At 46.2% G+C, this 57,671-nt stretch carries 48 protein-coding genes, 1 tRNA gene and 2 riboswitches (2 of these 51 only partly in view); of the genes, 25 read left to right on the top strand and 24 right to left on the bottom strand.

Features of this window, described 5'->3' with window-relative positions:
* A protein-coding gene (locus tag MRK00_09910) for an exodeoxyribonuclease III (protein MDR4517682.1) crosses the window boundary here: on the bottom strand, positions 1-215 show its 5' end (the start). Its footprint begins 556 nt before the window's first position; the window shows 215 of its 771 coding nt (coding positions 1-215); its start codon is at positions 213-215; its stop codon lies beyond the left edge, outside the window.
* A 21-nt stretch (positions 216-236) separates the two neighbouring features.
* Here MRK00_09910 and pyrE point away from each other — a divergent pair, with 21 nt between their 5' ends.
* A complete protein-coding gene (gene pyrE / locus MRK00_09905) occupies positions 237-878 on the top strand; it encodes an orotate phosphoribosyltransferase (protein ID MDR4517681.1) in 642 nt (213 codons plus the stop codon).
* Between the two features lie 85 nt (positions 879-963).
* Positions 964-1,563 (top strand): hypothetical protein, encoded by a 600-nt coding sequence (locus MRK00_09900; GenBank protein MDR4517680.1) that lies wholly within the window; start codon positions 964-966, stop codon positions 1,561-1,563.
* A 48-nt stretch (positions 1,564-1,611) separates the two neighbouring features.
* Here the strand turns inward: MRK00_09900 and MRK00_09895 are convergent, their stop codons facing one another.
* The 3 genes from MRK00_09895 to MRK00_09885 all read right to left on the bottom strand — a co-directional run bounded on the left by MRK00_09895 (position 1,612) and on the right by MRK00_09885 (position 5,468).
* Positions 1,612-2,643 carry a M14 family metallopeptidase gene (locus tag MRK00_09895; GenBank protein ID MDR4517679.1) on the bottom strand — a complete coding sequence of 344 codons (1,032 nt, stop codon included), beginning with the start codon at positions 2,641-2,643 and terminating at the stop codon, positions 1,612-1,614.
* 167 nt (positions 2,644-2,810) lie between these two features.
* A complete protein-coding gene (locus tag MRK00_09890; GenBank protein MDR4517678.1) occupies positions 2,811-4,244 on the bottom strand; it encodes a glutamate--cysteine ligase in 1,434 nt (477 codons plus the stop codon).
* Positions 4,245-4,727: 483 nt separating this feature from the next.
* The gene (locus MRK00_09885; GenBank protein MDR4517677.1) at positions 4,728-5,468 is read right to left on the bottom strand and encodes a TRAP transporter TatT component family protein; all 741 of its coding nucleotides are present in this window, start codon (positions 5,466-5,468) and stop codon (positions 4,728-4,730) included.
* Positions 5,469-6,020: 552 nt separating this feature from the next.
* Between MRK00_09885 and MRK00_09880 the strand changes: the two genes are divergently transcribed.
* The 3 genes from MRK00_09880 (at position 6,021) to MRK00_09870 (ending at position 11,284) form a co-directional block, all read left to right on the top strand.
* Positions 6,021-6,911: a transglycosylase SLT domain-containing protein gene (locus tag MRK00_09880; GenBank protein MDR4517676.1), complete on the top strand. Its 891-nt coding sequence runs from the start codon at positions 6,021-6,023 to the stop codon at positions 6,909-6,911.
* Between the two features lie 197 nt (positions 6,912-7,108).
* Positions 7,109-7,849 (top strand): DUF3750 domain-containing protein, encoded by a 741-nt coding sequence (locus MRK00_09875; protein ID MDR4517675.1) that lies wholly within the window; start codon positions 7,109-7,111, stop codon positions 7,847-7,849.
* Positions 7,850-8,020: 171 nt separating this feature from the next.
* A complete protein-coding gene (locus MRK00_09870; protein ID MDR4517674.1) occupies positions 8,021-11,284 on the top strand; it encodes a DEAD/DEAH box helicase in 3,264 nt (1,087 codons plus the stop codon).
* Positions 11,285-11,303: 19 nt separating this feature from the next.
* Here the strand turns inward: MRK00_09870 and MRK00_09865 are convergent, their stop codons facing one another.
* From MRK00_09865 to MRK00_09855, 3 genes are all read right to left on the bottom strand, one after another.
* On the bottom strand, positions 11,304-11,741 hold the full coding sequence (locus MRK00_09865) for a hypothetical protein (protein ID MDR4517673.1): 438 nt from the start codon (positions 11,739-11,741) through the stop codon (positions 11,304-11,306).
* A gap of 424 nt (positions 11,742-12,165) precedes the next feature.
* Positions 12,166-13,815 carry an alginate export family protein gene (locus MRK00_09860; protein ID MDR4517672.1) on the bottom strand — a complete coding sequence of 550 codons (1,650 nt, stop codon included), beginning with the start codon at positions 13,813-13,815 and terminating at the stop codon, positions 12,166-12,168.
* Positions 13,816-14,218: 403 nt separating this feature from the next.
* Positions 14,219-15,079 (bottom strand): radical SAM protein, encoded by an 861-nt coding sequence (locus MRK00_09855; GenBank protein MDR4517671.1) that lies wholly within the window; start codon positions 15,077-15,079, stop codon positions 14,219-14,221.
* Positions 15,080-15,123: 44 nt separating this feature from the next.
* On the opposite strand from MRK00_09855, the gene queD reads away from it, so the two are divergent.
* From queD to ald, 4 genes are all read left to right on the top strand, one after another.
* Positions 15,124-15,573 carry a 6-carboxytetrahydropterin synthase QueD gene (gene queD / locus MRK00_09850; GenBank protein MDR4517670.1) on the top strand — a complete coding sequence of 150 codons (450 nt, stop codon included), beginning with the start codon at positions 15,124-15,126 and terminating at the stop codon, positions 15,571-15,573.
* 33 nt (positions 15,574-15,606) lie between these two features.
* On the top strand, positions 15,607-16,416 hold the full coding sequence (locus MRK00_09845) for a TatD family hydrolase (GenBank protein MDR4517669.1): 810 nt from the start codon (positions 15,607-15,609) through the stop codon (positions 16,414-16,416).
* Positions 16,417-16,468: 52 nt separating this feature from the next.
* Entirely contained in the window at positions 16,469-17,209 is a 741-nt protein-coding gene (locus MRK00_09840) for an SDR family oxidoreductase (protein ID MDR4517668.1), read from the top strand.
* 222 nt (positions 17,210-17,431) lie between these two features.
* Positions 17,432-18,547: an alanine dehydrogenase gene (gene ald / locus MRK00_09835; protein ID MDR4517667.1), complete on the top strand. Its 1,116-nt coding sequence runs from the start codon at positions 17,432-17,434 to the stop codon at positions 18,545-18,547.
* Between the two features lie 48 nt (positions 18,548-18,595).
* Here the strand turns inward: ald and MRK00_09830 are convergent, their stop codons facing one another.
* Positions 18,596-19,333, bottom strand: coding sequence for a peptidoglycan-binding protein (locus MRK00_09830; protein ID MDR4517666.1), 738 nt, complete (start codon positions 19,331-19,333; stop codon positions 18,596-18,598).
* Between the two features lie 30 nt (positions 19,334-19,363).
* Complete coding sequence (locus MRK00_09825; protein MDR4517665.1) at positions 19,364-22,348, bottom strand: hypothetical protein; 2,985 nt, start codon at positions 22,346-22,348, stop codon at positions 19,364-19,366.
* Positions 22,349-22,812: 464 nt separating this feature from the next.
* Here MRK00_09825 and MRK00_09820 point away from each other — a divergent pair, with 464 nt between their 5' ends.
* The 4 genes from MRK00_09820 (at position 22,813) to MRK00_09805 (ending at position 27,134) form a co-directional block, all read left to right on the top strand.
* Positions 22,813-23,898 carry a helix-turn-helix transcriptional regulator gene (locus MRK00_09820; GenBank protein ID MDR4517664.1) on the top strand — a complete coding sequence of 362 codons (1,086 nt, stop codon included), beginning with the start codon at positions 22,813-22,815 and terminating at the stop codon, positions 23,896-23,898.
* A 188-nt stretch (positions 23,899-24,086) separates the two neighbouring features.
* Positions 24,087-25,163, top strand: coding sequence for a hypothetical protein (locus MRK00_09815; GenBank protein ID MDR4517663.1), 1,077 nt, complete (start codon positions 24,087-24,089; stop codon positions 25,161-25,163).
* Positions 25,164-25,515: 352 nt separating this feature from the next.
* Positions 25,516-26,433, top strand: a complete 918-nt coding sequence (locus tag MRK00_09810) for a hypothetical protein (GenBank protein MDR4517662.1) — start codon at positions 25,516-25,518, stop codon at positions 26,431-26,433.
* Between the two features lie 128 nt (positions 26,434-26,561).
* Positions 26,562-27,134 carry a DUF2272 domain-containing protein gene (locus MRK00_09805; protein MDR4517661.1) on the top strand — a complete coding sequence of 191 codons (573 nt, stop codon included), beginning with the start codon at positions 26,562-26,564 and terminating at the stop codon, positions 27,132-27,134.
* 148 nt (positions 27,135-27,282) lie between these two features.
* Here MRK00_09805 and MRK00_09800 read toward each other — a convergent pair.
* Positions 27,283-28,040, bottom strand: a protein-coding gene (locus tag MRK00_09800) for an IS5 family transposase (protein ID MDR4517660.1) whose coding sequence is annotated in 2 segments (ribosomal slippage) — positions 27,283-27,689 and positions 27,689-28,040 — 759 coding nt in all. Because the reading frame shifts where the segments join, the coding sequence is not laid out codon by codon here.
* Between the two features lie 228 nt (positions 28,041-28,268).
* On the opposite strand from MRK00_09800, the gene MRK00_09795 reads away from it, so the two are divergent.
* Positions 28,269-29,282, top strand: a complete 1,014-nt coding sequence (locus MRK00_09795) for an NAD-dependent epimerase/dehydratase family protein (protein ID MDR4517659.1) — start codon at positions 28,269-28,271, stop codon at positions 29,280-29,282.
* 119 nt (positions 29,283-29,401) lie between these two features.
* Here MRK00_09795 and lon read toward each other — a convergent pair whose 3' ends face one another.
* From lon to groES, 8 genes are all read right to left on the bottom strand, one after another.
* Positions 29,402-31,819, bottom strand: coding sequence for an endopeptidase La (gene lon, locus MRK00_09790; GenBank protein MDR4517658.1), 2,418 nt, complete (start codon positions 31,817-31,819; stop codon positions 29,402-29,404).
* A gap of 465 nt (positions 31,820-32,284) precedes the next feature.
* Positions 32,285-33,562: an ATP-dependent Clp protease ATP-binding subunit ClpX gene (gene clpX, locus MRK00_09785; protein ID MDR4517657.1), complete on the bottom strand. Its 1,278-nt coding sequence runs from the start codon at positions 33,560-33,562 to the stop codon at positions 32,285-32,287.
* 85 nt (positions 33,563-33,647) lie between these two features.
* Positions 33,648-34,229, bottom strand: a complete 582-nt coding sequence (gene clpP / locus MRK00_09780; protein MDR4517656.1) for an ATP-dependent Clp endopeptidase proteolytic subunit ClpP — start codon at positions 34,227-34,229, stop codon at positions 33,648-33,650.
* Positions 34,230-34,293: 64 nt separating this feature from the next.
* Complete coding sequence (tig, locus tag MRK00_09775; GenBank protein MDR4517655.1) at positions 34,294-35,598, bottom strand: trigger factor; 1,305 nt, start codon at positions 35,596-35,598, stop codon at positions 34,294-34,296.
* Between the two features lie 153 nt (positions 35,599-35,751).
* Positions 35,752-35,836, bottom strand: a tRNA-Leu gene (locus MRK00_09770).
* An 82-nt stretch (positions 35,837-35,918) separates the two neighbouring features.
* On the bottom strand, positions 35,919-36,677 hold the full coding sequence (locus MRK00_09765) for a YciK family oxidoreductase (GenBank protein MDR4517654.1): 759 nt from the start codon (positions 36,675-36,677) through the stop codon (positions 35,919-35,921).
* A 189-nt stretch (positions 36,678-36,866) separates the two neighbouring features.
* Positions 36,867-38,522: a chaperonin GroEL gene (groL, locus tag MRK00_09760; GenBank protein MDR4517653.1), complete on the bottom strand. Its 1,656-nt coding sequence runs from the start codon at positions 38,520-38,522 to the stop codon at positions 36,867-36,869.
* Between the two features lie 66 nt (positions 38,523-38,588).
* A complete protein-coding gene (gene groES / locus MRK00_09755) occupies positions 38,589-38,879 on the bottom strand; it encodes a co-chaperone GroES (protein MDR4517652.1) in 291 nt (96 codons plus the stop codon).
* Positions 38,880-39,254: 375 nt separating this feature from the next.
* On the opposite strand from groES, the gene MRK00_09750 reads away from it, so the two are divergent.
* From MRK00_09750 to MRK00_09735, 4 genes are all read left to right on the top strand, one after another.
* Complete coding sequence (locus MRK00_09750; GenBank protein ID MDR4517651.1) at positions 39,255-39,563, top strand: hypothetical protein; 309 nt, start codon at positions 39,255-39,257, stop codon at positions 39,561-39,563.
* Positions 39,564-39,597: 34 nt separating this feature from the next.
* A complete protein-coding gene (locus tag MRK00_09745) occupies positions 39,598-39,810 on the top strand; it encodes a hypothetical protein (GenBank protein ID MDR4517650.1) in 213 nt (70 codons plus the stop codon).
* Between the two features lie 475 nt (positions 39,811-40,285).
* On the top strand, positions 40,286-41,542 hold the full coding sequence (bioA, locus tag MRK00_09740; GenBank protein ID MDR4517649.1) for an adenosylmethionine--8-amino-7-oxononanoate transaminase: 1,257 nt from the start codon (positions 40,286-40,288) through the stop codon (positions 41,540-41,542).
* 15 nt (positions 41,543-41,557) lie between these two features.
* The gene (locus tag MRK00_09735; protein ID MDR4517648.1) at positions 41,558-42,970 is read left to right on the top strand and encodes an MBL fold metallo-hydrolase; all 1,413 of its coding nucleotides are present in this window, start codon (positions 41,558-41,560) and stop codon (positions 42,968-42,970) included.
* 49 nt (positions 42,971-43,019) lie between these two features.
* Here the strand turns inward: MRK00_09735 and MRK00_09730 are convergent, their stop codons facing one another.
* From MRK00_09730 to sbcB, 3 genes are all read right to left on the bottom strand, one after another.
* Entirely contained in the window at positions 43,020-44,078 is a 1,059-nt protein-coding gene (locus MRK00_09730) for a hypothetical protein (GenBank protein MDR4517647.1), read from the bottom strand.
* Between the two features lie 66 nt (positions 44,079-44,144).
* Positions 44,145-45,656, bottom strand: coding sequence for a threonine ammonia-lyase, biosynthetic (gene ilvA, locus MRK00_09725; protein MDR4517646.1), 1,512 nt, complete (start codon positions 45,654-45,656; stop codon positions 44,145-44,147).
* 87 nt (positions 45,657-45,743) lie between these two features.
* The gene (gene sbcB, locus MRK00_09720; protein ID MDR4517645.1) at positions 45,744-47,210 is read right to left on the bottom strand and encodes an exodeoxyribonuclease I; all 1,467 of its coding nucleotides are present in this window, start codon (positions 47,208-47,210) and stop codon (positions 45,744-45,746) included.
* Positions 47,211-47,313: 103 nt separating this feature from the next.
* Between sbcB and MRK00_09715 the strand changes: the two genes are divergently transcribed.
* The 3 genes from MRK00_09715 (at position 47,314) to MRK00_09705 (ending at position 49,837) form a co-directional block, all read left to right on the top strand.
* Positions 47,314-47,697, top strand: coding sequence for a RidA family protein (locus MRK00_09715; protein MDR4517644.1), 384 nt, complete (start codon positions 47,314-47,316; stop codon positions 47,695-47,697).
* Positions 47,698-48,212: 515 nt separating this feature from the next.
* A complete protein-coding gene (locus MRK00_09710) occupies positions 48,213-48,842 on the top strand; it encodes a dienelactone hydrolase family protein (protein MDR4517643.1) in 630 nt (209 codons plus the stop codon).
* 17 nt (positions 48,843-48,859) lie between these two features.
* On the top strand, positions 48,860-49,837 hold the full coding sequence (locus tag MRK00_09705; protein MDR4517642.1) for a 2-hydroxyacid dehydrogenase: 978 nt from the start codon (positions 48,860-48,862) through the stop codon (positions 49,835-49,837).
* Between the two features lie 111 nt (positions 49,838-49,948).
* Here the strand turns inward: MRK00_09705 and MRK00_09700 are convergent, their stop codons facing one another.
* From MRK00_09700 to MRK00_09690, 3 genes are all read right to left on the bottom strand, one after another.
* Positions 49,949-50,653, bottom strand: a complete 705-nt coding sequence (locus MRK00_09700) for a hypothetical protein (GenBank protein ID MDR4517641.1) — start codon at positions 50,651-50,653, stop codon at positions 49,949-49,951.
* 391 nt (positions 50,654-51,044) lie between these two features.
* Positions 51,045-51,434 (bottom strand): DUF4168 domain-containing protein, encoded by a 390-nt coding sequence (locus tag MRK00_09695; protein ID MDR4517640.1) that lies wholly within the window; start codon positions 51,432-51,434, stop codon positions 51,045-51,047.
* 348 nt (positions 51,435-51,782) lie between these two features.
* Positions 51,783-52,790, bottom strand: a complete 1,008-nt coding sequence (locus tag MRK00_09690; GenBank protein ID MDR4517639.1) for a TIGR03790 family protein — start codon at positions 52,788-52,790, stop codon at positions 51,783-51,785.
* Between the two features lie 459 nt (positions 52,791-53,249).
* On the opposite strand from MRK00_09690, the gene MRK00_09685 reads away from it, so the two are divergent.
* The 4 genes from MRK00_09685 to MRK00_09670 all read left to right on the top strand — a co-directional run.
* Complete coding sequence (locus MRK00_09685; protein ID MDR4517638.1) at positions 53,250-54,044, top strand: FxDxF family PEP-CTERM protein; 795 nt, start codon at positions 53,250-53,252, stop codon at positions 54,042-54,044.
* Between the two features lie 197 nt (positions 54,045-54,241).
* Positions 54,242-54,324, top strand: a riboswitch (cyclic di-GMP riboswitch).
* 160 nt (positions 54,325-54,484) lie between these two features.
* Positions 54,485-55,321 carry a pyruvate-binding protein gene (locus MRK00_09680; protein MDR4517637.1) on the top strand — a complete coding sequence of 279 codons (837 nt, stop codon included), beginning with the start codon at positions 54,485-54,487 and terminating at the stop codon, positions 55,319-55,321.
* Between the two features lie 148 nt (positions 55,322-55,469).
* Positions 55,470-55,552: riboswitch (cyclic di-GMP riboswitch) on the top strand.
* Between the two features lie 346 nt (positions 55,553-55,898).
* Positions 55,899-56,039, top strand: coding sequence for a hypothetical protein (locus tag MRK00_09675; GenBank protein ID MDR4517636.1), 141 nt, complete (start codon positions 55,899-55,901; stop codon positions 56,037-56,039).
* Positions 56,040-56,059: 20 nt separating this feature from the next.
* A protein-coding gene (locus tag MRK00_09670) for a cytochrome-c peroxidase (GenBank protein ID MDR4517635.1) crosses the window boundary here: on the top strand, positions 56,060-57,671 show its 5' portion. It continues 668 nt past the right edge of the window; 1,612 of the gene's 2,280 nt are visible here — the first part of the coding sequence; it begins with the start codon at positions 56,060-56,062; its stop codon lies off the right edge, out of view.

The raw sequence follows: 57,671 nt of genomic DNA, 5'->3' as shown, positions 1-57,671 counted from the left end.
CAATAGATTCCCACACCACTATAACCTTTTTTCTCGGCACAATGAAAGTAACCGTAATATCCTTCCGGTGCGCGCATTTCATCGCTCAAATCGGGCAATTGCGCTTTGAGTTCCTGTATGCAAACGATGTCCGCAGCTTGCTGCGACAGCCATTGAAAAAATCCTTTTCTGGCGGCAGCACGCACGCCATTGACATTCAGCGTTATAATTTGCATCTTTTATAATTAAATTCAGTTATGTCAGATTTTAGGCAAGCATTTATCGAGTTTGCAATTGACCGCAAGGTGCTATGTTTTGGTGAATTTAAAACCAAAGCCGGACGTATGTCGCCTTACTTTTTTAATGCCGGATTGTTCAATGATGGTGATTCATTGCGCCGACTGGGGCAATTTTACGCGAAAGCTATACTCGCTGCTGAAATTCCGTTTGACATGCTGTTTGGGCCGGCTTACAAGGGCATTCCACTCGTCAGTTCGATTGCCATTGCGCTTGCAGAATTGGGTCATAACTATCCCTTCTGCTTTAACCGCAAGGAAATCAAGGATCACGGTGAAGGCGGCATAGCAGTCGGCGCACCGCTGGCAGGCCGTGTTTTAATCGTCGACGATGTCATCTCGGCCGGCACATCAGTGCGCGAATCAGTTGAACTCATCACAACCGCCAATGCAACACCCAGTGGTGTAGTGATAGCACTGGATCGAATGGAAAGAGGCACTGGAACACTTTCCGCCGTACAGGAAGTAAATAATATCCATGGCATTCCTGTTATCAGTATCATCAATTTAAATGACTTAATTGATTATCTCCAAACCCGCTCAGAACTGTCGCACCATCTTCAAGCCGTTGCGAAATATCGGCAGCAATATGGCGTGATTTGATTCATGCTATACCGTCTATTAAATTCATTCTCCAGCTTGCCGTTCATGCATTACAGTATTTCAACGAAAACGACAGGAGATTGTTATGCGCTGGTTTGTACTGCTTGCAACCCATTTTATTTTCACACAACCCGTCCTGGCATCACTGAACAAGTGCGTGGATAATGAAGGCAGGTCGCATTATTACACCAATATCATGCCGTCCGAATGCATAGATCAGGCAACTATTGAAATGAATAAACGCGGTGTTGTTATCCGCACAAATGTTGTTCAACAGAAAGCGAAAGAAGATATTGATCCCGCACAGAAAAAAGCCGATGAACGGGTGCAGAAAGAAGAAAAAAGACGTGACCAGGTATTGCTCAGCACATATACCAGCGAAAAAGAAATTGACTGGGTAATGGAACGAAACATACATCCTATCGAACTCACTATTGCAGGCATAGAAAAACGTCTGGAAATTGCAAGAAGCCGGTTGCAAACCCTGCAGCAACAAGCCGTCGAAGCGGAAAAAACAGGCAATCCTACTTTAGCTACGATACAGCAGGACATGGTTCCGGTTAAACGCGATGCTGAGCAATTGGAAAATGAATTACAAAGAAATCATGATCGTATCAATACATTGAAAGAAAAATTCACGTCCGACAAAAAACGGTTCCGAACACTAAAAATGCAACAACTCTAAACTCAAAAAACGGACTGTATTTGCTGGTCCAGATCACGCTTCAGCATGCTATTCACAGGAGCTTGCAACCGAATCCGGCAACGCCAGACGTTCCATCAGATAACACAGACAATCTTGATGGATAACCTGTATATTACGCGTTAACATGGACGGCATGACCGGACGGCTGATTCTAAGTGCATTGCCATCCAGATGAAAATAATGATCGGATACTTCCTGATCCTGTTCATCGGCCGTTCTCAAGACAAGCTCCTGCTGATTCTTTTGCCAGCCTATCAAAGTATTAAACGGCAACTCACGAAAATTCAAATGATCGATATTTTCGATCAAACGCAAATCCAGATCCTCCCCCTGGAATCCGACTTCAACACCCGGTGCTATGCGAACAACAGCAACGGTATGAAATAATTCAATATCATTTTTTGCAACGGCATGTGTCGGAATTTCTGCCAGATTCAGACAAGCCGTCAGATATTCAATAGCATGTGCTACACCCCGAGGATTGTCGGGTTGACCGCATTCCAACGTAACTGACGGCGCCAGATTTGAAAATGCCAGCGACTGCACGCCTTTGGGGCGTTTAAAGAAAATAACTGTGCGGTCAAATAACGTTGCCAACTGTAAATAAGGCGCTTCCAGCCTGTTTACACAGGCATAATGCGGGTTAAAGCCAGTATTGTTGTGCACATCAATACTGGCGAACAATTTGTTAGCCGCCATTTCATCATAGATCTGCTTGGCCATCATATACTCAGGCGCATCCTCAACAACACACCCAGGCCAGATGCGATTGAAATCAGGCTGCCCTTCCAGATGCCTCTGACGAAACCGCGCCGCCTCGACATTTCCCACAAAAAGTGATATTGACCGTGGAAATTCCCTGCTCTGACAATGGTAGAGAACATGGCGTATCGCATCCCAACCGGCAGGCTCATTACCATGCAACAAGACCGAAATAAATAGTGGAGGGTTGCGGCGGCCAGGCAACTGAAATAATGTTGGCCCACTCAGTTTCTTATATAACTCATGAGATTGCAGATCGAGCAAGCCTTCGGGAATACCCTGTCGAATTGTCAACATCGATTTTTCTTGTTCATTCAATAGATTATACTTTCTCACAACTATTTAATTCTAATGGATTCCATCAATACGATTCAGCCGCCCGACATCACTATAAAATTAGCGCCAGCTTTTCCAGAACGAAAAGATATTGAAAAACGGGTTAAACATTTTCCGGCTCAGTGCAGCTAAACCGGCCACTCATGTACCGGCTTGCCGCTTTGCTGCAACTTTGCATACGCGGCAGTCAATGCCTGCATGTCATAGTTGTGGCTTGCGGCATAACGCTGCTGCCAATTGGTTCCGGTCTGCCCGCTTTTAATGCGCTGCTCGATGATATCCAGGTAAAATTGAATATCCCGGCTGCTGACTTCCAGTTGCTCGAGACCTGAACGCGCCAATGGAATCAAATGCTGCAGAATATGTTGTTTCGCATTGATCGTTTTATCATCCAGCCAATATAATTCTGCCGCCAGTCCCAGGCGAGCAGCCTGATAAAAATTATGCCGTGCATGATTAAATGTCAAATCAAATTCAGGCGGCCGTTCCATTTCAATCAAACTCTTGACAGCACCAGCAAACAAGGCCGCATTGGCCACAATATCAACAACACTGGGGCCAGCAGAGATTACCCGATTCTCAACGCGCAAATGCGGTTCACCCTGTTCATCAAAACCCACCAATGGGCGATTCCAACGCCAGATCGTACCGTTATGTAAGCGCAAATGCGCCAACTTGTCAGGCGAATCTTCGAATAAAACCGGAAGAATCACCGGAAAATGATCCAGGTTTTCCTGAAAGCACTCCATTAGTGAATCCTTCGCATATCCAGTACCAAAGAATACACGCTTCAAATCACCCTCAACATCGATTCTTTTTCCACCAACGGATACCGCCTGTTCAAACAGCGGTATTCGGGTTTCTTCCCACAAATGCTTGCCGAACAAAAACGGTGCATTACCAGTTGCAGCAACCATTGCACCAGACAAAATCATCGCTGCATTGTAGTAACGCGTCGACAAACTCATCGGGACCTGCAAATGCAACTGAAATGAAGTTGCAGCCGCTTCAAGCATGACATCATCATGTTGTGTTCGCAGATGCTCGCCGCCTTTGATATTAATTTGCAAAGGTCGGCCTTGCCTTAGCCGCAACACCTGTTCATTCAATGCCCTATACCGCGGTGAATTTGACATATTCTTAAGCGAAAGGTCCGCTTTTTGAACTGTCGGCAAAATACCGATAGCCACCATATCCGAGTCTAGCAACTGTGCTTGCTGACGGCACAGGTTGTATATCTGGTTCAGATTCTGCTGCATGTCACTAAAAACATGTCCGCTCAGAAGTTGTGGCAAACTGTTTAATTCGATGTTAAAACTGGCCAGCTCAGGAACAACCAAAGGGTGATTGAGCATTTTCAGAAACTGTTCATTTACGGGTGATGGCCGATAATCTGCGTCAACCAACCAAGCCTCAAGTTCGTAACCGAACATCCGCTGCTCACAGGTAAACCGCTTCTCTGTAAACCATTGATTAATTATCTCGGTTTCCTGCTGCAACCGCTCATTAAACAGCTTCAGGTCTTCAAGATTAAAATGATTGGACGGTATTTCGTGACCCATAACTCTAGTTCCAAAAAATAGCCTTCACCAAATTGTGACAGATGCCGTTCGTACCCAGGCTATCCGGTTCAACAAAGAATTAGCACGCCGATATTGACCGGCTACTCAAATTTACTCTGATAAACGAATGCCATCATACAACTTATCGCATGAGTTTGTCGAAGATCAAAAAACGTAGACCCTGTTCTCCTTTTATATTAGGCAATTTTCAACTCGGTTGATCGCTATTCAATACTTTAAATGCCCCGTGTATATTGGCTTTATACTGTTAGCTTTACTCACCAGATAGGTGAAATCGCTACGTGCCCGATTATATGGTTTTCAGATCGTCTAGCAGCGTTTCTCATCGTTGCATGGCGTGACCATGCGCCTCTTCACGCCTTGCCAGCCGATCTAAAAACCAAACACTCGAGTACGTTCAACTGAGGATTCTAGGTTCAACAGTGAAACGTAAGCAGTGGTTGTTCAAAATCTCCATCGTTTTTATGTCTTCGTTTTTCTGGCAACACCCCGGGCAATTTCTATAAATCTACTGTATCTGAGACTGTTTTCCACTTCTACCGGAAAACCGAGAATAAACTCCGCATGTTTACGCGCTTCTTGCACTCTTCCCATATCCAGGAGCACTTCAGCATAAAAGGCACGTGTAATAATGTCATTTGGAAATAAGGTATGCGCTCTTTTGAGATGGAACAAAGCCTTTTCTTTATTGCCGAAACTGATCGGAAAACCGGGCAATTTATAATACATTCTGCCAAGCGCCTTGTGTGCGCCTGCATTATCGTAGTGCTCATCAAGTTCAATAACACGCAAAAACAACTGCTCCATTGGACGCGTCATTCTTAAGGCATTGACAATACCGCTTTCTTCACTCGATTTCCCCATAGCAACCGCTTTCCAGTATAGCGCACGGACTTCATCTTTATTAATTGCAAGCGCCATGTCGGCAGTAACAATACATTCCTTGTATAGTTCAATACGCGTGCTTTTTTCAGTCTCAACCTCAGCATTCGCAAATTTAAGACGCGCAAGCTCTGCGAGCACTGTTGATGACCGTGTGCTAAGCGCTAATTGCTTTATCCATGCGATCGTAGACAAGAGCGCTGGTCTGTCAACTGCATTGCGTATTACTGCCGTATCAATTTTTTGTTGATACTCTTCAGGAAGAAAGTCCACACCACCCAAGGCAAAAGCAGGGCAACTCATGCCAACAAAAGCCAGCATGGAATATCTAAAATAACAACTTTGCCAGCACGTCATCATGAGCACCTTTAAAAGAATTTAGCAAATTATTTGACTAAACCCACCTACCGTCAAGCTGAAAAACACAATCCTTTTGCCCTCATTTCCAATCACAACCACACCGGCCAGAGAATCAACTAAATTAGTTACTTACCATACTACTAGACAACAAATACAGATATTTCGCCAGCGCCCTTGTTATAATTAAACGAGAACGTTTATATCAGTGAGCGCATGGAAAAGTACTGTCACGAATTATGTGCAACTCTGCTTGCAGATACGATAAAACCTCATAAAGCTATCAAAATATTTGTCGATATTTTTTACACTCACACGTTTTCTTTTTTTTACATAAACCATAGACCTTTGTAAAAAAAGTGTTTTTTTATCCTGGAACGAATATTGCTTGTATAAAATTACACTAGACCGATGCGCAAATGACCAGATACAGGCCACGAGCAAGAATTTGCGAACAAATATTGACTTTAAAAATTTCAATTTAATTCTACTGCAACAAAAAGCACTGAAAAAAACATGAACTTAAATAGATTGATTCGTTTTACTCTATTGATCCTCGGCTTCATAGTATGGAGCACTGTAAATGCAAGTCGTTTTTCACAAGAATTTGAAAACCAGCAATCCGAGGACTGGAAAGATCAGGCCAGAATACTTGTTGCAATGGCAAAACAGCATGAACATGCCGAGGGTATTCCAAGAAACTACAGCCGTGCAGTAGAGTTGTATTGCGAAGCTGTCGCCATGGGTTATGATGAAGCCCAGTTTGCACTGGGTTGGATGTATGCAAATGGGCGGGGTGTTCCAAGAAACGACAATATAGCCGCACAGCTTTTCAATATGGCGGCTGAACAAGGACATGCTCATGCCAACAACATGATCCGATACCTGGGCGCTTCCTCTGAACCGGTACCGCTGGAATGCCTAAAGTCATTCGCTGGAAACGGTGCAACAACAGACTATTCTGACAAGCCCTATTTCGATCTCGTTCAGGAACTCGCACCTCAGTATCATCTGGATCCAAATCTGGTCATGGCAATCATAACCGTTGAATCAGCATTTAATGCAAATGCAGTCTCTCACAAAAACGCGCAGGGATTGATGCAACTCATCCCGGAAACCGCTGAGCGTTTTCAGGTGAAAAATACTTTTGATGCAAAAGAGAACATAAAGGGCGGGATGGCTTATCTGCGTTGGCTGCTTGCTTTTTTCAAAGGCGATGTAGCACTTGCTGTTGCGGCGTATAATGCCGGGGAAGGTGCAGTCGAAAGACATCAAGGTATTCCACCTTATTCAGAAACGAAAAACTACGTGAAAAAAATTCAGGCACAGTACACCAAAACAACACACCCGTACCAGGCGCATGTCGTTCACAGGCATGCAGTCATTGCATTATCGGAGTATGAATAACGCGGGTAGTGATTTTCCACTATCACTGTTGGCCCTATCAACTGTCGTTTTCATATAAAATGTAGCGCAGCATTATCTCGCACAGGATCTGTTCGCTGTTTCAATTGTATTGACTGCCAAACTTGAAGAAAACATAACGGAGCGCCTGTAATTTATCTGTAACCGAACTCTTTTGCATAAAGTCTACTCCAAATTCAATGCAATTTTTATTCTCCCAACGTTTGCTCCCCGTTTTCATTTTAGCCAGCTTTGCTTTTTTTATCATTCTTCCTTCCAGCACAGAGGGAAACTGGCGCACGGCAAGCCGCGCTTCTGTGGGTATCGCACCCGATCCGGCAGTAACGCCTGAAGCAGTTGTACAGATATACGGTGCACGCGCTTACAGCTGGCGCGGTTATTTTGGAATCCACACCTGGATTGCGGTGAAACCAACCAATGCACAATCCTATACCATTTACGAAGTGCTTGGCTGGCGTCAGCGCAGGCAATTACCCGTACTGGCAATTTATGATCAGATCCCGGACCGCCGCTGGTTTGGCAACATGCCCGAAATTCTCGCCGACAAACGCGGCGAAGGCGTCGATGAATTGATTGAGCGCATAGATCAAGCCGTTGAGCGTTATCCCTATACCAAACATTACACCCTGTGGCCAGGCCCAAACTCCAATACCTTTACGGCCTGGATTTCACGCTCGGTTCCCGAACTGGAGCTTAACCTGCCTGCAACTGCAATTGGGAAAGACTATTTGGGTTATCGTCTGATTGCAACCGCACCCAGTGGAAGCGGACTACAGTTCTCAATTTTTGGTTTATTGGGTTTTGTGATCAGCAATGTTGAAGGCTTTGAATTGAATTTTCTGGGACTGACTTTCGGCGTCAATCCGGATCCGTTGGCCATAAAATTGCCTATCATTGGGGATGTTCAATTGGCTTCCTAACCATTTCTTAGCCAAAAATGCTTAATTCAACGTATAATCTACCTGCTTTCGTAAAGTCTAAAGCCCTTCATTCCGGGAAAAAATCCTTAAGGCACGCGCCGTACCATGTTCCGTTAACTTGCACACCACAGACTTTGATACGTTAATAACAGTCAAGACGCTAATTGAGATTTGAAAAATTTTAGTACCATTCCAGCATTGAACATCCAAGATGTTTTTGGCCAGACAACCTATTTGAAGGGAAAACATTATTTTCATCAAAACAGGGTTATCTGGTTCGAAGCGACTGCGGAGACCGCAAATACGATAATTCTCGGCGCACGCGTTAAAGGCAGTAACGATCAACAGTATCACCAGACTATTGCTATCGCAAAAAGAGGGCATTATCCGAACATTAACGGCCGATGCAGTTGTCCGGTCGGTTATAACTGCAAACATGTCGTTGCCGCATATCTTGCTTATAAAGCGGGCAATATACAACAGAATAATTCTCAACACCAAGTCAGCCCCGGAACGGCATATATCAATTGGTTATCGAGTCTGAACGAAACCGGCAAACAACTGGACACCACACGTGATTTTGTTGCCTATATACTCCGCAAACGCGACACAGACGGAAAATTTCTGTTATCTCTGTTTAGCACACGGGAGAAGAAACAGGGTGGATTGGCCGTTGGCCGAAACATTCCTCTGTCCAATATACGCTACGGTTATTTCACAAATAATTTTAAAACGCCTGAAGACCTCGAACTTTTCCGCCTTGTTTCTGGACTGGAAGAAAATTACGGTAATACTGCTTTGATCATGGGCGCCTTGGGGCATCTGGTTTTAAGCAAGGCATTGCAATGCGGCCGCCTGTTCTGGAATTCGCATCAATTCGCTCCGCCACTGAGCGAAGGCGAACCCAGAACACTGGAATTATCCTGGGTTACACAAAAGGATGGCGCCTATAGACTCAATGCAGCCGTAACCAACAACGCAATGTTATTGCCTACCGAACCGCCGTTATATTTGGACGAACAAAATTCAACCCTGGGCATTGTAGATTGCGCTAATTTGACGCATAGGCAATATCAGCGGATTTTGTCCGCCCCACCGCTGCCAATTGAATATGTCGAAGATTTCAGCCAGCGCCTGGTTATTGACCATCCGGACATTCCGCTACCACCCCCCAAACCTGTTCAAGTGACCGAACTGAATGGATTGTCGCCGCGACCACGATTACAATTGCTGGGACAGCAGCTTGATGACAGTTATATCCATTTACTTAAGCTGCGTTTTGATTATGGCGACCATACCCTTTCAGCACTGCACGCCAAACCAGTGAGTGTCATTAAAACAAAGAATGGGCTTTTCAGAATAAAACGGGATCAAACGCGTGAAGATAGCGCTATACAGGCGTTACACGAATTTGGTTTTCGGCCGCTCGAATTAGCGCAAGATCAGAAACAGGAATTGTTTTTTTACAGTCCGGCCAAAAATACCGTTATGGACAGTGCCGCACGCTGGGCGCGCTTTATCGACGACAAACTGCCGGAACTGTTGCAGCAGGGATGGATAGCCGACACAGACGAAAGCTTTCTGCTGCAATTCCAGCAACCGGCAAATTGGGATGCCGAAATTGAACAAAGCGATAACGATTGGTTCAAAATGTACTTCAACATCACCATCAACAATCAATCGCTGCCGCTCATGCCGCTGATCACGCCGGTAATCGAACAGTATGAGCGCAACAATCTGCCGGAAATGCTGAGTATCCCCCTGGGGCAGCACCAGTATGTCAATATCGCAGCCAACCAGTTGAAACCCTTTCTTGACATTCTGTACGAACTCTTCGACAGTGTACGTTTTGATGACAACGGCAATGCCAGGATTTCACGCTACAATGCCGCTGCGCTGGCTGATCTGGAACAGCATAATTACGGCTTATTCAGTATTAAAGGTGGACAGGAACTAATAGAAACCGGAAAAAAGATTCGCAATTTCAAAGGCATCAGCAACATCCCACCACCCACCGCTCTGCAAGCCCAATTACGCGAATATCAACAAAAAGGCCTGAACTGGCTGCAATTTCTACGCGAATACCGTTTCGGCGGCATTCTGGCCGATGATATGGGCCTTGGAAAAACCGTCCAAACGCTGGCACATTTGCTGCTCGAAAAGGAATCCGGGCGTATGGACAAACCCTGCCTGATCGTCGCACCGACCAGTTTGATGAGCAACTGGCGGCGCGAAGCAAACCGTTTCACACCGGGTTTAAGCGTGCTGATTCTTCAAGGCAATGACCGCAAGCAGCGGTTTAATGAAATTATGCAACACGATCTGGTTCTGACCACATATCCGTTATTACACAGAGACGAACAAGACCTGCTGGCCAATACGTATTATTATCTGATCCTGGACGAAGCGCAGGTGATTAAGAACCCCAAAGCCCTGGCCGCACGTGTGGCACGCCGTATCGATGCACAGCACCGCTTATGCCTGACCGGCACACCGATGGAAAATCATCTGGGTGAGCTCTGGGCACAGTATGATTTTCTCATGCCGGATTTTCTGGGCGACCAGGCTTCATTCAAAAAAAACTATCGCACCCCGATTGAGATGTACGGCAATACCGAAAAAAAAGAACGGTTGTCCAGGCGACTGGAGCCTTTTATGTTGCGCCGCACCAAGCGCGATGTTGCTGATGAGTTGCCGGAAAAAACAGAAATTATCCGCTCGGTCCCACTCTATGAAAAGCAGGCCGCACTGTATGAAAGCATCCGGGTCAGCATGGAAAAAAGAGTGCGTGACGCAATCGCCGAAAAAGGCTTGTCACGCAGTCATATCACCATTCTCGATGCGCTGCTGAAACTGCGTCAAACCTGCTGCGATCCCAGAACGTTGAATCTGAAAGAAGCGCAAAAATTAAAACAGTCCGCCAAGCTGAACTTGTTAATGGAAATGCTACCCGAGTTGCTGGAAGAAGGACGGCGCATTCTGGTGTTCTCACAATTTACCCGCATGCTGGGGTTGATCGAAACCGAACTAAAAGCACGGTCAATCGATTACAGCAAACTCACCGGACAAACACGGCAGCGCGACGAAGCCATAGCGCTGTTCAAGGACGGCCATGTCGACGTCTTTCTGATCAGTTTGAAAGCAGGCGGTGTCGGTCTGAATCTGACCGAGGCCGACACGGTTATCATTTACGATCCCTGGTGGAATCCGGCGGTAGAAAATCAGGCGGCCGACCGCGCACACCGGATCGGTCAGGACAAAAAGGTTTTTGTGTACAAACTGATAACGGAAGATACCGTTGAAGAAAAAATTCTGGCTCTGCAAGAAAGAAAGCGTATACTGGCTGAAAGCGTATATCAGGGCGGCAAGAAAGAGCAAGCCTTGCAATTGACCGCAGAAGATTTGTCGGATTTATTTCAACCGTTGGCAAATTAGTACTATTTCAATCTGATTCTTATTGCCACCCGGTAATTTCATAACCCTTTTCCTGCAGGCATCGATTGACGAAGTTGGCATAGGCATGGTTAGGCTGAGAGGGTCTTGTAGCAGTGAAAATACCTCTGAACAATCCCCAGACAGCGCCACTGGCTGCGCCGATCAAAGAACCTCTACCGACCGAACCGGATATCGCACCGCCCACGGCACCGCTTGCAGCACCGACACCGGCGCCCATAACCGTATTTGCCGCCACATCGCCAGCCGCGCCGCCACTTCTGTTCTCATGGGCTCCGGCTGATTCAGCTAACTGCCTACAATACACGATGTCATGTTCAGCAACTTCCCGGCCTACCGACTGGTAATGTGTATTTGGGTATAACACGGGCCCCGTGCTGGCACATGCCGACAGCCATAGTACAACCGCTCCGATTGCTAACCGTTTAACTGATTGCATAATACTCTCTCTCAAAAAACATAACCAAAACGGGCACCCAGCGTATTCATCCCTTCATTCTGATCCGCAACGCAAACCTTAGACATAAGATCAGAATAAGCCGAAAAAGTTGTGCGCGGTGAAATAAAATAACCCACTTCAAGCGGAATTTGAAAAAGCACGCAAAAACCCGATGGCTTTTTCAAGGCACACCTTATGACGCCATCCACTGCAAATCGATGTAGCCATTGACTCAAAGTTAATTCCCAACCTATTTCAACGGTATATCAGGCGTTTGAAACACGCTTCAATTAATGGATAATAGGATAAAACAGATAAAAACGGCAATCCCTGTACAGTACTGCTCTAGTATAACTACAATACAGAAGCACTGAAAGGATTGCCGTTTTATTCTGATCGAACTAAAGCAACCTACGAAAGCTATTTAGAATCTGAAATTATACTGAATGTAGAATAAATCAGAATTTACGCCCGGTCTTTGCGCTTGCAAAAAATCCCCGCTGAACAATTTTGAGTAGCCAACCAATACATCCTGATGACGGCTGACATGAATATTTGCACGGAAATCAATTTCATCACCAACATGACTCCCTGATTGTCCGGATGAATCTCTGATCAACGCTACCCCGCCTGCATTGTAGAGAAAGTCACGTTGATTTGCCAGATAGTAGCGGTGATATTGCGAAATAAATGTAAACCATGGAACTGGATTCATTGTGAATTGCGCATTAAAATCATGAATATTCTGACGACCAACCTGATCCATAAAACCCAAGTAGTAATGGCCAAACGGGAAAAGATGACTGAAAGTATTGCTTCTGCCATCATTCGGATTGGCATCACCGGAAGCAAAGTCATACCGTATCCAGACATGTGGATTCATAGGTAAAGGCATGCGATAACCAACGCCTGTTGCAACCGAAAAAGCGGATACGTCGAGATTTGATCTCTCACCCCATTGATACATCCCTTCGAGTTCGTAGAGAATCCGGTCAAAATTACCTATCAGACGGCCGCCCCAGGTATGAATCGAGAAATTGCCGCCCATAATATTACCGATAGCAACATTTGCAGGTGAAACATTATTCTGGTTATCCAGCCCCAGGTAATAAAGATCAATCAAATGATTAGGCATCGGTTTGATGCTGCCCCAAAGCCCCCAGAAATTTTGTTGTGTATCCCAGTTGTCAAACTCGCCCTTTTCTGTTTTCATCGGCCGCACCCAGAACGCATCCAAATCGAATTTCTCGTTACGCCAGAAGATCTTACCACCCTGGAACGTGCGCCGCGTATTAGCCCAATCAAGCGTTGAAATCAATCTTTGCGAACCATATAACAGCTCCTGGCGGCCTGCTCTGAAATAAACCGGACCGTTTACATCCGCCAGTTTGATATCAGTAAACAGATTCAACATATCAGTGTGATTTCTTTCAATGCCGAGCGGAGTCAATTCAGAACCAAATGAGCGTGCATCCAGGAACTCAGCAAACAACCGGATGCGATCCTGATACCATAAATCCGCGTGAACACGCGTTCTCAGCAAATGGAAATCGTTATTAGTGCCCGCCGCATTCAAACGGCTATCCGTTTCATGGACATAGCGGTACCAGAAGCTTCCACCAAATGAAAGCAACCAGTCACTGCCCATATGAATGCGCTTTACCGGATCGAAAATATCTTTCTCATGTTCCGGATTTTCCAGGTATCGGAAATCAACATCGAAGGCTGATGTCGGCATGAGTGCAAAAGGAGCGTAAGGTCTTGCCGGACGATTTTCGCGTTTGTTCCCGGTTATCAGATCCCATACGGAATAATACCCAGGGCCAGAGGGTGGCGCCGCAAACAATCCCGGCCTGGGCATAGGTGTTACTGGAGGAACTTTTGAAAAATCGTATTTACCGCTTCCGGCCGCCTGACCTGATCCGGCGTCCTGATTCGTAGCATGCGCTTGAAAAACCAGACCGGTCATACCTGCCAAACACAGGCAAAGTATCATCGACCATTTGGTTACTTTCGCGATCAAACTGGTTGTTGAAGCTGTCGGTAAAAAAGCTAAACGGATTAGCGAATTCATTTGAGAAAGGACTCCTGTTGTAAAAGTATCTATTTGATCATCAATCAACACTGATTACTGTAATCGTTGCATGCAGGATACCGCTTGACATACATTTTTAAACTAAATCAACCACGCAATATGAATTTTGGTGTTAATTGATTTAATAATGACTCTTTTCAGCTTTTATGTAAGATCGGATTTTACCCGAAGTTTGACCCAAATACCTTGAATTGATTGACTTTTTTATCATCACATACAATTTCGTTGCGGATGACTCTTTACAACCGGTTCGTACAAATCAGCTAACTTGCTGATATTATGAAATTATATTAACGCACACTGATTGTTGTAAAAATACAACTAAAAAGCGTATAAAAGAATCTGAAGATAGATGCATTACAGCATCTGCAGAACAGTTTTTTTAATAATTCGGCTTGACCTCCAAGCCAAGCTTCCTGATTCTGTCACAAAACAGTTCAAACCAGTCTTTATCAACCCGTGACAAAAATTGCGATTCAGGTTGCAATGAAGGCCGCGCAATCCCATAGACCAGCACACCTTGCAAAGGCACTCCATCGTTCAGCAGACTGTCAACAAACTCAAGATAGGCGCTTGTCTCCTTCTCTGCAGGAGGCTGGTGGTTCAGGCTAAACACACAAGTTTGCAACCATGTCGGACAGACAGATGCGGATAGATTTATATTTTCACGTAATTGTTTCAGGCTCATGCGCGTATTGTTGATACGCAATCGCCCCTCACGTGTTGCACTGTCAAGCTTGAACCAGATTTCACCATTCATCTGCGCCATACGTTGAAGACCGGCCAACACATTAGGCCGGTTTAACAAACTGCCATTGGTAATTAAAACCAGCTTTAAATCTTTTGGCAGCAAAAAATCCTTTTTGACACACCCGATCAGATCGATAACCTGTTCAAACGCTTTTGCACTGGTCGGCTCACCGTTTCCCGACAACGCAATATCTTTAATAGACCGCGCTTCAGGCGGCACCTGTTCCTGCATGAAATTACCATTGACCAATTCATGCAAAAAACCACGCAACTCGAATTCCAGTTTTTCCAGAATGATCGGCGGTGCGGCGCCACGTTTAAGATCAGGCACCTGGCAATAAATGCACCGCCAGTTGCAGGCATTATTCGGGTTTAGATTGATGCCGACGGATACACCGCCCGCGCGCCGGGAAACAACCGGATAAACATAAGTCAAACCGATAGTGTCACGGCTGTGATCTGAGGTATTCAATAGGTTGGAAGCTTGCTGCAATGGTACAATCCTGCCAAAATAATCTGTATATTAAAATTGCTCGTATGTTAATTACACGCAGGCTGGAATTTGATGCCGGCCATCGGATATCAACGCATGATAGTCAATGCCGCCATCTGCATGGACACCGTTATGCAATCGAAATTACGTTGTCAGGTCATATTATCGCTGAGAACGGTGTTGCACAACAAGGCATGGTGATGGATTTTTCTGAAGTCAAACGGGTTGCCAAAAGGGCCTTAATCGACAAATGGGATCATGCGTTTCTCGTTTATTCCGGAGATACACCGGTGATGGAATTTCTGCAATCACTAAAAGATCATAAAACAGTTGTTCTGGATGTGCAGCCTACTGCTGAAAATCTTGCTGTGATTGCATTCGGCATTCTGGATGAAGCCTATCAGGATACCTATGGCAACCACCTTCAGCTTGAACAGGTACGCTTATTCGAAACACCGAACTGCTGGGCTGTCGCCATACGCGGCAAGCATTAATCTTTTAATTTATTGTTTGATTTAATACAAAAAATGTTTGTTGATTCACATTGCCACCTGGATTTTCCCGACCTTGCCGACAATCTCGATGAATTACTGCGCAAAATGGAAGAAAACCAAGTTACTCATGCCTTATGCGTCAGTGTCAATCTGACTGATTATCCCCGTGTTCTGGCGCTTGCAGAAACGCACAACAATCTGTTTGCCTCGGTTGGCGTCCATCCCGATTATGAAAACCAGCAAGAGCCGACCGCCGGTCAACTCGCGCAACTCGCCGACCACCCAAAAGTCATCGCAATTGGTGAAACCGGCCTGGATTATTATCGCTTGCAGGGCGATCTTGAGTGGCAACGCGCACGTTTCCGCGAGCATATCCGCGCCGCCCGTAAATGCAACAAGCCACTGATTATTCATACCCGTTCCGCTGCAAACGACACATTGCGTATTATGCGCGAAGAAGGTGCGGAACAAGTGGGCGGCGTCATGCATTGTTTTACTGAAAGCTGGGAAGTCGCGCAGCAGGCAATTGAAATGAATTTTTATATTTCATTTTCCGGCATTGTCACATTCAAGAATGCTGTGGCATTAAAAGAAGTCGCCAGGAAAACGCCATTGGATAGAATACTGATTGAAACCGACTCACCTTATCTGGCACCTGTACCCTATCGCGGCAAACTGAACCAGCCTGCATTTGTGAAACATGTTGCAGAAGAGATCGCCCGATTACGTGCAACAAATCTGGAAGAGATTGCAGCAGCAACAACCGCTAATTTTTTCAAATTGTTCAAAAAAGCCACCGATGACAATCAGGCAATACAACAGGGAACGTTAAGTCATATATGACATGTTATGAAACATGCGCTGAATCATTATCCAATAAAACAGTCAAATCAAGATGACAAATCTACATGAAAAAGTCGCTATTGTTACCGGCGCATCGCGTGGAATTGGCGCCGAAATTGCGCGGGCACTGGCTAAAGCGGGTGCGCGAGTTATTGTCAATTATGTTCGGAACCAGCACGCTGCAAATGAAGTCTGTGCAGCGATAACTGAAGCCGGCGGCAAATGCGTAGCAATACAGGCTGATGTCAGCAATTCAGCCGATGTCAGACGGCTGTTTGATGCGGCAATTGAACATTTTGGACGCATCGATATTCTTGTCAATAATGCGGGGATTCTTATTTTCAAGAAAATTGCAGAAGTTTCGGATGAAGAATTTGATCAAATTCTCAACATCAATCAGAAAAGCATTTTTTATACTTTGCGCGAAGCTGCTGAACGTCTGGCCGACAATGGCCGCATCGTGAACATTTCGAGCACAGTAACCCGTCTGATGCTGCCTAAATACGGCATTTATGCCGCCACAAAAGGCGCAGTGGAACAGCTCACACGCATCTTTGCACGTGAAATCGGCGATAGAGGCATCACCGTTAATACTGTTTCACCTGGCCCAGTTTATACTGAATTATTCAGAGCCGGAAAAACTGAGGAAGATATTCAACGTATGGCCGCCATGTCTTCCTTGGGACGCATAGGGGAAGTCAATGATATCGCCCAAATTGTCCTGTTTCTGGTAAGTGACGAAGCTCAATGGATAACAGGTCAGGATATTGGCGCAAATGGCGGCATCATTTAGCCGTTTATAAATGAAATCAGCGTAAAATAATTAAAAAAACAGCCATAAACATAAAATGCGTATGGCTGCCGAGGGGAGAGTAGAGAAATAGCGTATTTAAAACGATTCGTAAAGCGAAAAACATTATCAAAAATCATTAATTGAAACGATACGCCATAGCATAAATTGACACAGTGTTTTTAATCACACCGAACCCTAAATTTCTTTTTACTGGAGAAAACGATGCAAATTGGCGTACCGAAAGAAATCAAAATCCATGAAAATCGTGTAGGGCTTACCCCGACCTCAGTACGTGAACTGGTTGTTCATGGTCATCACGTTTTGGTGCAACAAAACGCCGGATTGGCGATCGATTTCGATGACAACCGGTATCGGGCGGCAGGCGCAGAAATTGTCGAATCCGCCGAAGAAATTTATGCTCGCGCTGAATTAATCGTCAAAGTTAAGGAACCACAACCGACAGAACTCGGGTTCTTGCGTCCAGACCAAATATTGTTTACGTACCTGCATCTGGCACCAGATCCGGCACAGACTGAAGGACTGCTTGAGTCCGGCTGCATCGCCATCGCCTATGAAACCGTCACCGACCAATATGGCGGCCTGCCGCTGCTCGCTCCAATGAGCGAAGTAGCCGGGCGCATGGCCGTACAGGCCGGTGCGCATGCGCTTGAAATGGATCAGGGCGGACGCGGCATGTTGCTGGGCGGTGTATCCGGCGTACCCTCAGCAAAAGTGGTCATCCTTGGCGGCGGTGTAGTCGGCACCAATGCAGCACGCGTTGCCATGGGTATGGAAGCGCATGTCACCATCATTGACAAATCGATATACCGTCTGCAACAACTGGACTTTCAGTATGGTTCCCGCATTAATACGATATTCTCCACGGTCGACGCCATTGAAGAACAAATCGTCGTCGCCGATCTGGTCATTGGTGCGGTACTGGTTCCCGGTGCAGCGACACCCCGACTCGTCAGTCACGATCTCGTCAAAAAAATGAACCGGGGATCGGTTCTGGTCGATGTTGCCGTCGATCAGGGCGGTTGTTTCGCCACATCCAGACCCACTTCTCTCGCCAAGCCCACCTTTGTTCTGGAAGATGTCGTGCATTACTGTGTTCCGAACATGCCCGGCGCGGTTGCACGCACGTCGACTTTTGCGTTAAATAACGTCACCCTCCCATTTGTTCTGGCAATCGCTGATAAAGGCCTCAAAAAAGCGCTTGTTGACGATGCACACTTGCGCGCCGGCCTGAACGTCTATGAAGGCCAGCTTACCCACCCCGCCGTCGCACATGCGCTAAACCTGCTTTATGCCGACCCATTGGAATTGCTGCAATAACCCGGCAACAGACCGGTTCTCCGGCAACGCCGGATAACCCACACGGGTTCATGCAATCAAACCCAGCGCACGATAGGTATTCCGCCCGGCTATGCCATCCGGTTCCAACCCGTTTTTCTGTTGCCAGTCTATCAGCGCCTTTTCGGTTTCAGGACCAAATTTCCCATTGACTTCTATTTGCAATGCTTCCTGCAGTTTTCGTACCCATAATCCGGTCGAACCTTTTTTAGCAACCCGGTAATCAGCAGGCAGCGTACTCTCCATAACCGGACTGCCACCCGCCATGGCAACTGCGGCTGCGCGTACGCCTTCGACACGGCGCTGCCAACCTCTGCCAAAATCCGCCCAGGTCGACAGACTCCGGAGGAAACTCAAACGACGGTCACACATATCATTGGTCACCTGGACCGCGTCCTGGTCTTTGACTTTAGCAAGCGTTTTATCGCCAATCGCACCATCCTGCCCGGCGCCAACAGCAGCCTGAAGCCATTTCGCACTGCGCCCCGGACCGGAATTGACTGCCGCGTCAAATACTGCGTAATCGATACCGGCCGGTAATTGATCACATTTACATTTATTCCAGTAATCCGAAAAATAAATCGACTCAAGTTCCGAATCGGAAATATTCCGTAAATCTTTTTTTCCCTTATCAGCACCAAAATGACGACAATAAACGGCGAGTGTGATGCCCTTCATCGTTGCACCACCCGGATCTTTTGGATGATCGGACCACCCACCTTCATGAACCAAAACAAGCTTGAGCGCCTTTTGAAAGTTTTTCTTCATGACCGCATCTCCTCTTCTGTGTACCAAATTTTACTGCATAGCCGGACCGCGCTTACCGTTTGCAATTAACCATCCCGCCGTCCATTTGACGCGCGTGACATTACCAGCCAGATCTTTCACACTGGCTTCAATTTCCGTATTGATATCCGTTATTGGCTGACGCAGCGTCATGGAAACGATTTCGTGCGCATCCGTCTTGCGTGGAATATTCTGGCATATTCGCTGTTTGTCCTGAATACACAGCGTCAGGCTGCGTGGGTCGATGCCACTGCCAACATCCGTAGCGCCTATTCTTAACCCGGTAATCCCGTCGTCACTCACCTTCGCCACCAGATTCAATGTCGGTTTCTGGGTATCCTTTAATTCCAGCTTGCCGCCCGGCACGCCCAGATCGATCCACCGCGATAATATACCGAGTTCTTCGGGTGTTATTGAAGTCGGATGATCGGCGCCAAAATCGATATCGTTTGGATACAGCGCGTCGGTTCTATTATCCGTGCGCTGATTGGCCGCTTTCCAGTACAACAAGCTGCCACGCGAATTAAATGCTTTGATATATTTGGATAAATAAGGCCTGCTGAGCGCCTCGCCTTTTATGCCGGACACCCTTTTTTCCGCAGGCGCGCAGGTCTGCCGGTTATCGACGACCAGACACCACCAAGTTGAATTCTGCGTGTTATTTTCCCCATTTGTTCGATCCAGCGCCAGTCCGGCAGCAGGTTGATTGCCGCCATGACAGGAAATACAGCGCCGGTCAAAAATCGGTTTAATGTCACGGGTGAATTCAAATTGCATGCCATAACCCGGCACACTGCGCGTATTTACAGCATCTCCTTGCCTGCCAGTAAGCAACGACACCTGGCCGCGGCCAAGTTGCGGTATTTCATAAGCGGCAGTCGCCGCAAAAGAATCTTCGAACTGGATACGGGTCGGCCTGGCATGGACATGACAACCGCCACATGTTTTTTCTTCGCCTGGCTTCAAATGCTGCCACGATTGATCGGTGTTCAAGGTACGACCATCGCAATCAATTCCCTGCATAAGGTAAGGTGTATTGGCCGGGAAACTCAGTAAAAAACTGGTATCCGGATGACCGCTGGGATCCACGATACGGCTTCCGTCCGCCGCATAATGCAAAACCGGCACTTCTCCCAGAATAGCCACGCGCTCACCGGTTATGTTCGCAATCTGTTCATGAACTTTTTGTCCCCGGTTCGGGTAAGTCGCAATCATGCGCACACCGCACAATTCTTCGTCGGTATAGTCGATGGTGTCCGTCCCTTGCAAATTAAAGGCATACAGACTCTCAAATTGCGGGACTCCACCATAGGGCAATGTTTCACGGTCGGTGATGGATGCCGCGCCGAGCAAACCAAAAGGTGTGCCCGCCGGAAGTTCCGGCCGTTCAACCCGTTTATCTGCGCGCGGTATTATTGCGGGTCTTTCGATGCCGTAAATCGCCGTATACGGCACCACCGCCCTGCCCATGATTTCATGCCAGGATGGCGAATCCACAATCATTTGCAGATCGGATGGATGACGCGACGGAATGCTTGTCGCCAGATAAATACCGCCATCACATCCCGGAATATCCTTATCCAGATGCGTAAGCAGATTCATACCCGTACCGCTGCCACTGCCGCCAGTCAACGGCGGCGTCGGTCTGCCGAGTTTCTTGAAAATCTGGTTATCCATGATTGTACTGCACAGCCCCTTAAACCAGGTCATCATCAGCCGGTTATCGGGCAGTGCGGCAGGGTGACTGAGTTTACCCGTATACAGCATCGGGTCGGAATAGCCGGGAATTGTCAAAGCCGGCGGTTCAATCGGTTTTGCAATTGTATCGCTGTTGACCGCCCAGGCCGCGACATTGATGGCGTCATGCGGCACATAAATGTCAGCCGTATCGGCAACCTTGTAAGGGCTTTTTCCTTCCATACCTTTCGGTTCGGGCGTGAAACAAATTACCGCACCCGCACCGTTATTGTTCCCCCGGTAATAATCTGAAACACAGACTCGCCCGTTCGACATTTGCGTCATAAAATGCGCTGCAACATGATCCTCCCCAAAATAACTATTTCTATGGTCGCCACTATGTTGCCCGTAAAGTGGAAAATTACCTGCGCCATCCGGTGCCTGGGCATAAACATGAAACAGATTATCTATCGTCGTAAAGCTACCCGGATTCCCATTATCGTGCCTGAATGGCAGCCCGCCAAAAATCTGCCAGCTTGAATACGCCACACGCCCATCCATCAAGGTAAACGGGTGCTGCTCCTGAGAAAGCGAATGATGACTGACAAGCTCAAGATTTGACCAATCGGTGTCAACGGCCCAGATACGCGTTCCAGGCCTGTTCGTCACCGTTTTGAAAACCAGCGTAGAGATATGCTGATCGCGCGTCGAGGTAAAGGCCAACCGGCCGTGATCAATATACGTCGGTCCGGAATCAAACACACCATGCTCAAACGGCATGGCATCAGTGACGCCCGTCTCAGTATTAAAGATATGCAGATGCGCACCGGTAGTCTGCAAATGCACACTGGGCAGATCCCGCCACCCAAGGTTTTCGGGCGCGGCGTCCGGATGCAGCACCTGACTGTGAAAATTTGCCTTGTTTTGAACAAGCGTTCCGCGAAAAACGGAAAAAGCAATCTTCTTCCCGTCAAACGAAACCTGAGGATCGAGCGCCGCACAAGCCTTCTGCTTTGTTGAAGTTGACGAACAGTTATAGATAATCTGCTCGGCGCCATCGGGTTGACGCAAAACCAGATCACAGGGCGCGGCAAATCCGGTAAAGAAATTCGTCACATCCGGCAAAACGTCGTACATATCCAGCCCGCGCAATGTGCGCGTCACCGTCTGTTTTTCACCGTTAACGGTAACCTCGCCGGTCAAATCAAACGTGCCGGTCGCCCGCTCGCATCGGGAATAAACAATCGGTACGGATGCAAAAGATTGAGCAATACTCAGAATACTCCACATCACGCCCGCTATTACAATCAGCTTTTTCATATCAGCGTACCTATCAGAAAGGTTGGTCTTCCCAATTTGAAGGACATATTCATATTCTAGTACGCTATCAACTTCAAATCCACATCAACCCAAACTATCGCATCAACTGTTATTGTTAACTGTTTTCGAATTGATTCAAATCAAAACAAATGCTTTTTTACTTAAAAATGTGGAAAAACCCACATAGTCCAAATTTGATGATTGGTTATACTGCTGTTAACAGTAGGGAAATAGGAAAACAGAGTATATCTGATTAACTTCTTGTAAAAAATATTTTAGAACCTGTTCAAGATATCGATCAAGAGATGCGGTACAAGGCAAAATAGAACGAAAAAGCGGAGCATACACAAAGTATGTGAGCACTTTGAGTTCGATTTTAACGCCGTAACGCGCTTTTAAGCGAGATCTTGAACAGGTTCTCAACAATTCATCTTAATTTCAAAAATAGTAATGAGGGCTAAAAGATGGATAAAGATATCGCTATAGACGGTCTTGCCGACGCGGATCGCCAAAAAACGCTGGCTATTGTTAACTGGCTAAACAACTGCCAACATAGAAACGACCTCAATCAGGTTCTAAAAGAAGCTGTGCTGCCATTACTGGCCTGCAATGGCGTATTTTATGTACGGCTTGCAGATGATCACAGCAATCCGCAATTGATCAACAGCATTAATCAGTCAACCTGCTGTCAGCATAGCTGGATGCGGTTTTTAAATACCGCCATACAAAAACCGGCCGCAACACAATCCTCAACCGGCAATCCAAACCCGCTGCTGCCTGTCGGGGTTGACATGAGCATGCGATGCAACGGTACAGAAAACAGTTTCCATCATTCTTTCGATCAGAATTGGCAACAATCGCACCACTGCTCAACAATGCTGACATTCCGCGACGATCAAAGCCAGGCCTGTCAGTTTTACTTTTGCCGCTTGCATGAAAAACCCCAAATATACAGTCCGCGCGATTTTGCGTTATTAAACATACTCAGGCCATCCCTGCTGCAAGCGTTCAGATTCATACAATTTCAGGAAAAAAGCCTGAACGCCGACCAGATTACGCAATTCTGGTCTGAACATACCGAACCCGTCGCTGTCATCCGCAGCGATGGCAACACCCTTTTCCAGAGCCATGCTTTTGAAAAGATTATCAAACAGGAATTCCACTCATTCCAGTCAACAGCGGCAACACTTGTTAAAAGCGCCCAGCGGGAAAAACTGGAATGGTTCAGCTTTTTGTCAAAACTCGGCAGGCGCTTATACGAAATCAAACTGACGCTGATCAACCATGACGCTAACTACCAGCGTTGCACCTACCTGATGCACTTATCGCGCGTCGCCCACCAAATCGGAAAAATTTTCAACCAGTTGAACCGTAAAGGACTGACCCACCGCGAACTCGAAATCGCACTGCTGATCTTCCGTGGCACCGCAACACGAGACATCGCCGAAACAATCCACCTGAGCTATCACACCGTGCGCAACCATATTAAGAGCATTTACAGCAAACTGGGGGTCTCGTCGCGCGAGGAGATGCTGGTGTGGGTTGGGTAAAGGCGAAAACCAGTGTCTTTTATATAGGAATTAGCAGCTACCTTGCACATGAAAATTGAAAATGACTCAATTGGGTTATTTATTAACAAAAATGATTAAAGTATAAATTTCTTCAAAGTGGATACTCACTTAGTTTAAGGTTTGATATACCAATTTTGTAAGGACTAACATAAAAAAGAGGGAAGAAAATGAGACGGTTATTTCTATTAATGTTTTTAGCGGTATTTCTCAGTGGCTGTTCATCAATTAGCAGAAATTTATCTAATCTAATATTTCCACCGTATCCAAATTCTGATCAACGGAAAGGTGAGGCTGTTTCACTTTCGTTCCAATATCACACTGATGTAAATAACAACGAAGATCGAGATAATATTAGAAGCGGATGGCAAGGTTGTATCGATAATAACGCCAATCAACCACATAGTTTTGTTATAGGCGGCGCGTTGGGAGCAGCTGCACTTACATTTGCAATTCAACAAGCACAACAATTTCTCAAAGATGAGGCAAAGCGATATAGTGCCTCTTACTCTGCTATTGGAATCGGCGACCATTTTTATACGGGACGAGGATCAACCGTACATGAACCTAACCCAAATGATAGTACAAATACAATAGAGGTATTTAAGCCTGATCTTAAGAAAAGTTGTGAAAAGATTGTTGCAACTGATCTAAAAAGCATGACTTTAAAGCGGACAGTTTCTGGTGAAGACAACAAAGGAAACAAAGCATCTATTCCAGCAATGGAATTGACATTCGATATTGACAGTTCATTAGACGGTACCGCTTTCCAAATCAAACCTGGAAAAATAACAGTATATAAGTCTAAAGCCAAAATTGCAGCCATTGACTTTAGCAGACCTTTGGGGTTTGATTTACTTGCTCCCTGGACGATATTTAATTTGAACAGCCCAGCAGAACTATCATTATTGAGACCTCAAAAAGTTGATGTTACCGTTCAGATATCAATCATGGCCGTATGGGTAGACAATAAGGAAGTAGGCCATAGCGAATTAATCGCCTCAAGAGAATTTAAAGTCAGCAATCTGACGCTAGGAACAGAAAAACAAATACCACAAACTGACAAACAGCTTTTCCCAGCTATTCCAAGATCATTTTTCGATAAAGATAAATATGGACTTGGTAATTTTGTCGTCAGTGTTAATGTGACCGAATATGATAATTTTGCCGAGCGTGTTCAGGAGCTGGATAAAGGACTGGAAAAAAACAAAGACGGTATCATTAAACGTTTTACGGATGATATCTAACCTGTTTATATAAAAAATGGCTGACACTTCTTCTGGTTTATTGTCAGCCATTATTTTTCTCATATTCCCATGTGAGGAAAGCATCCATCTTAAATCTTATAAATTACAGTCGATGGAGCCGTGCTATGCATACCATACACAAACAAATATTGATCTTACTTGGAGCAATTCTCTTACTAAGCAGTTGCTCAAATATTGAAGCCCGCAAAAATAATTTTGAAATGCCAGTCCGCTCTGGAATGGTGATGGAAATCAAGCCCTCAGTTATTGACAATTTCGATACAACACCAGACAAGCTGCAAATTTACTGGTTTGGCACAGCCGCACATATATCCAATTCGGAGAAATAGGTGTGCTTACAGACCCATTTGTCACCACGGGCAAGAATCTGAAAAAAGTCTTATCCGACAAGCAGGAAGTTGAAAGAACGTTGGGACAACTCAAACAGGCCCCCGATGCTATTTTTATCGGTCATTCGCATATTGACCACCTTCTGGATGTGCATACCGCAATGCTCGAACTCCCAAATTGGCAAAATGTCCCTTTATTTGGGAGCCTAACCACTCAAAACATCTTAAAAGGGCATAAGAATACTGATCTGGACAAACGCGTTAACATTGTCGACACGAAACAACCGGGCCAATGGAAATCCATACCGATTTCGAACCAGAAGCGCAATAAAGGTTATTCCATAGAGTATATGGCGTTGGAAACGGCTCACACGCCCCATTTCTCATTTGACTTGAAATTTTTTGGTATAGAAAAAGCATTTGACCATACCTTTCTCGATCGAAAAATTGAAGAACCTCTGAAACACCTGCCACGCAAACTTACAGATTACCCTTCGGGAGAAGTCTATAATTTTTTATTCAAGTTAAAACATAATGATACCGAGTTTATCGTGCTCATGTTGGGTTCGCCAATGCCTTTAGCAGACTATCCGGACAGCCTGCCCCCTGGTGATATTCCTATTGATGTGGTTATCGGTCTTGCAGCGAGTGCTGATAACGTTGAAGATTACCCAAAAAAACAAATAGCTCGCTTAAAACCCAGAGTCGTCATACTTTCTCATTTCAATAACTTTCTTAACAAAGATGAAGATGAGATCCTGCACATTTTGCATAAGCCTGTAGTTGATATAAAGCAGTATTTACTGGATGTGCAGAAGATTGCCACATATCCGAATTTCGAAAAAATTCTGGTGCCGGCAATTACGGAATTTGAGAATGATTCAATCAAAAATGTGGTAATCGTGAAACCAAAAAAATAGCGAATTAATTCACATTGTCTTTTTAGCGCCGTGTACATAGAATGATATTTCGAAAATTACTCAAAAGTATAAATCGCAATAAGTAATTTTTATATCCCATAAATATTTAAACTCTGAATGCATAAAAAATGATTACAAAATACGTCAAAAAGTTAACTGAGATTGTAGAAGAACAATATAATTTATATCGCTACAATGACGAAGATGACCCTAATCTATCAAAGCAGATACGAAAATATTGGGAAGATATCGGTGAAAATTTTCCCGGTGTAAAAAAAGCATGGTCGGCTGTTTTTGTTTCTTGGTGTATCAAAAAAGCTGGCGCAACAAAAACTGAATTCAAATTTCACCCTAGACATGCTGCGTTTGTCCATAAAGCTATTGAAAACGCAGACAAAAACCAAGGTGTGTTTCGTGGGCATGACATTTCTAGCTACGCACCTGGTCTTGGTGATATTATTCAAAATAACCGTAGTGATAACAGCTTTGACTTTGATTTTGCAAAGAAAAATAAAAAATATTTGTCGCACTCAGCTATTGTCATCGGAAAAGGTACTGACAGATCAGGAAACTACGTAATGACCATCGGGGGTAATGAAAGTAACACAATTAGCAAGAAACGGATTCAATTGTTATCAGATGGATTAATAAAACAGCGCAATAATAATCCTTACATTTGCATCATCCAGAATATGAAGTAATCCGTTTTAGCAAGTAGCCCGGACGGAGCTCGCGAAATCCGGGTAATTGAATCAGTCCCACTCCAAGCTCCAGCAAAATTACATTCCAAACCGATACGGTTGATTACGCTTTATTGTGTTTTTTTAGCCGGATTGGTAGAGAGTGTCGTCACGAGATACTAGCCCAAATAGCGATGCATCGTATATGGACAGCCGCCAGAAACGATGCAGCATTCTTCGCATATCGTGTTGCAATGCCTCTCCAACGCTTTAGATGTAAGAATGCATTTTCCACTAAATGTCGATATTGGTATAAGTTTTTATCATGATTACGCGGGCGAATACGATTTTTCTTCGATGGAATTACTGGTTCTATTTGTTTAGTCTCACAGTGTTCAACTATCTCATTGGTATCATAAGCCCGATCAGCCAACAAATAGTCGGCATTGATGCCTCTGATTAATTCAACAGCTTGTGTACAATCCGCTGTGGTACCGTCTGTAATAAACATTCGGACCGGCATACCATGCGCATCCACGGCCAGGTGTAATTTCGTGTTGAGCCCCCTTTTGTGCGATTCATCGCTTGGTTCCCGCCTTTCGCGCCAGATGCATGCGGATGTACTTTAATATGACTGGCATCAATCATTAACCATTCGTAGTCCGGATCATTGACCAGTAATTCCAGTAACTTTTCCCAAACCCCTTTGTCCCGCCATCGGCAAAATCGTCGATGCGTGTTCTTCCAGTCGCCGTAATCCGGCGGCAAATCCCGCCAGGGTGCGCCCGTACGTAAAATCCAGAATACCGCGTTGATAAACTGACGATTATCTTTTGCAACACCTCCCCACGATCGCCCTGGCAAATGGGGTTCCAGTAACGACCAGACATGATCTGACAGATCATGTCTACGATGAGCTTCTGACATATTATTACCATTTATAATAATCACTTACAGCATAATTATATAGTAATTTCTAACTTGTGACGACACTATCTAGCAAATGCAGTATTATTAACCGTAAAGCGGGTACAAAATCGTATTTAAGGTTTTTTAAAAAAGAACGATCTTTGAACGCATCCGTTCATATTGTTCAGTAAAATCATGAAGTAACCAAATTCTCTCAAAACCCGGAAACATCAAGAGGTAAACATTATGAATTCCGTTCTTGTTACTGGCCCAACCGGGTTTCTTGGGTACCATGTCATAAAACTGCTAAATGAAAGAGGCATTTGTCCACGCGTTTTCTTGCCTACCCGGATCGAACCTGACTCGTTCGCAATGCTTGCGCTGAATAACCAGAATGTCGAAATTGTGAAAGGGGACATCAGCGATATCGATATCCTGAGAAATGCCTGTAAAGACGTTGACACGGTATTCCATTTGTACTTCGCAATTGCCCTGGGTAGCGGAGAAGCATCGGAACAACATCTGCATAATGAAAATGTAATAGGCACGTCTAACCTGGTGGATGCTGCCGCACAGGCAAATGTTTCAAGAATCGTTATCAGCAGCAGCGCCCTGACTGTAGGTATGCACCATGATGCTTCACCATTGGATGAAACCGCAGATTGGGAAGATCACAAACTTTCACTTTCCTATGCCGTGTCCCGGCGTCATGCCGAGCAGGCAGCATTGGCAAAAACAGCACCGGGTGATCCTGATATTATTGTTGTAAATCCGTCATTTACACTCGGACCAGAGGATTGGGCCGGCGCGCCCGCAAACAAACTGGTTATGCGGATGAGCAAGCCGGGCTTTCGTTTTACAGCGCCAATCGGCTTCGGCGTTCTTGATGTGAGAGACTATGCTGACGGGGTTCTGCGTGCGGCTGAACGAGGGAAATCCGGTCAACGATATATTCTGAGTAGCCACAATATCAACGCCGAGCGCCTGATCGAGGAAGTTGCCGAGATTGTTGGTTTTCGGCCGCCAAAGCTACGCATTTCACTGCGCGCATCATTACTTTATCCGATTATCCTTATCATAGCGCTTATTAGTAAAATAACCGGGAAACCTCCCAAAGTATCGAGCAATGTACTTGAAATTTGGAACCGGTATGCCTGGTACGATACCAGCAGAGCCCAAAATGAATTAGGCTGGCGTCCGCGTCCCTTACGGCAATCGCTGCAAGATACTATTGAATGGCACCGTCAGCAAGAAAATTAACCCGGTGGGCTTGCACGCTGTAATAGACGTTTGGCTCCAATCTGGCTTCACGCCATGCGTTTTCGACAGCGCGTGACACTGAACAAATCAGCGCCACGCGCTTAACGCAGTAAAACAATTTAATGCTTAATAACGCGCGCAGTCATTTTATCCTCGGCGCCCGCTTGCATTGAAGCCGCTGAAGCGGATATTGTGGTCGGCAAAGATTGCGGTTTGTGTTCAAGGGCAATATCCAGAACCTGATCAATCCATTTCACCGGTTTGATAATCAACTGACTTTTGATATTGTCAGGAATATCCACCAGATCCTTGGCATTTTTTTCCGGAATAATCACTTTTTTGATACCGCCACGATGTGCGGCAAGCAGTTTTTCCTTGAGCCCGCCGATCGGGAGTACTTCACCGCGCAATGTGATTTCTCCGGTCATTGCCACGTCCGATCTGACGGCGATGTTTGTTAGAACAGACACCATGGACACACAGATACCGATACCTGCACTCGGACCGTCTTTAGGGGTAGCGCCTTCCGGCAGATGAATATGAATATCCTTCTGTTGATAAAAATCTTCCGGTATGCCTAGCAGGTGAGAACGGCTCCGCACAACCGACAACGCCGCCTGTATGGATTCCTGCATGACTTCGCCCAGTTTTCCGGTGGTAATGGTTTTTCCTTTACCGGGCACCACGACTGCTTCTATCGTCAGCAATTCGCCACCCACTTCGGTCCATGCCAGCCCGGTAACCTGACCAACCTGATTTTCTTTCTCGGCCACACCATATGAAAAACGGCGTACACCCAAAAACTTGTCAAGATTACGCGATGTGACAGAAACTTTAGCTTTTTCCTTGTCAAGAAGCAGCATCTTGACTGCTTTCCGGCATATCTTGGAAACTTCACGCTCCAACGAACGCACACCTGATTCACGTGTGTAGTAACGAACAATATCCCTTAGCGCAGTATCTGAAAGTATGAGTTCGCTTTTCTTCAGACCATGATTTTTTAATTGCTTTGGCAACAGGTATTTTGCCGCAATGTTGAGCTTTTCATCCTCGGTATAACCCGACAATTGAATCACTTCCAGCCGGTCAAGCAATGCGGGTGGAATATTCAATGAATTTGCAGTGGCAACAAACATCACTTCGGATAAATCGTATTCAACCTCGACATAATGATCGACAAAGGTGTGATTCTGCTCGGGATCCAGCACCTCCAATAGTGCTGAAGAAGGATCTCCGCGAAAATCCATTCCCATCTTATCCACCTCGTCCAGCAGGAATAGCGGGTTCTTGACGCCCACCTTGGTCATATTATGCAGAATTTTACCGGGCATCGAACCAATATAGGTTTTACGGTGCCCGCGTATTTCTGCTTCGTCCCGCACTCCTCCCAGCGCCATGCGCACAAATTTCCGGTTTACCGCGCGCGCTATGGATTGCCCCAGCGAGGTTTTACCCACTCCCGGCGGTCCCACCAGGCAAAGTATCGGCGCTTTCATTTTGTCAACGCGTTGCTGAACGGCCAGATACTCGATGATTCTTTCTTTGACTTTCTCCAGACCATAGTGATCTTCATTCAGAATCGTTTCAGCCGCCTCAAGATCTTTACTGATTTTGCTTTTCTTCTTCCACGGCAAACCTACCAGCGCATCGATATAATTGCGCACTACAGTCGCTTCCGCTGACATGGGCGACATAAGACGTAGTTTCCTGAATTCAGACTCGGCTTTTTCTCGCGCTTCTTTGGGCATTTGAGCGGCTTTTATCTTCCGTTCGATTTCTTCCAGATCTGCACCATCTTCACCCTCGCCCAGTTCCTTTTGAATGGCCTTAACCTGTTCATTCAGGTAGTAGTCACGCTGGCTTTTTTCCATCTGGCGCTTGACTCTTCCGCGTATGCGCTTTTCAACCTGAAGTATATCCAGTTCCGTCTCCAACAGCCCCAGCAAATGTTCTAGCCGTTTTGTGACATCAAATATTTCAAGCACGTCCTGTTTCTGCTCCAGCTTCAGCGGCAGATAAGCAGCAATTGTATCGGCCAGACGCCCGCCTTCATCAATGCCGCCTAATGAGGTAATAATTTCAGGCGGTATTTTTTTGTTGAGTTTTACATACTGGTCAAATTGAGTCATCAATGCGCGTCGCATTGCTTCAGCTTCAGGCTTATCATCCAGCTCCTGTTGAATCCGTACAGCCTTGCCATCAAAGTGACTCTCGGAATCAATATATTCCAATATACGTGCACGGTTATTGCCTTCAACCAGAACCTTTACCGTGCCATCAGGCAATTTAAGCATCTGAAGAATGTTTGCAATACTGCAAACATCATACATATCCTCAGGTTCCGGATCATCTTTGGAAGCTATTTTCTGCGCCACCAGCAGAATATTTTTATTGGATTCCATCGCAAGCTCAAGTGCTTTGATCGACTTTTGTCGTCCTACAAATAATGGAATCACCATATGCGGAAATACAACCACATCCCGCAGCGGGAGAAGTGGCAGTATCAATTGTTCGGAATCATCAACTAAGGAAGTCATATACAAAATTTCCCAAAATAGGTTATTACTCTTAGATAGAGTATATGGCCGTTCAACAAAATCTCAAGACAAATATACAGTAACACACATCCACTTGCTAAATAATAAAAACAGCAGGGATTTTTCAGTTTTGTTTAATGGCTTTCAAAAGATTACAGTGGCGCAAAACGGATACGTTTTCTTTAGGCTATGCCTGTTAAACACGAACAGACTGTCAGGAAATCACAGAAAACTAAAACAAGGAAAGGCAGAACAGGAATATTCTTTAGGGTATCTCTAAAAATTCAGCGATTTAATCATGACCAGGCAAGAACAAAAATTAACACCATATCATATTGAAATACAAGGAAAATCCTTTGAGAACAACAAAGCATTGTAACAAAATATGTATTTTAAAACCGCCCATTATTCCTGGGGCGATTTATAAATGCACATCAAAAGATTTTCCTGTCAATCGGACATGAATTAACTTGAAGTTTTGGCAACTTTCTGCTGATCCGAGTATATCAAAATCGGTTTGATATCTTCATTTGCAACATTATAGTCAATCACAACTTTGGTAACATTTTCCAATGAAGGCAGATCGTACATAATATCCAACAGGATATCCTCCATGATTGAACGTAAGCCGCGCGCACCCGTTTTGCGTGACAAGGCTTTTCCGGCAATTGCCCTGAGAGCCGGTTCACGAAATTCCAGATCTACCCCGCCCTCCATATTGAACATTTTCCAATACTGTTTGACCAATGCATTTCTGGGTTCGGTTAATATTTGCACCAAAGCATCTTCATTCAGCTCGTCAAGCGTTGCGACAACAGGCAGGCGGCCAACAAATTCCGGTATCAAACCAAATTTGACCAGATCTTCCGGTTCTACACTCTGTAAAACTTTATTGATATCTTTTCGCTTCTGGCTTCTGACATCCGCGCCAAATCCAATACCGCCCTTCTCTGAACGTGCACGGATGACTTTATCCAAACCATCGAATGCGCCGCCACAGATAAACAATATGTTTGTTGTATCAACTTGAACAAATTCCTGATTCGGATGCTTACGACCGCCCTGTGGCGGCACCATCGCGGTAGTGCCCTCAATCAGCTTCAACAACGCCTGCTGCACACCTTCACCGGAAACATCACGGGTAATCGATGGGTTATCGGACTTACGCGATATCTTGTCTATTTCATCAATGTAAACAATACCACGCTGTGCTTTTTCGGCATCATAGTTACACTTTTGCAGCAGCTTCTGAATGATATTCTCAACGTCCTCGCCTACATAGCCTGCTTCAGTCAGTGCGGTCGCATCCGCCATGATAAAAGGCACATCCAGCAATCGCGCCAGTGTTTGCGCCAACAATGTTTTACCCGAGCCAGTCGGCCCAATCAGTAAAATATTGCTTTTGGATAATTCTATATCATCGCCATCATTTACTTTCGCCATATTCTTCAGGCGTTTATAGTGATTATAGACAGCAACAGATAAAATCTTTTTTGCAGCGTCCTGACCAATGACGTATTGATTGAGCGTCTGATTGATCTCCTGCGGTACAGGCAAATTGGATTTAACCAGTTTGGTTGCTTCATCGCCCTGCATTTCTTCGCGAATAATATCATTACAAAGCTCGATACATTCATCACAGATAAATACTGATGGACCTGCAATCAATTTTCGCACTTCATGCTGACTTTTACCGCAAAAAGAACAATAAAGCAGTTTTTCGCTATTCGTTTTGTCTGGCATATACTTCTTACCCTGGCGTCATCAAGCCGATATGTGTTAAAAAATAATAATCGCTTTATACATTGTTATAAAAAAGTCATGCAACTTAATCGGCAGCTTCATCGCGATGTGTTAGCACAGCATCAACCAATCCGTAATTGACCGACTCTTCAGCACTCAGGAAATTATCCCGATCGGTATCTTTTTCGATTACCGAAACAGTCTGGCTTGTATGCTTCGCCATAATCTCGTTCAAACGCGACCTTAAATACAAGATCTCACGGGCATGAATTTCTATATCGGACGCCTGACCCTGGAAACCCCCAAGCGGTTGATGGATCATGACACGAGAATTCGGCAAACAATACCGTTTTCCCTTAGCACCGGCCGTCAACAGCAAGGCTCCCATACTCGCGGCCTGCCCGATACATAACGTACTGATATCCGACTTAATGTATTGCATTGTATCGTAAATAGCAAGCCCTGCAGATACCATGCCACCGGGAGAGTTAATATAGAGATGGATATCCTTTTCTGCATTCTCAGACTCGAGAAACAACAACTGCGCAACGACCAGATTTGCAGTTGTTTCGTTAACGGGGCCAACCAGAAAAACAACTCTTTCTTTGAGCAAACGTGAATAAATGTCATACGCACGTTCTCCGCGCCCACTTGTTTCTATGACCATCGGAATCAGGCCCAAGTTTCTCGGCGTCATCATTTCCTGTTGCCATTCAAATTTATTTGTCATATCAGACTATCCCCATCAGCTCGTCAAAAGTCACCGGTTTCTCGACCACTTGTACCTGCTGCAGCACCCACCGCACTACATTTTCTTCCAAAGCGAACGATTCAGCTTCCTGCAAACGTTCTTTGGATGCATAATGCCACTTCACAACCTCTTCCGGATTGTCGTAGTTCTGTGCTTTGTCTTCTATAATTGCGCGTATCTGCTCAGGCGTTGCTTTTAATTGGTGTGCTTTTAACAGTTCCGCCAGAATCAGTCCAAGCTTTATTCGTTGCTCAGCCTTGTCCTTGAACATTTCTGGCTTCAGCTGCATATCAACCGTATTCATGCCGCGCGAAGTAAAATCCTCACGCGTATTTTCCATTAAACGTTCGATTTCCTTATTGACCAGCGCATTCGGCGCGTCAATTGGCGTCGTATCCATTAAACAGCGCATTGCCTGTTCTTTAAGCCGGGATTTGATCCGTTTTACAACTTCTCGTTCCAGATCATGGCGTATTCCATCACGCATTTTCTCGACACTGCCATCCTGAATTCCCAGCACCTTGGCAAATTCTTCATTCACTTCCGGTAAAACGGGCAACTCCACCGATTTCAGCTTGATTTCAAACGTAACCGTTTTCCCGGCCACTTCTTTACCGTGATAATCTTCAGGAAAAGTCACATCAAAAGATTTTTCCTCGCCGGCACTCATACCAACCAGCGCTGTTTCAAAATCTTTCATAAATCTGCCATCACCAACAATCAGATAAGCATTTTCACCCTGACCACCTTCAAAATCGTTGCCGTCCAGTCTGCCATGAAAGTCCAGTTTGACGCGGTCTCCGTCTTGAACCGCACGATCTACAGGCTGATACTGAATCTGCTGCTTACGTATCATTTCGATTGTTTTATCAACATCTTCCGCATTGACCTGAGTTATGGGTCTTTCGATAGTTTGTTGGCTCAAGTCACCTACAGCGATATCGGGATAGACTTCAAACTGAGCGCTGAATGCTAATTGTTCCGGATCATTGTGATCCTGTTTCGTTTCATAGCGCGGATAGCCGACAACTTCCAAATTATGTTCCTTAACAGCTTCGCCGAATTCTTTATGTAACGCATCGCCAAGGACTTCCTGCTGCACTTCCGCGCCGTAGCGTTCTGACACCAGTTTTAACGGAACCTTGCCGGGACGAAAACCGTGCATTTTGGTTTTCTTTGCCAGTTGCTTCAGCCGTTTATTTACTTCATCCTGTATTTGATCCTGTGAGATTGATATGTCTATACGACGCTCCAATGCACCGAGATTTTCTACATTTGATCGCATTAAAATTCCTGATTGAATAACAACATGAAAAACTGAATTATGAATAAGTTTTCTTAAGCCTACCCATATAATAGGGTTTGATTATTTTTTGTTTCCTAATTTATGGCAAAACAGAGTGTCTATTCTACATACTGTCACACCACGCTGTATCAATGGTGCGAAAGGGGGGACTCGAACCCCCACACCTTACGGCGCCAGAACCTAAATCTGGTGCGTCTACCAATTCCGCCACTTTCGCAACACGCTCAGTATTTAATATATTCGTATATATTCCTGTTACACAACTGAATGATTATACCCGTTTATCTTCCAATGAGCACTTAATGCTGCGTTTGGCACAGAATAATTTCCCCATTTACCGCCTTGCTATCTGACCCCATGAGAAACAAGTAATACGGCATTAAATCTTCAGGTTGAGGCAATATCTGTTTGACTTCACCGGGGTGCGTTTTCGCGCGTTGCGGCGTATTGACAATACCGGGGATTAACGCATTAATGCGCAAATTTGGCAGCACATGCCATTCATCGGCTTGCTGCTTGACCAATGCCTCAATGCCTGCCTTGGCCACCGAAAAACCACCCCAATACGCCGTCGGATTATGTCCTTGTGTACTTGCTGTCATAACGATACTTGCATCCGGCGATGCTTTCAATAATGGCAGACAGGCTTTTGTCAACGCAAACGGCGCCAGCAGATTAACCTTCATCAGGACTTGCCATTGCTCCAGCGTCTGATTTTCCATTGGACTCGCTCCGTATAAAAAAGCCGCATTATGCAAAATACCATCGAGACGCCCCAATTGTTCCGCTATTGCCTGAGCCAGAAGTATAAACTCGTTTTCTGTCGCTTTCTCAAAATCCAGTGGATAAATAAGCGGTTGAGTCTTGCCGAGCGCTTCAATCTCATCGTACACACTTTCAAGTTTATTTACTTTTCTGCCATGCAGAATGACAGTTGCACCATGTTTCGCGTAAGCTATTGCAGCTGCACGCCCTAAACCCTGTCCAGCGCCCGTCACCAGAATTACACGCTCATTCAGCAATTCCACGGGCGGCGAATAGTCTTTGTAATTGTTCATAAGTTAAAATGTACCATGTATTGATCATATCAAAAAAGAAGAAAGAATATGATTAACATGGATATTCAAATAATCAACCTGACTTCAGCGTTCTGTTCACTTAAAAAAAAAACAACAACCCTCTACTCAAGGGTTGTTGCCTGTCTCTAACCGGATGGTTATACGAACGCCACTGGCGTTACGGCGTCATTACATATCCATGCCGCCCATACCGCCCATGCCACCCATACCGCCCATTCCGCCCATGCCAGCACCGGCAGAGTCTTCTTTTGGCAATTCACCAACCATTGCATCGGTCGTCAGTATCAAACTGGCAACGGAAGCCGCATTTTGCAGTGCTGAGCGTGTCACTTTAGTTGGATCCAACACACCGCTTTCAACCAAATCGCCGTATTCACCGGTGGCCGCATTGTAACCGTAGTTACCCTTGCCTTCGATTACTTTGTTGACAACTACGGAAGGCTCGTCGCCGCAGTTAGTTACGATTTGACGCAACGGTTCTTCCAGCGCACGGATCACAATCTTGATACCGGCATCCTGATCGTGATTGTCTCCCTTCAGTTTCTGAACAACCGGGATAGTACGCAGCAAGGCCACACCGCCGCCCGCAATAACGCCTTCTTCAACGGCTGCACGTGTTGCATGCAGCGCGTCTTCCACGCGTGCTTTTTTCTCTTTCATCTCCATTTCAGTCGCTGCGCCGACCTTGATCACTGCAACCCCGCCAGCCAGTTTGGCAACACGCTCTTGCAGTTTTTCCTTGTCATAATCACTGGTTGCTTCCTCAATCTGAGCGCGAATTTGTTTAACGCGGCCTTCGATATTAGCCCCATCACCTGCTCCGTCGATAATAGTGGTATTTTCCTTGCCAACCTCAATACGCTTGGCTTGGCCGAGGTTATCCAGCGTGACCTTTTCCAGTGACAAGCCAACTTCTTCGGAAACTACCGTACCGCCTGTGAGAATTGCAATATCTTCCAGCATGGCCTTGCGACGGTCGCCAAATCCAGGGGCTTTGACAGCGCATGCTTTCAGAATGCCACGGATATTGTTGACCACTAAAGTTGCCAGCGCTTCGCCTTCGATATCCTCGGCAATGATCAACAGCGGCTTGCTCGCTTTGGCCGTCTGTTCCAGAACCGGCAGCAGGTCTCTGATATTGGAAATCTTTTTGTCATGCAACAGAATATAAGGATTTTCCAACAGGGCAATCTGCTTCTCGGCGCTGCTTATGAAATAAGGCGACAGGTAACCGCGGTCAAATTGCATGCCTTCAACCACTTCGAGTTCATTTTGCAATCCGGAACCGTCTTCAACTGTAATAACGCCTTCCTTACCGACCTTATCCATCGCGTCAGAAATTATTTGTCCGATTTCGGTATCCGAATTTGCTGAAATGCTGCCAACCTGCGCAATTTCCTTTGCTGTTGCACAAGGTTTTGACATTTTCTTGAGTTCTTCAACTGTTACGCCGACCGCTCTGTCGATACCACGCTTCAGATCCATTGGATTCATACCTGCAGCAACATAACGCATGCCTTCTTTCACGATAGACTGCGCCAGAACGGTCGCTGTCGTTGTGCCATCACCGGCAACATCAGAGGTCTTGCTGGATACTTCCTTGAGCATCTGAGCGCCCATATTCTCGAATTTATCTTTCAGTTCGATTTCCTTGGCAACTGAAACACCATCCTTGGTAATTGTCGGCGCACCGTATGCACGATCCAGTACAACATTGCGGCCTTTCGGTCCCAGCGTTACTTTTACGGCATTAGCCAGAATATTAACCCCGTCTATCATTTTATGGCGCGCCACATCTCCAAACTTAACTTCTTTTGCTGACATAATTTTCTTTCTCCTCGTTATCTAAAATATTGTTTTGCAAGTTGTCTTATTCGTCGTCTGTAATGATCAGTTTTCGATTACGCCCATAATGTCATCTTCACGCATGACCAAAAGTTCATCACCTTCAACTTTGACTGCCTGGCCTGAATACTTGCCGAACAATACTCTGTCGCCCACCTTGACTTCCAATGCACGTACACTGCCATCGTCCGCAACCTTGCCCTTGCCGACAGCAAGGATTTCACCTTGGTCGGGCTTTTCCGTAGCGCTGTCTGGAATCACAATACCTGATGCTGTCTTGCGCTCCTCCTCCAGTCGTTTGACGATTACACGGTCATGTAATGGACGAATTTTCATGCTTTTTCTCCTATTAAAAATTTAACGCTGCAAATATATGGAATAACTTGTCTGTCTATTGATAGACAACACTGACAATCCAGAAATGGTGTTAGCACTCTTCATCAATGAGTGCTAACAATAATAAGGGCTATGATTCAGAATTTCAAGACCAACCCGTAGAAAAATTTTACCGGCCAGTACTTTTATGCGCCAATTCACACCACAGAACAAATCAATATGAAAGGAATCTGGCTGAAAAATCAACATCTGCAATTTCGCACCGGCTAGTCCATGCCAAAGCCCGCATCGGACGAAGCATTGATCCGGATCGTCAGGGCCGGAATCTGCAACACAGATCGCGAATTGATATAGGGCTACCACCCATACTGCGGCGTGCTCGGTCACGAATTTGTCGGCATCGTCGAAAGCGGCCACGGCAAGCAGCTTGGCAAACGGGTGGTGGGCGAAATCAATGCAGCCTGCGGCTTGTCAATCGGCAACATCAACATCAACGCTTCGGCACTGGTGGTCGACGAAATCACCGTCATCGGCTCGCGCTGCGGTCCATTCGATCGCGCTATCGATACACTTGCTTCAGGACAAGTCCAGGCAGAACCACTAATCCAGGGCAAATACCGTTTGGAACAGGGGATCGATGCTTTCAATCACATCCAAAAAAAGCACGTTGAAAATTTTGTTTGAGAACTGAATTGTTTATCAATTAATTGTACTTCAAATGGCTTTTATTCTGCCAATTGTCGCACCGGTTGATCGCGCGCAATCTTGCCGGAATCATGCCCGGTATGATGCTGCGCCAGCTTCTTGTAATGTCAATCGGAATGAAGAAGCGGCGGGCCGTGTTCAATGCAAAATGTCGCCAACACAAATCGGAGAAGAACCCAGCAGTGTACCCAGTTTTTTAGTTTCCGGCGTATCCATGTCATTGTAATAAACAATCCATACACTGGAATCGACAAAAATCAATGATCAACCCTCAATGCATCCAGATTGCCTCTCCACTTTAATTTTCCGCGGAAATGCTTAAACACACATAAATGTGTCCAATATGAATCCGGAAATTATTTAGATTGTCCGCTTAAAACCTGTTCAATCTTTCACTGAAGAACGCACTGCGGCGTAAAATTGATATCTTAAAGAAGTGCTTAACTGCTTGCCGGACTGGAAACTGTGCTTAATTCGGTTTACCATCGCCCATACGCGATATAAACCCCTTTTACACAGCAACGCATTTCCATCGAAATAAATGCTGATCAGCAAACAATCTTATACATAACCGCTTTTATTCTCATTCAAATATTTTTATGTCCATCACAAATCCGGCCGATTCCGCCAAGTCCAACGTTTCAGCTCTCCCCTCTTTTCAACAACGCAGCCTGCAAACGGTCTGGCATCCGTGCACGCAAATGAAGCTGCACGAAACTTATCCATTAGTGCCGATTGTGCGCGGCGAAGGTGTCTGGCTTTATGATGCGGATGGCAACGGCTATCTGGATGCGATCGGATCATGGTGGGTCAATCTGTTTGGGCATACTCATCCGGCGATTAATGCGGCGATCAAGGATCAGCTCGATAAAATCGAGCATGTCATGCTCGCCGGTTTTACGCATGAGCCGGTTGTTGCGTTATCCGAACGATTGGCATCGATTACGCCAGGTGATCTCGGGCATTGCTTTTACGCCAGCGACGGCGCATCGGCGACCGAAATTGCGTTGAAAATGAGTTTTCACTACTGGCAACTGGCCGGAAAACCGAATAAAACGCAGTTTGTCAGCCTGCAGAACGATTATCACGGCGAAACGCTCGGCGCACTATCGGTTACCGATGTCGGGATTTTCAAAAAAACGTATGCGCCATTGCTGCGTCCCTGCACGCATGTGATGACGCCGGACTGGCGCTATGCAAAACACGGCGAGTCTGCCGAGCATTATGCGTTGCGCTCTGCCGCTGCGCTTGAGGAACACCTGTCCCGGCACCATGACGAAACAGCCGCTTTGATTATTGAGCCGCTGATTCAGGGCGCGATGGGCATGGGCATGTATCATCCCGTTTATCTTAAACACGCACGGGAAATCTGCGACCGGTATCAGGTGCATTTGATCGCCGATGAAATTGCAGTCGGTTTTGGCCGCACCGGTACGATGTTCGCGTGCGAACAGGCCGATATCGCGCCGGATTTCCTGTGTCTTGCAAAGGGATTGAGCGGCGGGTATCTGCCGCTCTCGGTCGTATTGACAACCGATACCGTTTATCAGCGTTTTTACGATGACAAATCCTCACATGCATTCCTGCACTCGCATACGCATACAGGCAACGCACTGGCCTGCCGTACGGCGCTGGCAGTACTCGATATTTTTGAGCAGGATAACGTACTCGAAACCAACAAAATCAAGACTGAATATCTTAACCAGGCTGCCGCAGCATTATCATCGCACCCCAAAGTCCGCCATTTCCGCAATTGCGGCATGATCTGGGCATTTGAAGTCGACACCGAAATTGAGCAGTTTTCCCAGAAGTTCTTCCAGGCCGGGTTAACACAGCGGTTATTGCTGCGCCCGCTCGGTAAAACGGTTTACTTTATGCCGCCTTATATCATTACCGAAGAAGAAATCGATTTACTTGTCAACGGGACATTGCATATACTGAACACACTCGAGCAATAAATTGACCAACAAACTATGCAACTGACATTTCTCGGTGCTGCAGGCGAAGTGACAGGATCATGCTACCTGATTGAAACAGACGGTTTACGCTTTCTTGTGGACTGCGGCATGTTTCAGGGCGGGCGTGAGGCAGATGGAAAAAATCGCACGGCATTTAACTTCGACCCGGAAACAATCGATTTTGTACTGCTCACGCACGCGCATATCGACCATTCGGGCCTACTGCCCCGATTGAGCGTATGGGGCTTCAAAGGCCCGGTCTACACCACTTCGGCGACTATCGACTTACTGCATGTGATGCTCAAGGACAGCGCGCATATCCAGGAAAAAGAAGCCGAATGGCGCAACCGGGAACGGCGCGGCGCACGCAAGATGCGCAGTTCTTTGCAGGAATACGCACCGCTCTATACCGTTACCCAGGCTGAAAATTTTTTCAAGCAACTGCACAGCGTTGAATACGATGCTGAAATTTCGCCGCACCCTTCAGTCCGGTGTATTTTCCGGGATGCGGGTCATATCCTGGGTTCCGCCATGATCGAACTGTGGTTAAATGAAGAGTCCGAAACCAAAAAAATCGTTTTCTCAGGCGACCTGGGACAACCGGGGCATCCTATCGTGCGCGATCCGACCCCGATTCGGCATACAGATATTCTGCTGATTGAGTCGACCTACGGCAACCGATTGCACCGCAATATGCTTGATACACTGGATGAACTGGTATTCGCAATCAACAACACGCTGATTGAAAAAGGCGGCAATGTCATTATTCCGGCGTTCACCGTCGGCCGCACGCAGGATCTGCTGTTCTTGCTGATCGATCTGTATCGCGCGGGCAAACTCGGTGAAATGGATATTTATGTGGACTCCCCGATGGCCTTGGCGGCCACGGACATCACCATGAAGCATATTGCACTGCTCGACAAGGAAACCCTGGATGCGATACAGTGGATGAACGGCAATCACAAACGGCCGCGGATTCATTTTATTCAGGATGTTGAAGAGTCCATGCATCTCAACACCATCCGCCGTGGCGCGATCATTATCTCCGCCAGCGGCATGTGCGATGCCGGACGCATCAAGCATCATCTAAAATACAACCTCGGCTGTCCGGAATGCAGCATCGTCATTACCGGCTTTCAGGCTGCAAGAACACTGGGACGGCGTCTGGTTGACGGCGCAAAAATCGTCAAAATTTTTGGTCAGGACATTCCCGTCAGAGCGGAAATTTTCACTATCGGTGGCCTGTCAGCTCATGCCGACCAGGCCGCCTTACTCGACTGGCTGCGACATTTTACGAAAAGTCCGGAAAAAACGTTTATCGTTCATGGCGAACCCAATAGCGCAAGTGCATTGCAGTCTGCAATCACAGATCGTCTGAACTGGAAAAATGTTTCCATTCCGAAGCAGAAGTCCGTCGCCCATTTTTAGGCCATTCAGCATGTTGCATCATCGATCACCAAACTCGCGTCAGAAGGTCTTATAGCTTACCGAGCGCGCCATCAAGTTTTTCCCGGCATTCGTCTTTTTTACCGCCCAGATCCAGCATCCCCGTTGTGCGCATACATTCATTATACTCAAACAGAAGATCATTCTTTCTCTGAGACTTTTCAACTTTACTGGAAAGTTGCTTGATCTGTTTGACCACGACCTGCAGATCGATATTATTAATCGCTGCGCCAATACCGTCTATGCTGACTTTGGTGTCATCGAGCCTTTGCAGAGACTCCTGATTGATTTTATTGACCTGATGGGCAATTGTCCGGCTTACCTTGCTGGAATAATCTTTCAATTCGTCCACGTTCTGCTGGGTTATTGCCGTCAGTTTTTCTCCATAGGAATCGAGCTCAGTCTGTATAAACGCGTTAATATCACTTTCAAAGCTGTCCAGAGCCTTGTCGACTTCCTGCTTGAATGCACTCATTCGCTCTTCCAGCAAATAATTGACATCCGTTTCCAGTTTTTTGACGACATCGCCGGAAATCTTCTCGGCAGGTTCTCTGGAGCCAATAATTTCACTTGTGGCCGTGCTGACACTGGTTTTGATATCATCGGCCAGTAACTTCTGTTTATCATCAATCTGACCGAGCGCCTGCTTTTCATTTTCGGCCATGAGCCACGAAATCATGATCAATTCTTGCTTCTGTTTCGCATTAAGACCATTGAGCAGTTCGTCCAGCATCCCGGCAGCGACTTCTTCATTGTTCAGCGTGTTGACATATTCCAGATTGGCTGCTTCCATGAATTCTTGCAGCGTGTTGCCCATTTCATCGACATTGGCTTGTGCCCTGGACATTTCAGTCGATTGCCGCACCAGCTCATATGGCATGTAGAAGGCAAGCAGAACAAAACAGACCGTATATATCGTCCATTGCCACAGTTTCGATCTCAAAAAACCAATATAGCCGAACAACAAAAAAATCAGCACAACCGACGGCGACAGAATAAGCGCAATCTCAAGCCAGCTCCTCTGGTTCAACGCATTAATCAACGCATCGAAAGGAAACAGATTCGACAATTCAGCGATATATTCATTCATTTGTAACTCTCCCCATGTATCCGTCAAAATAAGTGTAAATTTCCGGTCATCTCAAAAAACCAGCCATTAACCAAGAAACAGCTTATACGCTGGATTTTTACTTTCATCCCAGTATCGATAACCGAGTTGATCCAGAAATGCCTTGAAATCGGACCGCTCCACCGGCGGCACTTGTATACCGATCAACACACGACCATAATCTGCGCCATGATTCCGGTAGTGGAAAAGACTGATATTCCAGTTGTGGCTCATGGCATTCAGAAAATCCATTAACGCACCGGGCCGGTCCGGGAATTCAAACCGATACAGGATTTCGTTTTCAATTTCGGGCGCATGGCCGCCGACCAAGTGCCGAATATGCAGCTTGGCCATTTCATTATTGCTCAAATCCTGCGTATTCAGGCCACTTTCCTGCAAGTCGGCAATGAGGTTCTCGGCTTCCTCCCTGTTGCGCACTGAAATACCGACAAAAACATGGGCCTCTCTGGCGTCGGAATAACGATAATTGAATTCCGTAATACTTTTCGTACCGATCAAACTGCAGAATTTTTTAAAACTGCCCGGTTTTTCCGGAATGGTAACTGCCATCACCGCTTCGCGTTGTTCGCCAATCTCCGCGCGTTCCGAGATATGACGCAAACGGTCAAAATTCATGTTGGCGCCGGAGGCAATTCCGATCAAGGTCTGATGCGCAATATTTTCCCGTTCGACATACGCCTTGATACCGGCGACAGAAAGCGCGCCGGAAGGTTCCAGGATGCTGCGCGTATCCTCGAAAACATCCTTGATCGCCGCGCATATTGAATCGGTATCCACCAGAATAACCTCATCGACCAGTTCGCGGCATAACCGGAACGTTTCCTTGCCAACCTGCTTGACGGCCACGCCATCCGCAAACAATCCGGCCTGCGCCAGTTTGACGCGACGCCCGCTTTGCAATGAACGGTACAGCGCATTCGCATCCATCGGTTCAACACCGATTATTTTAATTTCGGGAAAAAGCCTTTTGGCATACGCAGCAACGCCGGCAATCAAACCGCCGCCGCCAACCGGCACAAAAATGGCATGAATGTTACCGGTATACTGACGCAGAATTTCCATCCCGATAGTACCCTGCCCTGCGATGACATCCGGGTCGTCGTAGGGGTGAATAAATGTCGCCTGCTGCGATTCAGTCAGCGCTATCGCGTGGTCATAGGCATCGTTATACGAGTCGCCATGCAGCACAACCGTCGCACCGCGCGCCATAACCGCCTGCACCTTAATCTGCGGCGTAGTCACCGGCATGACAATGGTTGCGCTGCACCCCAGTTTTTTTGCGGCCAATGCTACGCCTTGCGCATGATTACCTGCCGAAGCCGCCACCACGCCGCGGTTACGCACATCCGGCGAAAGTTTGAGCATTTTGTTATATGCGCCTCGCAGCTTGAATGAAAAAACCTGCTGCAAATCTTCGCGCTTTAGCAATACCCGGTTATGAATGCGTGCCGACAGGTTTGATATCTTTTCCAGCGGCGTTTCTACCGCCACGTCATAAACTTGTGCTGTGAGAATTCTTTCTAGATAACTTTTTTTCATAAACGCCTGGAAATATATCAAAAAATACGTAAATTATTTTAACAATCAATTGCTGCAAATGATTGATTTTATCACGGCCTATCCCGATCAAAAATTCAGCAGATCTTTTCCCCAACACGTCAGTGCATCCAGAATTTCCTGCGATTTTGCGTTATCCTGATGCGCTACGCCCAGCATTTCAATCTGATCGAAATAGGCTTCAATCATTTGACCGTCGCCATCTGTTACCTGCGTCAATCGCTGACGCCGCAACTGCTTCCAGCGGCGATTTTCTTCGGGCGATAATGTTTCCGGCCAGTTGCGCGCACGGTACCTGAAAAAAAGCTCAGGCAAACGTTTGTCATGAAAATCAAAACCGGCTTTTGCCAGTTGTTGCGGCGTTGCAGATCTTATTTGTGGAAACAAAAGCGCATCGGCGTTATCCATAAAACCATCATACAGCGCCTGATCGACATCGGCAGACGGTTCAAAGGTTCGGCCGCTGTAAGCCAGTGCAATACGCTGCGCAAAATCGGTTCGGGCACAGTACTCTGTTAATTTTTTCCAGTGCCGATGGCAAGTATCCAGATCAATTTCTATACGCGTTGCCGCCTGCGAATCAAGCGTGTTGCGCGGCGCAAGCGCCGGGCATTTGTTAATTTTTACCGACTTGACCGGCAGGCGTTGAGCGCCTTCGGGTAAATCTTCCGTCCGTGTATACAGATGTTGATCCAGTTGAGATACATCCATATCCAGAAAGCTTTCCGGATCATAACGCAAATCATACACCAGCACACTGTTTGGATTACTCGTCTCTGCAACGAGCGGCATGACCAGGGTCGTGCACCCTGTTTTCGCCGGATACATCCGTGACGTATGCACGACGGGCGTGTGCTGCGTCACATCAAGCAATTCAGCCGCACGGCGTTTATTGCGTAACTGGAAAAGCCAGCGATACAAACGCGGTTGCCGTTGCTGCAACAATCTTGCCAGACCAATCGTGGCGCGCACATCGGACAACGCATCATGTGCAGCGCCATGACTGATACCATTCGCAGCTGTCAAATCCTCGAGGCGAAAGCTCGGCAGTCTTTCTTCTGCATCCTCACCGGGCACGGCCTCACGCAGCGGCCATTCCAGCCCTTCAGGTCGCAACGCATAAGTCATGCGCACCAGATCGATGATATCCCAACGGGAATTACCCTGCTGCCATTCGCGCGCATAAGGATCGTAAAAATTTCGATACAGTGCATAGCGCGTGACTTCGTCGTCAAAACGGATGGTGTTATAGCCCACACCACATGTCTCCGGCTGCGCCAATTCAGTGTGAATACGCGCAATAAATTCCGGCTCCAGCAGGCCCTTCTCGTCAGCCAGTTGCGGCGTGATCCCGGTGATCAGGCATGAAACAGGTTGCGGCAAACTATCCCGTGGCGGCTTACAGTAAATGACCAGCGGTTTTCCGATCTCATTAAGCGCATCATCCGTACGCAATCCGGCAAACTGCACAGGCCGGTCTCTACGGGGATCCGCACCGAATGTTTCGTAGTCATGCCAGTACAATGTTGTCGTCATTTATAGTGTGTCTCTCATCAAAAAACCAAATCTGTTTTGAAATCGCCTGCCAACCCAATTATAGTGCTATTTTTTCACAAATCTTTGCAAAGGAGACGTTATTATGGCGGTTCAACGTATTAGTTCTGGCTCAACATTTGAACAGGAAATTGGTTATTCCCGCGCAGTCCGGGCAGGAGATTGGGTCATGGTATCCGGCACCACGGGGTTTGATTACAGTAAAATGACCATATCAGAAGATCTTCTGGAGCAAGCTGAACAGTGTTTCCAGAACATAGACGCCGCCTTGAAGGAAGCCGGCAGCAGTTTAAAAGATGTGGTGCGCGTAACCTACGTATTACCGAATGTCGATGACTTTCCCAAATGCTTTCCGGTCACGCGTAAATATTTTGGCGATGTCAGACCTTCCGCCATGATGCTGACAGCCGGTTTATCCGATCCCAGAATGAAAATCGAAATTCAAGTGACTGCGTATTGCGGTGATTGAAGGTATACCCTTCTCATTGAACGATAACGAAAAATTATTATGACAGATTCAGAATAACCGATGATGGCCCGGCATCCGCGCATCTGATTCGGTTGCCGGGTTTTCATTGTCAGGTTTATTTTAAAAATACTGAATCATCAGGTATATGTAACCCGGGATAAAAATACACAGTGCAATAATGACTAATTTTTTCATGCTTCTAATTCCTTTATGTTAGCGATCAAACAATAGCGTTATTGTTATTATTGTTCTTGAAAGAGCAAGTAAAACCTATCCTGTACTTTTTCGTCAAGCATTATCTGCACAAGCAGATAAATTATACGTTTTATCCAAGACTTACAGCTAATCCCCAACAGAATTAATTTTATCACCGAAACCGGTTTATCACCGTGCAAATTCCCTGAGATTAAAGACATGGGCCGCACGTACCGGTGGAACAGCTGTGCTGCAACATGTTATTCTTTAATTCAGACTCAATCGTCATGATTTGCTATTCATAAAACAGGAGCAGCCGTATGCGCGAAGTCAAAATACCTGCCGACACAGTCGAACTGGAAGGCGATCTGGTATTACCCTCTTCGGTAAATGGCATTGTATTATTTGCCCACGGCAGTGGCAGCAGCCGATTGAGTCCACGCAACCGTTTTGTCGCGCAAATCCTGCAGCAGCATGGCATCGGCACACTGCTGTTCGATCTGTTAACGCGCAGCGAGGATCAGGACTACGCCATGCGTTTTGACATTGCACTGTTAACCCGGCGCCTGATCGCAGCAACGGCCTGGTTGAAAGCCGGAACAGATACTGAGACATTGCCGCTGGGCTATTTTGGCGCCAGTACAGGCGCTGCGGCGGCACTCAAAGCAGCCGCAAGAATGGATACAGCCGTTTCCGCGGTCGTTTCGCGTGGTGGCCGGCCGGATCTGACCAGTGAAGTTGATTTAAAAAAAGTAACTGCACCGACATTACTCATTGTTGGCGGCGCGGATTATGGCGTTATCGAATTGAATCAACAGGCTTTTGCAGTATTGCAGTGCCACAAGGAACTTACCCTTGTTCCAGGGGCAACGCATTTATTTGAAGAACCCGGCACGCTTGAACAAGCCGCGCAACATGCCGCCAACTGGTTTTTAACCTACTTAAAATAGAGTACAGGATTTCTAAAATGAGCGCTGTTTTCCTTGATTTCGGCTCCGTAACCCGTGGCGACATGGATTGCGCCGCCCTGGAACAGGCCATCTCACCGTGGCAATTTCATGCCGAAACCGATCCCGATCAGGTGGCAGAGCGGATAAAAGATGCGGAAGTGGTCGTGTGTAACAAATTTTCATTGAATCGTGAAATTATCAAATCCGCACACCGATTGAAACTGATCTGTATTGCCGCAACCGGCTATAACAATATCGATTTGGTAACGGCAGCCGAACGCAATATTCCTGTCAGCAACGTTCGAGGCTATGCAACGCCCTCGGTTGTACAGCATGTATTCATGCTGATGCTGAATCTTTCACGCAACTTTGAAGATTACCGGCAACTGGTCAAAAACGGGCGATGGCAGGCCAGCCGGCATTTTTGTCCACTGGATTACGGCATCGAAGAATTATCCGGCAAAATACTGGGCATTATCGGTTATGGTGAATTAGGCCATGCAGTTTCGGAAGTCGCCAAAGCGTTTGGCATGCACGTACTCGTTGCCGAACATAAAGACAGGCCGCCGCGCCCTGGCAGAACAGCCTTTGATGATCTGCTGCTGCAAGCGGATTTTGTAACGCTACATTGTCCGCTTTTAGACGAAACCCGCGATCTGATCGGCCTGCGAGAACTGAACCTGATGAAACCGTCAGCATATCTCATCAATACCGCACGTGGCGCAGTTGTTAACGAAACAGATTTGTTGCATGCCCTGTCTTCAGGCTGTATTGCCGGCGCTGCATTGGATGTGCTGCCCAAAGAACCGCCCACAAATGAAAGTGCACTGCTGCAGTATCAACATTCGAATCTGATTATTACACCGCATGTTGCCTGGGCCAGCCGGGAATCCCGCCAACGCCTGCTCAATCAGATTGCCAACAATATTCATAACTTTTATCACAACAAACCGTTCAATCAAGTCATGGATGCTGTAAATTGCCAACCCAGATAACATACACGGACGCACTACGGAACAAACTTTTCAGCATAGACCTTGAACCGCAGGGACCCAGTTCCAAACATTAAATACTGCGCATCCCAGAAAAGAGGGAGATCGTCAAATTCAGTCCAGTCCGCAATTTGTTTGCATACTCAGGGTATCCGATGTGGCTGCGAACCGGTTCTTCCAGTAATTAAATGCGGCATCTTCGCGGGCTTCGGCGCCGTCTTCGCCCAGATCGCAACTGTGTGCAAATTCATGCCCCATGAGCGCCGCATAGCAGGCGCGTCGATCTGCCTGGGGCAATATCGCTATTTTATTAAGAAATTTAGGATAAATCTTAATTTTCCTGTTCAAAGGTGAAGACCAACCCATAAGATCATTTTTATCTGATGACATGCATTTTACCTTCCCGTTCTTCGAAAACCGGTTTTTTGTACAGTTTCCCAGATTCGTGCCTGTATCCGCTTCAACCGATTTTTCAAAGTTCGCCCAGTCATCCACAATATTCCAGGCGACAGCATTAATATCTTTTGATTGCGTAGCATCGCAATCAACAACCTTTAGATCGATTGTAGTGCCGGATGCTGCGGAGTTTGAACCGGAAGCTGCCCCGGAATTTGAGCCGGAAGTTGAACCCGTATTTGACCCGGCAGTGTCATTGAATCCAGCGCAATCGATACCCTGACAAGTTTCCCCGGTATCCGGATTCTCCATACCCGCCTGAACAGGATTCCAAATTAACGCTGCAAAAACAAGAAACAGACAAGCCGCATACGCCTGCATCCCCCAAGAAAAGTCTAATATTTTTTGGTTACTCTTATTCATTGTCATTACCTCCTGAATTACATGGATTTATGTATTCATTTGCCATTGTACGGATAGAGACTAACGCAGATGCGTGAAGAAATAAGTGATTTTTCCCACTGGCCCATTCACAGTTCACGCGCAAAACCGACATCAAAATTACGGAAAAATTTTTGACAGACTTCATTTTCAGCTACCAGACTATAGACACTTGCCAACGAAAAAAAACGGAAATAGAAAGACGAAGCAAATGAAGCAGGATATGGCTGCCTGTGCATCGGGATTCATAATTTTACTCCAATTGAGTTACTGCACAATCAGAGACGCTTAACGCCCCACATTATTTATCGAACAGTCATCTATCTAATATGCAACAACCCGATAATTTATAAAATTGTAGGCGACCACAACGTTATTGCGGCGCTTCTTGCTGGGCGAGTTCTGTGGCAATTGCACGGACTTTCTCCTGCAATTGAACATCGGATTGTATGGTTTGCCCCATGGCATTGTAGCTATCCGGCGTGAATCCGACCTGCTCAAGCACTTGCAGCATCTGTTGATTAGCCGCGTCCATAATCTCTTGTTTCTGTTGATCGGATTCCGCAGCTTTCATATGGGTCATAGCCTGTTGCTGTACCTGGTAAAGGCCTGCGTTAGCGAAAATAAAAGACCTGAGTTCTTCATCGCCGTAGGTCAATTTAGCCGCTTCGGCACTCGGCTGATCCTGAGCCACTGCCGGCATCAAGCAAAGTATACCTAAGAAACACGCTGCAAAGATACTTTGAATCCATCTGCTATACATGCATAATTCCTTTGTTTTATTGAAAATTTAATGAGATTGTTAACAGTAAACCCGCTAACCTGAAGACCGACTTCAATGATCACCCTAACAGATAATCCGGCACGACTCAAACAAACCTTTCTACAATCCTTAAAACAATCGTCAGCAGACTGGTCGCTTCGACACGTTATTCCGTACACAATCCATCATGACGCGGGTAAAAAAGCTATTCAACAGGAAAACCGGTTATACGAATACAGTTGCACCTATAAACCATTACATATTTTACTTGCATTCCTTCTTGCACCGTACAGCGTCTCTTGTGAAATATGAAGTAACCTGTAACACATTTATGAGCCGTAGAGACGATCACTCGACTGGTTTGCCATAAAACGGTGCGGCCATCGGCTCACCGACAAACACCCCCTGTCCTGGCCAGGCCACACTTTTCCAGTAGGCTTCAATCAAGGATTCTCCCCGTGTGTATCGATCAATGACAATTCCCGGTTGCGGAAATTTTTGCGGAAAAGCGCAAGGCTCGACAACAGTTCCATAACTGGCCGTCGCACCTGCGTTAAGCCATTTCAGAATACTCATCTGCTGGTCGCCAAACAAGTCGCCGCCTAAGGAAGTCAAGTGATCGGCAATCGCTCCAGGTAGAAAGCGATTTGTATCCAACCCGTCAACCCAAGCTTTCCCGGTAAAGTAAAACAGTACATCTTGCTTTCCCTCAAGTGCATCGGCTTGAACGGTTTGAATATTGACCCGATTCGAAAAAACCTGCTTAACCGTTTTATAGACCTTCGAGCGAACATTCCGTGCTGGATCTGACGTACTCACCAAATAAGCAGTGCCTTCAGGAAAGGTACCGTCTGATTGTACGCCGCGATCAATCATTGTTTTTATCTTCCGCACGCTGCTGCCCGCGAGCATCATGGTCGGACGTATTTTAAAGTCATTAAACGGGAAGGAAGAATATGAGTTGAAATACGCACTGGATTGAGTTGGCAAACAACCATGCGCGCAATACTTTCTGTCAAATCCAAATGTCATGGCGCTGGTGATTGACATACAAGCGACTTTATAGGGTTTTGACCAGGCAAGTACATAAAACTGTACCTGTTCAGGTGTTCGCGCATAAATTTGTTGTCTTAACAAATTAAATAAATGACTGCCCATCGAACCAGTAACCGGAAATTCCATTCGTATCATATTTTTTTCCGGTATGTTGCGTTTTTGCTGGTAATAACGGGCGATCTCCTGACTCTCCGCATCATTCTGATTGACAATCACTGCGATGTGCTCGGGCATAATGGCGGCATGGATGTCTGAAACCAAAAGGATGCAGCAGATACCGAATGAAATCAAAAAACGCATAACAGCTCAATAAAATAATAGAAATGATTAATCCGGTCACAAGAAGTTTGAAGTTGATACAAAATATAGAATGATAGTGCATTGATTTATTGACCAGAAAAACACTGTCGCTGCAAAACTATACCAAAAAAACTGCGCATCTCATGATAAATATAGCAACCAACTTATCAGTACACTATTTACACATTAACTGATTCAGATTGACAACACCCGATACTGGTTAGGCACTCGCCAACCCATCATTTTAACAATCTGATCTCATTGGATTAATTTCTCTTGAAGTATAGTCAACAAAAAAAACGATATCGAATCTTTATTGCGTCAACCGCCATCCTGCGGCATTTTGTCACATTGAATCTTGGACGGAGGTGTTCAATACTCCACCTGCGTGGCCACGCAAAGGAAATGAAAGCGTAAATCGCTTGCTTAATTCTAAATCAATAAATCGGAGTTGATAGTATGAAGAAAAAGTTGATAAAAAAAATAATTAATTCTGCGATATTGCTTACAGGCATGATTGCAATGCAGGCAATGGCGCACATCGGTTATGGTGGCCGCGATTTTGGTTCATTCACTGGCGCAACCGCACAATCACTGACAATCGGTGGGCAGGCGGTTACCGGCAGACACGGCTGGATTGACGGAACCGATGCCGATTGGGGCGATTCACACCGTTTGCGTGCCTATCGGTTCCATCTCGACAATGAAGCCGATGTTACCATCTCATTTTCGGACCAGGCATCCGGAACAGACGTACTCGGCGGCCTCAATCCTGGCTTTTCGCTCTATAGCGGTCTGGCACATTTAGCCCCGCTGGGTGCTGATTATGACAACAGTGCTGGATCAATTGCTTTACGGGATGCTGATTCTGGCGGTGCTTTTACCGAAGGCGCGTTCAGGACACTCGATACCTGGCGTATAACCAACGACGCCAATGATCCTGCCACAGTCTTCACTTATGTTGGTTCAGCTTACGATGGCAGCGTTGATTATGGCTTCGGCGTTGTTCCTGGCGGTGACGGCGTCGCAGACAATCATGTTTCTCAAACCTTTCATTTAACCGCTGGCGACTACTCGATTTTTGTCGGCGGCACGGATTATTCGGACCAAGTAGCACCGTGGTCTGCATATGGTGTTGAAGGGATGGTTTCCGTTGTTCCTGAACCTGAATTTTATGCAATGTTGCTAGTCGGTCTCGGTCTGGTGAGTGTAACGGCAAATCGCCGCCGCTTAGCCGCCAACAGCTTAGCATAACCTACTGTTATTAAAGCCAATGCTCTGATTCGATCAGGCCGACCGGCGCTATTAAATTCAGGGCGTTGGCAATAACCAGACGTAACGAAAACACCGCAGCATTCTTGAGCATAAATTAACTGAAACAAGGTAACAAATTGTCAAGTGCGGCAATTTGTCACATTGTTTAGTGTTTCTTTTTCTGGATAATTGACCCAATAAGTAAAAGCCACCCTTGCTGCAAAGCAAGTCCGGAAAGCCACGGATCTCCATTCCATATCGAGATGGCCGGGTTGTCTCCCATGGATGATGGGGAGTAGCTGAGATAAAGTATTACGAATACATTTTCAGGGCATTTCAGATCATCATTCGTAAGCTTGGTGTCGCACCGATCCAGTACACAGGTTCGGCAATGACGCTCATTCTATTAGCAATCACTTTATCTTAACAAGGAGAGAAAATTGTTTACGAGAAAACATTCTAAATCAACAAAGGTTGCTGTAAAAGCTTCGGTAGTTGCCATTGCCACATTATTTGGCGCCAACGCCTTTGCAGCCGGAGCAGTAGACTTTCAGACCTGGAGCGGGACGAATCATCTGCATCCGGGAAACACCATCTCAGCTTCGAACGCTGTAGCAACACCAAACAGTATGACAACCAATCCTGCGTTGAATAATTCAGCCTGGGCACATACAGGTCAATGGTTCACGTTTATGAATCATGACGCCGGCAATGTCAGTGTCACGGTTAATGGTGCTGGCGATTTTGCTCCTGGTTTTGCCGTATGGGCATCGGGCGCAACCGAGTTTGATGGTGGTACAGAGCCAGGTTTTTGCTGCTTGAGTACAGCCGGCTTTACCATGCCACATTCCTTTAATGTCAGCGGTCCTCTGGGAGACAACGGAACTCAATGGATGTCCGGCGGACTTGGCAATATGGCTGAAACTCTGGGTTATGCGGTATCCAACCCGAATGTCAACTTTACATCCGGCACCGGTTGGGGTGAAACGATTCTGGCCGGAACGCATGACGTCAGTATAACCAATGTATTTGAAACAGGTGTTACCGGCAACACCAGCGCACATTCGGCAACGCTTGATTTCAACAACCTTGCCGCAGGCTGGTATACCGTATATGTTGGTGGCACGGATGGCACCGCAACAACCACTGGATATGATCTGGTAGTCAGCGCAGTGCCTGAAGCGCAAACCTGGGCGATGCTGGTGGCAGGTCTCGGCTTCGTTGGCTGGCGCCTGAGAAATCAGCCGCGCAAAGAATTCGATATGATGCCGGCTTAGTCAGACGGCAGGGCAAGAAACAGAAAAGGGCGTGTTACAGCGCCCTTTTCTGTTTGGGCAATACATGCAACCATTGGTATCTTCAAAACAGTAAACAATGCGACAATATGTCACATTGTTTTTGTTATTTTTTCAAGATAATCTTAGATCAGTAAAAAACCACCCTTGCTGTAAAGCAAGCTCGGAAAGCCAGCGGATCTTTTTATAACGAGAGATGGCCGGGCTGCCTCCCGCGAATGACGGGGAATAAGTGAACCGGTGTGCAATAAGTATCAGGCCGGTCTCATATTAATCATTCCGGACGCATTTCCTGAATATATTTCATAGTCACACAACAAATCAGCGGAAAGCATCATGCTTCCAGTGAAAACTATATTTTTTAGGTGAAAAATATTAATAAACAAAAAATATATCGTGTAAAAACTGTGGCTGGAACGATCTCAACAGTAATTTTCTTTACCGGCGCATTTTTTTACAAACGTTCACTCTGCCATGTAGCGGAGAAAACCGAGTTTGATTCCAGTCACTTGATGGAAACTCTGATTACATATTAACTCACCGAGCATTGACAACTCCGATGACTGACTACCGGTTCATCAATGATGGCAAGCATTCTGCATTGTTAAACAAGCAATACCATCATCGTAGTCGCAACCATAATAACCGTGGTTGCAACCGCATGCTTGGCAAAAATTTAGATATCGGCTGGAAACGCTGATATTTGCATGGAGCAAGATAATGAAAATTAATAGGATAAAAATTATTAATCTAACCCAATTACTTTTCCTCACCCTTTGTTACAATACCGCACTACTGGCCGACGGTCTCGGCCCACTTCCCTTTTCATTAAAGAATGCACCCGTTCCTGAAGTCCCGGGACTGTTTGATGGTCCCGATCCCATTATCGTTAACCAGGAAAAAGCCATTATTCTTGGCAAAGCATTATTCTGGGACATGAATGTCGGCAGTGACGGCGTTGCATGCGCCACCTGTCATTTTCATGCCGGCGCTGACCGGCGCACTAAAAATCAACTTGCGCCGATCGGCAGAAACAGCGCGTTATCTCCAGAATTTTCATTCGGAAAAGATGGGTCCCTGCGTGGACCTAACGCCACTTTAACAAAAAACGACTTTCCATTTTTTGATCGCGCGAACGCTGCGGATCCTGACAGTGATATTACATACCATAGCGACGACATTGTTGCATCTGCGGGCTCATTTGGCGGCATCTACCGGAAATCCAACATGTTTTTCACGGCAAGCGACGATTGTGATCAAAGTGCTGATCCGGTTTTTCACGTTGGCGCCAAAGGTACGCGCAAGGTTACACCACGGAATACACCGACCGTGATCAATGCGGTGTTTAATTTTCGCAACTTCTGGGACGGCCGGGCCAACAATGTTTTCAATGGCAGCAACCCGTGGGGAGATCGCGATCCCGATGCCGGTGTCTGGGTGAAAAACCAAAATGGATCGATCACCAAGCAGCGTTTGAGATTAATCAATTCGGCTTTGGCTTCCCAGGCAGTTGGGCCGCCAATGGACGACATTGAAATGTCCTGTAAAAAACGGACATTTCCCGAACTTGGCCGCAAGCTGCTTTACCGCCAACCCCTTGAACACCAAAGAGTCCATTGGAACGATAGCGTCCTGGGTGATTTAGCATTCAGCACCGAAGGTGAGCTAATGAGCGGATTGAATACCCGTTATTATCGATTAGTTATGGAAGCGTTCAATCCCAAATACTGGTCGCATATCAGACGCGGCAAATTCGGTTCGCCACCGCCGAGCGCTGAAGCGCCCCTTTGGCCTTATTCGCAGATGGAAGCTAATTTTTCAATGTTTTTCGGTTTGGCGCTGCAAGCGTATATGTCAACACTGATATCGGATGATTCGCCGTTCGATCGGACCCTTTTCGATGAGCACGAAGAACACGATGAGCGTGACAAGGATTCCGACCTGGATAATGATCAATTACGAGCCGCGCTGGACGAAGACGATCACGAAAATCTGATTACGATGAGTGAGTCGGCAAGACGCGGCATGGATATATTCATTGAAGCACATTGCGCAATGTGTCATTTCGGGCCGAATTTGACGTCTTCTGCGGTTGTAACAAACGGTATTTTGCAACAAATAGAACCCAGTAATTTCGGTCAAAAAATCCCCCGGGCCAGCGTCACTGATGTTGTTACTGTTATCTCTGCAACAGGTGGCGGCATGTTTGAAGATGTTGGATTTGCCGGTACAGGTGTAACACCGAAGGATAATGATTGGGGTCTGGGCGGATTCGATCCATTCGGCAATCCGCTATCATTCGCCGATCAGTATATGCAGCTACTCGCAGGTA

This window comes from Nitrosomonas sp., assembly GCA_031316255.1.
Lineage (GTDB): Bacteria > Pseudomonadota > Gammaproteobacteria > Burkholderiales > Nitrosomonadaceae > Nitrosomonas.
This window is presented reverse-complemented; position numbering and strand designations above follow the sequence as displayed.

What these genes read in the sequence shown, in the direction of transcription:
- pyrE (MDR4517681.1), top strand. Translation starts at nt 237, where the DNA reads ATGTCAGATTTTAGGCAAGCATTTATCGAGTTTGCAATTGACCGCAAG.
- MRK00_09900 (MDR4517680.1), top strand. Translation starts at nt 964, where the DNA reads ATGCGCTGGTTTGTACTGCTTGCAACCCATTTTATTTTCACACAACCC.
- MRK00_09895 (MDR4517679.1), bottom strand. Translation starts at nt 2,643, where the DNA reads ATGTTGACAATTCGACAGGGTATTCCCGAAGGCTTGCTCGATCTGCAA.
- MRK00_09890 (MDR4517678.1), bottom strand. Translation starts at nt 4,244, where the DNA reads ATGGGTCACGAAATACCGTCCAATCATTTTAATCTTGAAGACCTGAAG.
- MRK00_09885 (MDR4517677.1), bottom strand. Translation starts at nt 5,468, where the DNA reads ATGCTGGCTTTTGTTGGCATGAGTTGCCCTGCTTTTGCCTTGGGTGGT.
- MRK00_09880 (MDR4517676.1), top strand. Translation starts at nt 6,021, where the DNA reads ATGAACTTAAATAGATTGATTCGTTTTACTCTATTGATCCTCGGCTTC.
- MRK00_09875 (MDR4517675.1), top strand. Translation starts at nt 7,109, where the DNA reads ATGCAATTTTTATTCTCCCAACGTTTGCTCCCCGTTTTCATTTTAGCC.
- MRK00_09865 (MDR4517673.1), bottom strand. Translation starts at nt 11,741, where the DNA reads ATGCAATCAGTTAAACGGTTAGCAATCGGAGCGGTTGTACTATGGCTG.
- MRK00_09860 (MDR4517672.1), bottom strand. Translation starts at nt 13,815, where the DNA reads ATGAATTCGCTAATCCGTTTAGCTTTTTTACCGACAGCTTCAACAACC.
- queD (MDR4517670.1), top strand. Translation starts at nt 15,124, where the DNA reads ATGTTAATTACACGCAGGCTGGAATTTGATGCCGGCCATCGGATATCA.
- MRK00_09845 (MDR4517669.1), top strand. Translation starts at nt 15,607, where the DNA reads ATGTTTGTTGATTCACATTGCCACCTGGATTTTCCCGACCTTGCCGAC.
- MRK00_09840 (MDR4517668.1), top strand. Translation starts at nt 16,469, where the DNA reads ATGACAAATCTACATGAAAAAGTCGCTATTGTTACCGGCGCATCGCGT.
- ald (MDR4517667.1), top strand. Translation starts at nt 17,432, where the DNA reads ATGCAAATTGGCGTACCGAAAGAAATCAAAATCCATGAAAATCGTGTA.
- MRK00_09830 (MDR4517666.1), bottom strand. Translation starts at nt 19,333, where the DNA reads ATGAAGAAAAACTTTCAAAAGGCGCTCAAGCTTGTTTTGGTTCATGAA.
- MRK00_09825 (MDR4517665.1), bottom strand. Translation starts at nt 22,348, where the DNA reads ATGAAAAAGCTGATTGTAATAGCGGGCGTGATGTGGAGTATTCTGAGT.
- MRK00_09820 (MDR4517664.1), top strand. Translation starts at nt 22,813, where the DNA reads ATGGATAAAGATATCGCTATAGACGGTCTTGCCGACGCGGATCGCCAA.
- MRK00_09815 (MDR4517663.1), top strand. Translation starts at nt 24,087, where the DNA reads ATGAGACGGTTATTTCTATTAATGTTTTTAGCGGTATTTCTCAGTGGC.
- MRK00_09805 (MDR4517661.1), top strand. Translation starts at nt 26,562, where the DNA reads ATGATTACAAAATACGTCAAAAAGTTAACTGAGATTGTAGAAGAACAA.
- MRK00_09795 (MDR4517659.1), top strand. Translation starts at nt 28,269, where the DNA reads ATGAATTCCGTTCTTGTTACTGGCCCAACCGGGTTTCTTGGGTACCAT.
- lon (MDR4517658.1), bottom strand. Translation starts at nt 31,819, where the DNA reads ATGACTTCCTTAGTTGATGATTCCGAACAATTGATACTGCCACTTCTC.
- clpX (MDR4517657.1), bottom strand. Translation starts at nt 33,562, where the DNA reads ATGCCAGACAAAACGAATAGCGAAAAACTGCTTTATTGTTCTTTTTGC.
- clpP (MDR4517656.1), bottom strand. Translation starts at nt 34,229, where the DNA reads ATGGTCATAGAAACAAGTGGGCGCGGAGAACGTGCGTATGACATTTAT.
- tig (MDR4517655.1), bottom strand. Translation starts at nt 35,598, where the DNA reads ATGCGATCAAATGTAGAAAATCTCGGTGCATTGGAGCGTCGTATAGAC.
- MRK00_09765 (MDR4517654.1), bottom strand. Translation starts at nt 36,677, where the DNA reads ATGAACAATTACAAAGACTATTCGCCGCCCGTGGAATTGCTGAATGAG.
- groL (MDR4517653.1), bottom strand. Translation starts at nt 38,522, where the DNA reads ATGTCAGCAAAAGAAGTTAAGTTTGGAGATGTGGCGCGCCATAAAATG.
- groES (MDR4517652.1), bottom strand. Translation starts at nt 38,879, where the DNA reads ATGAAAATTCGTCCATTACATGACCGTGTAATCGTCAAACGACTGGAG.
- MRK00_09745 (MDR4517650.1), top strand. Translation starts at nt 39,598, where the DNA reads ATGGCTTTTATTCTGCCAATTGTCGCACCGGTTGATCGCGCGCAATCT.
- bioA (MDR4517649.1), top strand. Translation starts at nt 40,286, where the DNA reads ATGAAGCTGCACGAAACTTATCCATTAGTGCCGATTGTGCGCGGCGAA.
- MRK00_09735 (MDR4517648.1), top strand. Translation starts at nt 41,558, where the DNA reads ATGCAACTGACATTTCTCGGTGCTGCAGGCGAAGTGACAGGATCATGC.
- MRK00_09730 (MDR4517647.1), bottom strand. Translation starts at nt 44,078, where the DNA reads ATGAATGAATATATCGCTGAATTGTCGAATCTGTTTCCTTTCGATGCG.
- ilvA (MDR4517646.1), bottom strand. Translation starts at nt 45,656, where the DNA reads ATGAAAAAAAGTTATCTAGAAAGAATTCTCACAGCACAAGTTTATGAC.
- sbcB (MDR4517645.1), bottom strand. Translation starts at nt 47,210, where the DNA reads ATGACGACAACATTGTACTGGCATGACTACGAAACATTCGGTGCGGAT.
- MRK00_09715 (MDR4517644.1), top strand. Translation starts at nt 47,314, where the DNA reads ATGGCGGTTCAACGTATTAGTTCTGGCTCAACATTTGAACAGGAAATT.
- MRK00_09710 (MDR4517643.1), top strand. Translation starts at nt 48,213, where the DNA reads ATGCGCGAAGTCAAAATACCTGCCGACACAGTCGAACTGGAAGGCGAT.
- MRK00_09705 (MDR4517642.1), top strand. Translation starts at nt 48,860, where the DNA reads ATGAGCGCTGTTTTCCTTGATTTCGGCTCCGTAACCCGTGGCGACATG.
- MRK00_09700 (MDR4517641.1), bottom strand. Translation starts at nt 50,653, where the DNA reads ATGAATAAGAGTAACCAAAAAATATTAGACTTTTCTTGGGGGATGCAG.
- MRK00_09695 (MDR4517640.1), bottom strand. Translation starts at nt 51,434, where the DNA reads ATGTATAGCAGATGGATTCAAAGTATCTTTGCAGCGTGTTTCTTAGGT.
- MRK00_09690 (MDR4517639.1), bottom strand. Translation starts at nt 52,790, where the DNA reads ATGCGTTTTTTGATTTCATTCGGTATCTGCTGCATCCTTTTGGTTTCA.
- MRK00_09685 (MDR4517638.1), top strand. Translation starts at nt 53,250, where the DNA reads ATGAAGAAAAAGTTGATAAAAAAAATAATTAATTCTGCGATATTGCTT.
- MRK00_09675 (MDR4517636.1), top strand. Translation starts at nt 55,899, where the DNA reads ATGACTGACTACCGGTTCATCAATGATGGCAAGCATTCTGCATTGTTA.